Below are 57,671 nucleotides of genomic sequence, written 5' to 3' on the forward strand. Positions count from 1 at the left end.
GGTGCTACCACAGGTAATTGGCCCTTATAGGGCCAGAGCAAACCACCAGTTTAACTGGTGGTTTTGATTTTATAAAATTAACATTTTGTTGTTACAAAATTAAACGTTTTCTGCTATACTATAGGACAAATGTTTATGGAATGAAGGGGCGTGTAACATGGAAGATATTGCTTTACTGTGCCGGCGGCATACTATGCTTTCGGTTATGCAGATCAGTCTTTTGATGCGCATGTCGGTGGTTTTTCCGTTTGTGGCCGATCTTGCCCACGGAGAACTCAAGGTCTATGTGCGCGCCAGACAGCAGGATTCGTTCCTGCTCATCGCGCAGGAGCGTCCGCATACCATCTATATGCCGGGCAAGCCGGAAGGCGTGGGCAGGATTGTGCGCTGCATCGAGGAACCCATGGTGGAGGATACCTTCCGCACCGGGCGGCCGGGCCGCGGCAAGCGCGAGTGGAATTACGGCTCGATGATCGACATGTACACGTTTGGCATACACGACGGCGACAAGGTCATCGGTGTGCTGAACTTTGAAGTCGATGCCGACAAGCTCTCGATTGACGGCTACCTGCATCTCCTGGAGGCAGCCGTCATGGTGCTCCAATATGCCAGACGCTCGCTCGACCCCGAGCAGTTTCATCCCATCACGGCGCGCGACGGCATCATCCTGACGGATGCGCACAGCCGCATTGTCTTTGCCGATGCGGCGGCCCAGCGCATCTACCGGGTGCTCGGTGTCGGCAGCCTGCGCGGCTGTCATCTCTTTGACCGGCAGCTCACGCAGCACGTCATGCGCGAGACGGTTGAGCGCGATCGGCCCTGGCAGAAGGAGATCACGGCGGGCGGACTCATCCTCATCCGCCGCGAGATTGTTATCCAGGAAGGCGGCGCGACGAAGATGCGCATCGTCATTCTGTCCGATGTGACGGATACGCGGGCCAAGGACAAGGAGATCCGCATCAAGTCCGCCGTCATCCAGGAGATTCACCATCGCGTCAAGAACAATCTGCAGACGATTGCAAGCCTGCTGCGGCTGCAGGCCCGCCGCTCGAAGTCGGAGGACGTCAAGGCCGCGCTGCAGGAGAGCGTCAACCGCATCCTTTCGATTTCTGTCGTTCACGAGTACCTTTCCCAGCAGGGCAGTGAGGATATCGACGTGCAGGAGGTCATGGAGCATATCTTCGAGCTGGCGGCGCGCAACATGACCGACCGCCACTTCACGATCCATACGGAGTTCAAGGGGCCGCGGCTGATCCTGCCCTCGAAGTGTGCGAGCTCGGTGGCGCTCGTCTTGAATGAGCTCGTGCTCAATGCGATGGAACATGCATTCACGGGGCGCACGGAAGGGCTCATTGGCCTTGCTGTCGAGGAGGCGCCGGATCACTGGCAGCTCGACTTTTACGACGATGGCATCGGGCTGCCGGATGATTTTGCCGAGCGGCCGCGCAAGTCTCTGGGACTTTCCATCGTGCGCACGCTTGTGGAGGGGGACCTCGGCGGCACGTTCGTGCTGGAAAATGATGAAAAGGGCAGAGGACATGGCACACATGCCCGGCTTTACCTGCCGAAGGCGCAGCCGAACCCCACTGATGAATGACAGAACGATATAAATAAACAGATACTGATGAATGGACAGGAAGTGTGACAATGGCAAAGCAGGAGAAACTCAGATTCGTCATCGCAGATAATGAATCCATCATTCGCATGGACCTTCGGGAGATGCTGGAAGAGGCCGGTCATGAGGTTGTCGGTGAGGCCATCGACGGGCGCAAGGCCGTGGAACTCACGCGTCAGCACCGCCCGGACCTTGTCATCATGGACATCAAGATGCCGCAGATGGACGGCATCACGGCGGCGGGCAAGATCGCCGAGGAGAAGCTGGCACCCGTCCTGCTGCTGACGGCCTTCAGCCAGCCGGAAATCGTCGAGAAGGCCAAGGATTCCGGTGTGCTCGGCTACCTTGTCAAACCCGTGCAGGAAAACAACCTGTTCCCCGCCATCGAAATCGCGCTGTCGCGCTGGCAGGAGATGCAGGGACTCGAGCAGGAACTCGCGGGCCTCAGGGACTCGCTGGCCATGCGCAAGACGCTCGACCGCGCCAAGGGCATCCTCATGGCGGCTCACCACCTGTCGGAGCCAGAAGCCTACCGACGCATCCAGCAGTATGCGATGATGAAGCGGCTGACCGTTAAGGAAGTGGCCGAGGCCATCGTCAAGGCAGCCGGTGGCAAAGTTTGACGGCTCTTGCACGCCTGTAAGCACAGCAATACTAAATAAGAAATCCGTTCTGGACATTTTGAACCCCTTGCCAAATAAGGACTTGGCAGGGGTTCTTTAATTTTGTCCAAAACGAATTCGGACGAAACGAAATGTCTTTTGATTGTTTCCGGGCGGGGTATCCGCTATAATAAAAGTAACTTAAGTTGAAGGAACCCAAAAGGCTTCCCAGTGTACATAGGAGGCTGCAACATGAAGACAAGTGCTCGCACCATCGCCATCATCCAGTGCCTGCTGGCAGGCGGCGATACGGTGACAGCCGGAACGATTGCCAAAGAGCTCGGCGTCAGCAGCAAGACGATTTCGCGCGAGCTCCCGAAAGTGGAGATGATGCTCAAGGCATATGGCCTGAAACTCGTGCGCAAGACGGGGGCTGGGCTCAGGATTGCGGGCAATGACGCTCAGCTTGAAGAGCTTCGTCAGAATACCATGCAGATGGAGTTTTCCGCCTACACGCCGCAGCAGCGGCAGATCATCCTGGCCGGTCAGCTCCTGCGGACGACGGAGCCCATCAAGCTCTTCGCGCTCGCGAATATGCTGCGCGTGACGGACGGCACCGTCAGCCATGATCTCGACAAGCTCGAGTCATGGTTCCAGGAACGCCGCCTGCTGCTCGTCAGGCGCCCGGGTCTCGGGGCCTACGTCAAGGGCAGCGAACAGGATATCCGCCGTGCACTCGTCGAGCTCATCTATGCGAATCTCGATGAGGAGCAGCTGCTGTGCCTCGTGCACGATCAGCTGCAGGGCGGTGAGAAGGGAAGCGCGGCCGACCAGTATCTGCTGAACCTCGTGGATGAACACATTGTTCATGAATTGGAAGCGATGGTCCATGAGATGGAAAGCGGCCTGCCGCATCACCTTTCCGACACGGCGTTCATCGGCATCGTCGTTCATCTGTCATTCGCTGTCCAGCGCATGCGCAAGCAGGAAGACATTCACATCGATGCCGAAACGCTTGCCGCCCTGCGCGGACGGCGGGAATACCAGGTGGCGACGGAGCTTTCCCGGCGCATGGCCCTGCGGTTTGACATCACGGTCCCCGAAGACGAGATCGGCTACATCACGATGCATCTCCTGGGAGCGCGGAGCCTTTACCGCACGGACGATGACCACATGACTTCGGTGGTCGACAATTTCCATCTCGTGCGCATGGCGCGTTCCATCATGAAGCGCGCGGAGCAGGAGACGGGCAGCAGGCTTCTTGGCAACAAGGAACTGCTGCTGGGGCTCGTCAATCATCTGGGCCCCTCCATCAGCCGCCTGCGCATGCACATGGATATCCGGAATCCGCTGCTGAAGGAGATGCGCACGACGTATCCGCAGTACATGGAGCTCGCGCGCAAATCCGTCGAGCCGCTCGAAGAGGAACTCGGAGAGAAGCTGCCGGATGCGGAAATTGCCTACATCGCAATGCATCTCGGCGCGGCTCTCACGGAACATCACGCCGTGACGCCGCAGCGCCTGCGCGTCATCGTGGCCTGCCAGACCGGCATGGGTACGAGCCGCATGCTGGCGAGCGGCCTCAAGCAGTCATACGATGAGCTTGAGATTGTCGACCTCGTCTCTGCGCTGCAGATCAATGCGGAATACGCCAGGAGCCATCACGCCGACTTCGTCATCTCGACGGTGCCAATCCCGTGGTCGCCGTTGCCGGTCGTCGTCACGACGCCGCTGCTCGACAAGGCGGACAAGCGCCGCATCGATGAAGAGATCCTGCATCAGCAGAAGAAGGCCGTCCGCCTGCGCGAAGCACTGCCGCAGAAGAAAGCCGTGCCGTTCCCCGAGGCCTTGCGCCAGATGGCTGCCTACACAAAGGCCATCCAGGAACTCCTGCAGAATTTCTTCAGTCGGGCGATTGAGGAAAAGATGCCGGCCATCCAGGATATCTGCCGCGCTGCCGCCTGTGCGGCCAGTGAGGAGCCCGAGGCCCGGGCAGGCATCGCTTCGGCGCTGCTCGCCCGCGAGGCGGAGGGCGAGACCATCCTGCGCGGCAACGCCATGGTTCTGCTGCACGCACGCACGCACTTTGCACCGTCGCCGCTCTTCGGCATCCTGCATCTGCGGGTGCCGGTGCAGTACCCGGCGAAGGACGGTGAGCTCGTCCGCACGGCCATCGTCATGCTGGGCCCTGAGGACAGCAGCCGCGAGGCGCTTGAAACCATCGGTGCCGTATCCGCGGCACTGCTCGAACGCTGGGGACTCATCGAGATCCTCAACGAGGGCAATCCCCACGATATCTACCAGGAGCTCGAAACCATCTTCAAGGACTTTTATCAAAAGAAATACCAGGAGCTCCTCGGCAGTCAGAATGCTTAGGTTTTATATTTTATATTTGATGTGTTGTCATAATAGGTACTTGTATGGAAGGAGATTCTTATGAGCAATCAAAACAAGGAAGGCGCTCAGGAAGCCATGCAGAAGTTTGGCCGCTTCCTCTCCGGCATGGTCCTGCCGAACATTGGCGCATTCATCGCATGGGGCCTCTTGACGGCCCTGTTCATTCCGACGGGCTGGTGTCCGAACGAATACCTCGCGCAGGTCGGCGCGCCGATGAGCAAATGGCTCATCCCGCTGCTGCTCGGCTATAGCGGCGGTGCTGCCATCTACGGCCATCGCGGCGGTGTCCTCGGTGCCATTGCAACGTCCGGTGTTATCGCTGGTTCCGACATCCCGATGTTCCTCGGCGCCATGATCATGGGTCCGCTCGGCGGCTGGGTCATCAAGAAGTTCGATAAGGCCATCGAAGACCACATTCCGACGGGCTTCGAGATGCTCATCAACAACTTCTCGGCCGGCATCATCGGCGGTATCCTCGCCATCCTGGCCTTTGCGGCCATCGGCCCGGTTGTCCTCGCTGCCAACGCAGTCCTGCGTGCCGGCGTCGAAGGCATCGTCGCCATGGGCCTCTTGCCGCTCGCTTCCATCATCATTGAGCCGGCAAAGGTCCTCTTCCTCAACAACGCCATCAACCACGGCGTCCTTTCCCCGCTGGGCATCCAGCAGGCTGAGCAGTACGGCAAATCGATGTTCTTCCTGCTCGAGGCAAACCCGGGCCCTGGCTTCGGTGTCCTGCTCGCTTACTGGTTCTTCGGCAAAGGCATGGCCAAGGAATCCACGCCTGGTGCCATGATCATTCACGTACTCGGTGGTATTCACGAAATCTATTTCCCGTACATCCTCATGAAGCCGATTCTCGTGCTCGCCGTCATCGCCGGCGGCATGAGCGGTGTCTTCACGCTGAACCTCCTGGGCGGCGGCCTCATTGCTCCGGCCTCCCCGGGCTCCATTCTCGCCGTGCTCGCCATGACGCCGAAAGGCGCATTCCTTGCGAACATCGCGGATTTCCTCGTCGCCACTGCTGTTTCCTGTGCCGTTGCCTCCATCTTCATCAAGGGCTCGCACGATGATGGCAACGATGAATCCCTCGAAGCTGCCCGTGAATCCATGGTCGAGATGAAGAATCGCGGCAAGGATCTGCCGGCTGATGAAAAGAAGGTCTCCGGTGCAGAACTCAAACGCATCGTCTATGCCTGCGACGCCGGCATGGGCTCCTCGGCTCTTGGCGCTGCTGCCCTGCGCAAGAAGCTCAAGAAAGACGGTTACACGGATATCTCGGTCACGAACTGCGCCATCGGCAACATCCCGAAGGATGCCCAGCTTGTCGTTTCCCATGAGAAGCTCGCGGAGCGCGCGCTCGAAGACAGCCCGCAGGCCGAGCACATCTGGGTCAAGGATTTCACGCAGAACAACGTCTATGACATCGTATCGGCCCGCCTCAAGGGTGAAGGCGTCGCGAAGAGCGATGCGCCGGCTGCTGAGGAAACGCTCAAGGAAGGTATCCTGACGAAAGAAAACGTCAAGGTCGGCCTCAAGAGCGTATCCAAGGAAGAAGCCATCAAGACGGCCGGCGAGCTGCTCGTCAAGGGCGGCTATGTCGATACGCCGTACATCCAGGGCATGCTGAACCGCGAGAAGGATATCACGACGTACATTGGCAAGGGCATTGCCATTCCGCATGGCGAGAATGCCGTCAAGGACAGCGTCAAGAAGTCCGGCATCGTCGTCCTGCAGTATCCGGAAGGCGTTCAGTTCGGTGATGACAAGGCATATCTCATCGTCGGCATCGCAGGCCGCGGCAATGACCATCTGGCCATTCTCGCCAACCTTGCCACGACGATGGATGAGTACAGCGATGAACAGCTGCATGAACTCTACACGACGAAGGACCCGAACATCCTTTACAACGTGTTCACGAAGGTTGATTGAGACATTCACGCAGGTTCCCGGCCGGCTCTTTCGGCCGGTGAGCCGTGTGAGATATAGGAGGACTCAGAATCATGAAAGAGGCAATTCATTTTGGTGCAGGTAATATCGGCCGCGGTTTTATCGGCGAGCTGCTCGTCCAGTCCGGCTATGAAGTGACGTTTGTCGACGTCAATGAAGAGCTGGTCGAGACGATCAACGCCAAGAAAGCCTACAACATCCAGATCGTAGGCGATGAGCCGCAGACAATCCATGTCGAGCATGTCAAGGCCATCAACAGCAACACGAACCTTGAGGATCTGCTCGCGGCCATCGTGCATGCCGATATCGTCACGACGGCCATCGGCCCGAATATCCTGAAGTTCATCGCACCGAATATTGCCAAGGGTCTTGAACGCCGCGTCAAAGAGAATACGACGCCGCTCAATATCATCGCCTGCGAGAACATGGTCGGCGGTTCGACGGTGCTCAAGAATTTCGTCTACGAGCATCTTGCAGACGAGGCCAAGCCGCTTGTCGACAAGTACATTGGCTTCCCGGATGCTGCCGTTGACCGCATCGTGCCGCTGCAGCACAACGAAGAGCCGCTGCTCGTACAGGTTGAGCCGTACTGCGAGTGGGATGTCAACCGCACGCAGGCCAAGGGCGAAGTTCCGGAAATCAAGGGCCTGACCTGGGTCGACAACCTGCAGGCTTATATCGAGCGCAAGCTCTTCACGGTCAATACGGGCCATGCTTCCATCGCATACCTTGCGTACCAGAAGGGCATCAAGGACATCTACAGCGCTATGCAGGACCCGGAAATCGTCGCTTTTGTCCGCAAGGTCTGGGGCGAGACGGGCAGCATGCTCATCGAGAAATACGGTTTCGATCCGGCTGCCCATCAGAAATACGTTGAGACGACGGAAAAACGCTTCGCGAATCCGCATCTTTCCGATGAGGTCACGCGCGTAGCCCGTGGACCGAAGCGCAAACTCGGCGCCAAGGACCGTCTCGTGAGCCCGGCCACGCAGCTCATCGCACAGGGCAAGACGCCGGCAGCGCTCGCAAAGGTCATCGCCGCCGCCCTGCACTTTGACTATGAGGGCGATAAGGAAGCCGTAGAGGTACAAGCTTATGTCAAGGAACATGGCTATGAAGAGGCTCTGACGCACTTCACGGGCATTGAGAAGGGCAGCAAGCTCTACGAACTCGTCGAGGCAGAGCTCAAGGCTTACGAAAAGTAATATTTACATATTGACAAACTATGTTATTTCGCTTATGATAAATACATCGTTTGAAAAGAACTGACCAATGCATGGAGGTTCTAAGATCACAGGGATGACCTGTGGTCTTAGAACCTCCTTTTTTATGTCAGATGCTGGTTGCTTGATTTTCTTGGAAAGGGTGAGGGCAGTGGAGCAGATTTTCCTGCAGGCAGGACAGGCCGTGCAAGGTGTGCGCCATGAATACGGCAGGCTCATGCGGCTGGCCGGCAGCATGCTGCGCATCGGAGCCATCGGCTTTGGCGGCGGCAATGCGCTGATTCCCGTCATTGAGGCGGAAGTCGTGCAGCGCGGGCGGCTTGTGTCGAAGCGCGACTACGAAGAAGACGTGATTGCAGCCTGCATCACGCCGGGTGCGCTGCCCGTTGAGATCGCGGCTGGTATCGGCCGCAGGATCGGCGGTTTCCCGGGCATGCTGCTCGCCGCCTCGATGATGGCCCTGCCGGGCGCCCTGCTGACGGTACTGATCCTTTCGGTCCTGACCGGCGAGCAGGGAGCGGCCATCTCGGGCATCCGCTACGTATCGGTTGGCCTCGGCGCTTTCATCATCAGCCTGCTCGTGGCCTATGTCCTCAAATCGCTCGCAGCTGCCGAGCAGGCGGGCGGTGAGATTTTCCGCGCGATGTGCCTCGTCATGGTGGCGGTGTTCCTGCTCTCCTCGGAGAAGAATCTCTACGCATTGCTCGGTCTGCCAATCACGCCCATCTTCAATCTGTCGGTGCTGTCGGTGCTGGGCCTGGCGTTCTTCCTGATCTTCTTTTTGGGCAGCGGCTTTTCGCGGGGCAGGGGGCTGACGGCTGGTTTTGTCACCGTGCTCTATCTCCTGAGCGGCAGCCATATGGAGCTGTTCGCTTCACCCTTTCTGGAGCACCTTGCCATTTTCCTGATGGTGGTGCTCGGTCTGCGGGGCCTGCTGCAGAGCTTTCGTGCCGGCGGCGAGAAAATTGGCGGCCGGAAATTATGGGCGGAGACGCTGCGGGAAATCGTGATCTGGCTTTTCTTCGCGGCCATGCTTTCCGTGCCGGCCCTGATGCTCGTGCCGGACAGCCTCATGTATCTCGGGCAGGGCTTTCTTTCCTCGCTGCTTTCATTTGGCGGCGGCGATGCCTATCTGACAATTGCCGATGGCATTTTCGTGCAGGGGGGGACGACGGAGGCGGCCGACTTTTACGGGCAGCTTGTGCCCGTGGCCAACGCGCTGCCGGGCTCCATCCTATGCAAGATCCTGACGGGCATCGGGTATCTTGCGGGTCTGCGCTGGAGCGGCATCATGGGCGGCTTTTTGCTGGCGCTGGCCGGCTTTGCCGTGAGCGTGGCGGCCTCGGGCCTGATCTTCGGCCTGGCTGCGCGGCTCCTGCGCACGTTCCACGATGTGCCCGTCTTCCGTCAAATCAGCCTCTGGGTGCGGCCCATCATCAGCGGCCTGCTCCTGAATGTGGCACTCTCGATGCTGCGCACGAATCTTGCGGCGGGCAGCAGCCTTTCCCTCTCTTCGGGACTCGTGCTGCTCTTTACCCTCGTTCTTGCTGCGATTTGCCTCTATGCCATCCATTACCGCCACTCGTCGCTGGCCCTGCCCATGGCTCTTGCCGCCGGCAGCGGCCTGGTACTGGCTCTGATTTGATTCAGGCCCGGCAAAGCGGCAGGCATCGCAACAATGTGTTGAAACTGGATTTTGGGAGAGATGTTCATGGAACCTGTACAGATGGAGAGGCGGCGCCTTGCGGCCGATGTCCTCATTATCGGCGGCGGTACGGCGGGCTGCTATGCGGCCATGCAGCTCGGCAGGAAGCCGGAGCTTGCCGTGATCGTTGCTGAAAAGGCCAATATCGAGCGCAGCGGCTGCCTGGCTGCCGGCGTCAATGCCCTCAATGCCTATATATCGGGCGGTCATACGCCGGCGGATTACGTCGAGTATGCGCGCCGGGATGCGGAGGGCATCATCCGCGACGATCTCATGCTGACGCTGGCGGAAGATGTCAATGCGGTCACGGAGGATCTCGAGCGGCTGGGCCTCGTCATCCTGAAGGATGCAGAAGGCCGCTACGTGACGCGCGGCTGGCGCAACGTCAAGATCAACGGTGAGAACATCAAGCCGCTGCTTGCCCGGGAGGTGCGCAGGCAGAAGAACGTGACCGTCCTCAACCATGTGAATATCACGGACCTCATGGTCCAGCAGGACGCGGCGGGAAAGCGCCGCGTCACGGGGGCCTGGGGCTTTTCCGTGCGGGAGCCCGTGGCCTATGAGATCACGGCACGCGCCGTGCTCGTGGCGACGGGCGGTGCCGCCGGGCTTTACCGGCCGAACAATCCGGGCTTCTCACGCCACAAGATGTGGTATCCGCCGTTCAACACCGGTGCGGGCTTTGCGATGGGCATCCGGGCCGGGGCCGAGATGACGACCTTTGAGCATCGCTTCGTGGCGCTGCGCTGCAAGGATACGATTGCGCCGACCGGCACGATTGCGCAGGGCGTCGGCGCGAAGCAGGTCAATGCCAGGGGCGAGATCTACGAGACGAAATACGGCCTGACGACACCGGAGCGCATCTACGGCACGGTCGAGGAGAACCGCAGGGGCAACGGCCCGTGCTACCTCGATACGCGTCACATCAGCGACGCGCAGCAGCAGGACCTCTATCATGCGTATCTCAACATGGCACCGGCGCAGACGCTCAAATGGGTGGAAAGCGGCAGGGGGCCGAAGGAGCAGCCCGTCGAGGTTGAGGGCACGGAGCCTTATGTCGTGGGCGGCCACACGGCCAGCGGCTACTGGGTTGATACGGGCCGCGCGAGCACGATTCCGGGCCTCTTTGCCGCGGGCGATGTGGCGGGCGGCGCGCCGCAGAAATACGTGACGGGGGCGCTGGCCGAGGGCCGCATCGCCGCACAGTCCATCGCCGCGTATCTCGCGGAGGCCGAGGCGCCGATACAGGCAGAAGGCCCTGACCGCACGGCGGAGTACGAGCAGTATTTCCGGCAGGCAGCGGGCAGTCTCACGCCCCTGCAGCTTGAAGAAGCGATGCAGAAAATCATGGATGAGTACGCCGGCGGCATCCGCACGGATTACCGCTACAACGAGAGCCGCCTGCAGCTGGCAGCAGAGAAAATCCGTCATCTCGAGACGCTGCTGCCGGCCCTGCATGCCGACGACATGTACGAGCTCATGAAGATCTATGAGCTGCGCGAGCGGCTGACAGTCTGCCGGGCCCTCATCGCGCATCTGCTCGCACGCAGGGAAACGCGCTGGCATACGTTCGGCGAGAATGCCGATCATCCGGAGCAGTCGCCTGACGGACTCTGCTACGTCAATTCGAGGTGGAAGGACGGGGATTTTGAGATCCTGTACCGGCCGCTGGTCAAGGGAGGTCATTATGAGCATACGCATCCATGAAGAACGCTGCATCGGCTGCGGTCGTTGCACGGAGGCCTGTCCCGGCAATCTGCTGCGGCTCTCGTCAAATGGCAAGGCGGAAATCCGCGCGGTGGAGGACTGCTGGGGCTGTACGGCCTGCATGAAGGAATGTCCCGTGAGCGCCATCGGCTACTTCCTGGGCGCGGACATCGGCGGCAGCGGCGGCACGCTGCGCATCGAGCGCGAAGGCCATTTTTACCACTGGCGCATCGAGCAGCCCGGCAGGGCCGATACCGTCATCACCATCGACCGGCAGAATGCCAACCGGTACTGAAGCGATTACAGAATCAATAAGGAGTCATTCATATGGGAAAATTATCGCACCTCGATGCCCTGGAGGCCGAGGCCATTTACATCATCCGTGAGGTGGCGGCCGAATGTGAGAAGCCGGTGATGCTTTATTCCATCGGCAAGGACAGCACGGTCATGATGCATCTCGCACTCAAAGCCTTTTATCCGGAGAAACCGCCCTTCCCGTTCCTGCATATCAACACGACCTGGAAATTCCATGAGATGATCGCCTTCCGCGATGCCCAGGCCAGGGAATACGGCCTCGAGATGATCGAGTACAAGAATGAAGAGGGCCTGAAGGCCGGCGTCAATCCCTTCGATTACGGTGCTTCGTATACGGATATCATGAAGACGCAGGCACTCAAGCAGGCACTGACGAAATACGGTTTCACGGCCGCGTTTGGCGGCGGCCGCCGCGACGAGGAGAAGTCCCGCGCGAAGGAACGCGTCTTCTCGTTCCGCAACGCGGCACAGGCCTGGGACCCGAAGAACCAGCGCCCCGAGATGTGGAAGCTCTACAATGCCGAAATCAAAAAGGGCGAGAGCATCCGCGTGTTCCCGCTTTCCAACTGGACGGAGAAGGATATCTGGCAGTATATCCGCCGCGAGAAGCTCGATATCGTTTCGCTGTATTTTGCCAAGGAACGCCCGGTCATCGAGCGCGACGGCAATCTCATCATGATTGACGACGACCGCATCGTCGAGAAGCTCGGCCTCAAGCCGGAGGACATCCAGCACAAGAAGGTGCGCTTCCGCACGCTCGGCTGCTATCCGCTGACGGGCGCCGTCGAATCGGAAGCCGATACGCTCGATGCGATTGTCGAGGAAACGCTCGGCGCCGTCGAATCGGAGCGCACGAGCCGCGTCATCGATCACGAGGGAGCCGGCAGCATGGAGCGCCGGAAACGGGAGGGTTATTTCTGATATGAACGATTTACTCAAATTCATCACCTGCGGCAGCGTCGACGACGGCAAGTCCACGCTGATCGGTCATCTCTTATACGATGCCAAGCTCATTTATGCAGATCAGGAGGAGGCCCTGCTGCTTGACTCCAAGGTCGGCAGCCGCGGCGGCGCCATCGACTACTCGCTGCTCCTCGACGGCCTGCTCGCTGAGCGCGAGCAGGGCATCACGATTGATGTGGCGTACCGCTACTTCACGACGGACAACCGCAGCTTCATCTGCGCCGATACGCCGGGCCATGAGGAATACACGCGCAACATGGCCTGCGGTGCCTCGTTTGCCGACCTCGCCATCATCCTCATCGATGCGACGCAGGGCGTCCTGACGCAGACGCGCCGCCATGCCCGCATCTGCGCGCTCATGGGCATCCGCTACTTCGTCTTCGCCGTCAACAAGATGGACCTGGCCGCTTATGATGAGGCGCGTTTCCGGGAAATCGAGGCACAGATCGCAGAGATCCGGCAGGAACTTGGCCTTCACAGTGTCCAAGTCATCCCCGTATCGGCCACGGAAGGTGACAACATCACGCAGCGTTCGCCGCATATGGCGTGGTATGACGGCCCGGCGCTGCTGCCGTATCTCGAACAGGTCGATGTGAGCGCCGTCGAAGAAGAGGGCTTCTACATGCCCGTGCAGCGCGTCTGCCGTCCCAATCACGAATTCCGCGGCTTCCAGGGGCAGATTGAGAGCGGCAGCATCGCGGTGGGCGATACCGTCACGTCGCGTCCGAGCGGCGAAACGGCGCAGGTCCGGAAAATCCTCGTGGCCGACCGTACGGTCGAGACGGCGCAAAAAGGCCAGCCCGTCACGATCCAGCTCAACCGCGAAGTCGACGTATCGCGCGGCTGCGTGCTCGAGAAGGCGAGCGGTGTGCAGCTCGCTGCCAATTTCAAGACGGAGATTCTCTGGATGGACGATGTGCCGCTTTCCATCGGCAAGAACTTCCTCGTCCTGCTCGGCACGAAAAAGATTCCGGGCATCCTGACGAAGATTGACTACCGCATCGACATCAACACGGGCGAGCACGTCGAGGCTGATACACTCCACAAGAACGAGATCGCTGTCTGTGAGATCGCCGTGACGGAACCCATCGTCATCGACCTCTTCGAGCATCACCGCACGCAGGGCGAGCTCATCCTCATCGACCGCATCAGCAATATGACGGCGGCCTGCGGCGTCGTGCGCGAGATCGTCTCGGGCGAAGGCAGGCGCCATCTCGCGGCCAATCCGCAGCTGCGCAGCGCGCTGAACTGGCAGAGGCCGCTGGCCGTGGCTTTCCAGCCGGGCCTTGACGGCACGACGGCTGAGGCCGTGGAAGAAGCGGAGTATTACCTCGTGCGCAACGGCCGTCACACGTATCTCTACGCCCCGGCAGAGGGTGAGGACTGCGGGCGAACACTCGCGCATCTCTTGCAGGCCGGCCTTATCGTCCTGCTCGTGCTGTCGAAGGATGCCGGCCTGCCGGAGGCGGCTCAGCCGTATGCATCGCTTGCCGCCGGGCAAGATGGCAGGGATGCGCAGCAGATCGCCGAGACCATCCTGCATCATACCATGCTGAATTCGATGATGGCGCCGAACAACTGGGTCATCTGATTCTCGTTTGATTTTGCCGTATCCGGACTCTTGAGAGGGCTGCCCTGACGCAGCCCTCTTTTGCATGTGCGCGGCAGGAGGTTTTGTTTTTTTGACTTTTTTAGGAAATGATATTGACATTTTGACTTAGAGGGGTTAATATAAAAACTGTAGTTAGCACTCGGGACTGGTGAGTGCTAACAGCATGATTATGTAAATTCATTTTATAGGAGGAAGATACCTATGATTAAGCCATTGGGCGAAAGAGTTGTCATCGAAGTTGCAGAAAGCGATGTAAAGACGGCCAGCGGCATTGTGCTGCCGGATACGGCGAAAGAGAAGCCGCAGAAGGGCACGGTCGTTGCTGTTGGCACTGGCAAGCTGCTCGATAATGGCGAGCGCGCAGCCATGGAAGTCAAGGTTGGCGATGGCGTCATCTTCTCCAAATATTCGGGCTCGGAAGTCAAGGTTGACGGCAAGGATTATCTGATTGTCCGCGAGAGCGACATCCTCGCAGTCATCTGACCGCGACTCGGCCGGAATTGCAGAACATAGATTTTTCGGAGGTAATCATAAATGGCAAAACAGATCCTGTTTGACGAAGAAGCACGCCGCGCACTCGGCCGCGGTGTTGATGCACTGGCTAATGCAGTAAAGGTAACGCTTGGACCGAAGGGCCGCAACGTCGTTCTCGACAAGAAGTTCGGCGCTCCGACGATCACGAACGATGGTGTCACGATTGCCCGCGACATCGAGCTCGAAGATCCGTTTGAGAACATGGGCGCACAGCTCGTCAAGGAAGTCGCCACTAAGACGAACGACATCGCCGGCGATGGCACGACGACGGCAACGCTCCTCGCACAGGCCATGATCCACGAGGGTATGAAAAACGTCGCTGCCGGTGCCAACCCGATGATCATCAAGAAGGGCATTGACGAAGCCGTCAAGGCACTCGTTGAGGAGATCAAGGCAAAATCCAAGAAGGTCGAAGGCCAGGCTGACATCGCTCAGGTCGCTACGATTTCTTCCGCTAACGAAGAGACGGGCAAGCTGATCGCTGAGGCCATGGAGAAAGTCGGCAAGGACGGCGTCATCACGGTTGAAGAGTCCAAGACGATGCGCACGAACCTCTCCGTCAAGGAAGGCATGCAGTTCGACCGCGGCTACATTTCCCCGTACCTCGTCACGGATACGGACAAGATGGAAGCAGCTCTCGACGATCCGTACATCCTCATCACGGACCGCAAGATCTCGGCCATCAACGACATCCTGCCGATTCTCGAGCAGGTCGTCAAGGCTGGCAAGCAGCTCGCCATCATCGCTGAGGATGTCGACGGCGAAGCACTGACGACGATCGTCGTCAACAAGCTGCGCGGCACGTTCAAGGCCCTCGCTGTCAAGGCTCCGGGCTTCGGTGACCGCCGCAAGGCCATGCTGCAGGATATCGCTACGCTGACGGGCGGCACGGTCATCAGCGAGGAACTTGGCCGCAAGCTCGACAGCGTCACGCTCGCTGACCTCGGCCAGGCTCACAAGATGGTCTCCACGAAGGATGAAACGACGATTATCGGCGGCAAGGGCGACAAGGAAGCCATTGCCGAGCGCGTTGCGCAGATCAAGCAGCAGATTTCCCAGACGACGAGCGATTTCGACCGCGAGAAACTGCAGGAGCGCCTTGCAAAGCTCTCCGGCGGTGTTGCTGTCATCGAGATCGGCGCCGCTACGGAAGTCGAGATGAAGGACAAGAAGTACCGCATCGAGGATGCCCTGAACGCTACGCGTGCAGCTGTTGAGGAAGGCATCGTCGCAGGCGGCGGCACGACGTTCCTCGACATCCTGCCGGCACTCGACAAACTGAATGTCGAAGGCGATGAGAAGGTCGGCGTCAACATCGTTCGCCGCGCCATCGAAGAGCCGGTCCGCCAGATCGCTCAGAACGCTGGCCTCGAAGGCTCCGTCGTCGTCGAGAACGTCAAGAAGGCTGGTACGGGTATCGGCTTCAACGCCCTCAAGAACGAGTACGTTGACATGCTCAAGGCTGGTATCGTTGATCCGGCCAAGGTAACGCGTTCTGCCCTGCAGAATGCTGCTTCGATCGCTTCTATGGTCCTGACCACGGAGACACTCGTTGCCGACAAGCCGGAAAAAGAAGCTCCGGCACCGGCTGCACCGGGCATGGGCGGCATGCCGGGCATGATGTAATCCTGCCGTCACGAAGGTGACAGGGAGGGCGTCAGGCCTTTCAAAAGCAATACAGAAGCCCTGTGAGACATGGTCTCGCGGGGCTTTTTATTGACTTTCTTTCATTTATAAGATACAATAGCTATTGCCGTAGGGCAAAGAAAAATCCAGAGTCAAAACCTGCTGTTCTGGTAGTAAGAAAAGAGCATGGTCAGCTCCCCTGAGCTTCCGTGATTTAGCGCTTGCTCTCATGCGCCCTGGTGCGTGAGAGGACGAGGAGAAGGTTGTCGAATCATCAGCGGATGCCTTCCGGCCGGTCCGGCCGACAGATCTTCGTGAAAACTCCTGTGCAAGCGGGACGACAAAACGAAGAGGGGACGACAGCAGGAACCTGTTAGGAGGTTTCCATTATGTGTGGTATTGTAGGTTATGTAGGTGACAAGCAGGCAGCAGAATTCCTGCTCGAGGGCCTGTCGAAGCTCGAGTATCGTGGTTACGACTCGGCTGGCATCGCCGTATTCGACGGCAAGGAGATTCGCGTCGAGAAGAGCGTCGGCCGCCTGGCTGCACTGCGCGACAAGATCAAGGACAACATGCCGCAGGGCACGATGGGCATCGGACATACGCGCTGGGCTACGCACGGCCGTCCGTCTGACCGCAACGCACATCCGCATACGGACTGCTCCGGTGATTTCGTCGTCGTTCACAACGGCATCATCGAGAACTACCTGTCCCTCAAAGAGGATCTCATCGAGAAGGGCCATGTCTTCAAATCCGAGACGGATACGGAAGTCGTCGCTCACCTCATCGAGGAAGTCTACAACGGCGATTTTGTTTCCTCCGTCCGCGAGGTACTGCGCCGCATCGAAGGTTCTTATTCGCTCGTATTCATGTGCAAGAAGCACCCGGGCGAGCTCATCTGCACGAAGCAGGATAACCCGCTCGTCATCGGCATCGGCGAAGGTGAGAACTTCATTGCTTCCGATATCCCGGCCATCATTTCGCGCACGCGCCGCACGTACATCCTCAACGATGGCGAGCTGGCCGTTGTCACGAAGGATTCCATCAAAATCACGAATCGTCAGGGCGAGCCTGTGACGAAGAAAGTCTTCGAGGTCAACTGGAATGCAGAGGCTGCCGAGAAGGGCGGCTACGAGCACTTCATGCTCAAGGAAATCCACGAGCAGCCGAAGGCTGTCCGCGACACGATGAGCCAGCGCATTGCCAAGGACGGCAAGAGCATCGTCATGGACGAGCTCAAGTGGGATGCGGATTACCTCAATTCCTTCAACAAGATTTACATCGTTGCCTGCGGCACGGCTTACCATGCCGGTCTCGTCGGCAAGTTCTACATCGAGAAGCTGGCCCGCACGGTCGTCGAAGTCGATGTCGCTTCCGAGTTCCGTTATCGCGATCCAATCGTCGATGAGAACACGCTGTTCATCGCCGTTTCCCAGTCGGGTGAGACGAGTGATACGCTCGCAGCCATGAAGGAGTCGAAGCGTCTCGGCGCCAAGACGCTGGCTTTGACGAACGTTGTCGGTTCTTCCATCGCCCGCGAGGCTGATCAGGTCCTCTACACCTGGGCTGGCCCGGAGATCGCCGTCGCTTCGACGAAGGCCTATACGACGCAGCTCATCCTGTTCTTCATGCTGGCCCTCTACATGGCTCAGATCAAGAAGACGCAGACGCCGGAGCGCATCGAGTCGCTCATCAGCCAGCTCAAGAACATCCCGGCTCAGGTCAGCGAGACGCTTTCCGATGTCGAGCCGATCAAGACGTTTGCCAAGCAGTACGGTTTCAATGAAGATGTCTTCTACATCGGCCGTTCGCTCGACTACGATGTTGCTCTCGAGGGTGCGCTGAAGCTCAAGGAAGTTTCCTACATCCATGCCGAGGCATATGCGGCAGGTGAGCTCAAGCACGGCACGCTGGCCCTGATTGTCGAAGGTGTCCCGGTCATCGCTCTCGCTACGCAGAAGAGCGTTTACGAGAAGACCCTTTCGAACATCAAGGAGGTTAAGGCCCGTGACGCCGTCGTCATCGGCATTGCAGCCGAGGGTGATACGGAGCTCGAGAAGTACGTCGACCACGTCATGAAGGTTCCGGAGACGGATGAACTCCTGATTCCGCTGCTGACGGTCGTGCCGCTGCAGCTCCTCGCTTACTACGCTGCCATCACGCGTGGCTGCGACGTCGACAAACCGCGTAACCTCGCGAAGTCTGTCACGGTCGAGTAAGCAAAATGACCGGCTGATCTCAGCCCTGGATTTGATTTTATACGAGAAGCCTTTCTGCCGATGCAGGAGGCTTCTTGTTCTATCCATAAGAATAAGAGAGTGAGGAGAAAACGGAGGTTTTGCATGAAAGCGTTTATTTACGATATGGATGGTGTCATTGTGGATACAGAGCCGCTTCATCTGGAAGCCATCGTTCATGTCCTGAACAAGATGGGCGTACATGATATTCATGTGGATGATCTTGTGAAATACCAGGGAACAACGGATCTCATGGTATATGAGGATCTGCGCAAGACGCATCCGTTCAAGCCGACGCCCGAGCAGGCCGTCAAGGCCAAGGATTATCTGTTTCAGCGTCTGCTTGAGGAAAAGGGCATCGATCCGATTGACGGCACCATTGACCTCATCCATCAGACGGCAGACCTGCGCTCATCGGGCGTGCGCACGGCCATCGCGAGCTCGAGTGCCGATTCCTTCATCGAGTATGTGGTCAGGCACTTTGATATTGTGGATTGCTTTGACTGCCTCGTCAGCGGCACGAATCTGCCGGAATCGAAGCCGAATCCGGCCATCTACCTGCAGACGGCGGCTTACCTCAACGTGGACCCGCGCGAGTGCGTTGTGCTCGAGGATTCGGGCAACGGCGCCAAGGCAGCCAAGGCGGCCGGCATGACCTGCATCGGCTATCGCGCTCCCGGCAGCATTCAGGACCTTTCCATCTGCGACGTCGTCGTGGAGAAAATCCAGGACATCGATCTTACGCAGTTCTTTGATGCATGAGAAAAAGGCTTTCCGCCCGATGAGCATATCATCGGCGGAAAGCCTTTTTGTATGGATAAGCAGATATGTTCAGGAACGGCTGTCTCAGCGGTGTGCGCCGCATGTCGTGACTTCTTCTTCCTCGTCATTCGTGAGGCCCAGGCGCTTGAGCATCTCCATGTCGTCCTTGATGGTTGTGCCCGAGGTCGTCAGCATATCGCCCGTAATGGAGGCGGAGGCACCGGCACGCAGGGCCGTCGCGCCGTTCTCAGGCAGCAGCTTGCGGCCGGCTGCCAGGCGGATGTTTGCCGTCGGATTGATGAAGCGGAAAATCGCAATGGTGCGCAGGATATCTTCGGCGGGAAGGGAAGGACGGCCTTCCATGCCCGTGCCCGGGATGGCCATGAGTGCATTGATGGGGATGGACTCGATGCCGAGCTCCTGCAGAGCGAAGGCCATGTCGAGGCGGTCCTGCCATGTCTCACCCATGCCGATGATGCCGCCCGAGCAGACGCAGAAGCCTTCCGCCTGCGCGAGTTTGATGGTGCGGATGCGGTCGTCGTACGTATGGCTCGTGCAAATCTGCGGGAAGAAGCGGCGGCTCGTCTCGATGTTGTGGTGATAGCTGCGCACGCCGGCCGCATAGAGACGGTGGAGCTGTTCACGCGTCAGCAGACCGTGTGAAGCGCAAAGGCCGATGGACAGCGTCGCGTTCATTTCCTTGTAGGCCTCGATGGCCTTGTCGAAGTCACGGCCTGTGAGCGCGCGTCCCGAGGTCACGATGGCAAAGCGGTTGGCGCCGGCGTCCTGATTGGCTTTGGCGTGGCGTATGATTTCTTCCTTCGGCAGGAAATCGTACGTGTCGATGCCCGTATGGTGGCAGGCGGCCTGCGCACAGTACTTGCAGTTCTCGCCGCAGCGTCCGCTGCGCCCGTTGATGATCGTGCAGAAATCGACATGGTTGCCGCAGAATTCATCCTGCAGGCGGCGCGCGCCTTCCTGCAGCTCGGCAAGGTCTGCCGTGAGCAGCAGGCTGACATCGTCCTGAGGCTTCAGGCGATAGCCCGCGAGAATCTGGTCGGTGAGTTTGGCAATGCTGGTAATCTTCATCGTGATGGCCTCGATTCGTTTCATGATTGTGATGGGATCAAATCGCTTATAGTCAACATTATAAACACAATAAGGTTTACAGTCAACTCGTTTATCTGTCATAGTTAACTTATATCCGGCAGGGATTTTGCCGGTAATTTTCTGCAAGGCCCCGATTTATGTTATAATGAAAGAATCACGCCGGGGTGTCTTGGGGCATCCGTAAAAGAAATGTACTGGATTGAAACAATCAGAGAAAGAAGCAGGTGAATCAATTCGTTGCAACAGGCATTGGAACGACAGATCGTTTTTGGCGATCATAAAGAAGCATATGCGCTCTTGGGGGACCGGGATGAATTCCTGCAGGTGCTCCGGGAGAATTTCGCTTGCCAGTTCATCAGCCGCGGCGAGCAGCTTGAGATCTTGGGCGAGGGCGCCGAAGTCACGATGGCGGCGACGCTCGTGGAGGAACTGCAGTATCTCTACCGTCAGGGAACGACGATCACGATGCATGAGGTGCGCTACGGCATTGGCCTCGTGCGCGGTGGCAAGGGAGAAGCCCTGCACACCTTGTTCGGCGACACGATTCTCGTGACCTCGCGCGGACGTCACGTGCGCCCGAAAACACTGGGGCAGCGCCGCTACCTCGATGCCATCCGCCACAGTGCCATCACGTTTGGCATCGGGCCGGCCGGCACGGGCAAGACGTACCTGGCCGTCGTCATGGCCGTGGCCGCGCTGCGCAACAAAGAGGTGCGGCGCATCATCCTGACGCGTCCGGCCGTCGAAGCGGGCGAACGGCTCGGCTTCCTGCCGGGCGACCTGCAGGATAAGGTCGATCCGTACCTGCGGCCGCTCTACGATGCCCTGCAGGACATCTTGGGGCAGGACAGCTACCAGAAGCTCATGGCCAAGGGCATCATCGAGATCGCACCGCTTGCCTACATGCGTGGCCGCACGCTCGAGGATGCGTTTGTCATCCTCGACGAGGCGCAGAACACGACGGATAAGCAGATGAAGATGTTCCTGACGCGCCTGGGCTTCGGCTCACGCATGGTCGTCACGGGCGACCTCGGGCAGGTGGACCTGCCGCGCGGCGTGACGAGCGGCCTGCGCGAGGCCAGCCAGGTACTCCGGGATGTCAAGGGCATCAGCATCGTGCGCATGGCTCCCGTCGATGTCATCCGCCACGATGTCGTGACGCGCATCGTCGAGGCCTACGGCGCCTGGGAAGAGAAGAAAAAGAAGGAAAAGGAACGGGAACTCAAGCAGCGCGAGAAAGAACGCGAGGTGCGAAAATCATGAATGTCATCATCAGCAATTACCCCGAGGACCTCAGTGTCCCGGCAGAATACGTCGAGAATGTGACGGCTGCGGCAGAGAAGGTGGGCGATCTTTACGGCGTGGAGAACGGCGAGGTCAGCATCACGCTGACCAACAATGCCTATATCCACGAGCTCAACCGCGAGTACCGCGGCATCGACCGCCCCACAGACGTGCTCTCCTTCGCGCTCAATGAGAGCGAGGAGCCCGAGGTCAAGGGCGGCGTCGACCTCAACGTTCTCGGCGATCTCGTGATTTCCGTGGAGCGCGCTGAAGAACAGGCCGCAGAATACGGGCACAGCGTCAAGCGCGAGATGGCCTTCCTGACGGTTCACGGCATGTTGCACCTCCTGGGGTACGACCATATGGAGGAAGCCGACCGCCTCGAAATGGAAGCCGAACAGCGCTTCGTCATGGAAAAACTTGGTATTAGAAGGGAATAATCGTATGGAACAGAACACGAAACACAAATCCGGCTTTGTCGCCGTCATCGGCCGCCCGAACGTCGGCAAATCGACGCTCATCAACACCCTGATCGGTCAGAAGATCGCCATCATGAGCGATAAGCCACAGACCACGCAGAACCGCATCCTCTGCATTCTCACGGAACCCGATGCCCAGATCATCTTCCTCGACACGCCGGGCATCCACAAGCCGAAGCACAAGCTCGGCGAGTACATGGTCAAGGCCGCTGAAGGCACGCTGAAGGAAGTCGATGCCATCCTGTTCGTCGTCGATGCGACGGAGAAGATGGGCCCGGGTGAATACTACATCCTCGAACGCCTGCAGGCCACCTGCAAGCCGGTCATCCTTGTCGTCAACAAGCTCGACCTCATCGAGAAGGAACAGGCGCTGCCCATCATCTCGCGCTATACGGAGAAATATCCGTTCGTCGGCGTTGTGCCAATCTCGGCCAAGACGGAACTCAATCTTGATGCCCTGCTGACCGAAGTCAAGAAATACCTGCCGGAGGGGCCGCAGTATTATCCGGAGGACATGATAACGGACCAGCCGGAGCGCCTGATCGTGGCTGAGCTCGTCCGCGAGAAGGTCCTGCAGCTCACGCGCGACGAAGTGCCGCATGCCGTCGCCGTGGAAACGGATGAGATGACCACGCGCGAGAACGGCGATGTCTACATCCGCGCGACCATCTACGTGGAGCGCGATTCCCAGAAGGGCATCATCATCGGCGCCAAGGGCGCCATGCTCAAGGAAATCGGCCGGCTGGCCCGCACGGACATCGAGGCGCTGCTCGGCTCCCGCGTCTTCCTCGAGCTCTGGGTCAAGGTCAAGAAGGACTGGCGCAACCGCGAGGGCGTGCTGCATAACTTCGGATTTGGAGTGGAATCCTGATGGAAAAGGAAGAAAAAGGACGCAAGAGCTGGTCGCGGTGCATCTCCCGCCGTTTCGTCAACGGGCTCATCATCCTTGTGCCGCTGCTCATCACGCTGCTCGTGGTGGAGCAGGCCCTGCACTTCACGGAAGGCGTGCTCGGCAAGCACCTGCCGTTCTATTTTCCCGGCATGGGACTCATCACGGTGCTGCTTGTCATCTACTTCGTGGGCTGGCTTTCTTCCTACTGGATCATGCGCCGGATGATTCACTTCGGCGAAGTCCTGCTCGGCAAGATCCCCGTGGTAAAATTCATCTACAACAGCGTCAAGCATCTGTCGACGGCTGTCTTCGAATCGAACAATATGTTCGATCATGTGGTGCTCGTGCCATTCCATCAGTCAAAAGCACTGGGCTTCATCATGGCCGATGTGCCGCAGGCGCTGAAGGATGCACTCGGGGATGATTATGTCTGTGTATTCGTGCCCTGGAGCCTCAATATGACCTCTGGCACGAATCTTTTCGTCAAGAAGAGTGATGTCATTTACCTCGACATCAGCAGCGAATCGGCCCTGCAGTACATGTTGACGGCTGGTGCTGTCATGCCGCGGCGCAATGAGCCGCCGCAGGAGCCGGGACGCCCGTCGTCCGAAAAAACTGCCGGCAGGGAAGAAGGGCATTCCTGATGGCCCTGTATCAGACGGAAGCCGTCGTGCTCGGCTCGAAGAACTGGGGAGAAGCCGACAAGGTCATGACGCTTTTCACGCGCGAACGCGGCCTCGTGCGCGCGGCGGCCTTCGGCTGCCGCCGGCCGCGCAGCCCGCTCGCCGGCGCCATGCAGATGTTCTCGCATCTCGACGTGCAGCTGGCGGAGGGCAGAAGGCTTGAGACGGTCAGGCAGGCTTCGCTCATCGAGCATTACCGCAGGCTCAGCGAAGACCTCACGGCCATGGCCTACGGCAGCTTTGTCATGGAGTTCTTGCGGGAGTTCCTGCCGGAAGGGCAGCCGGAGCCTCGGATGCTCGATCAGCTCCTGCTGATCCTCAAGGCATTTGAGACGCGCAACCCGCGCGTGACGGCTCTGGCCGGTGTCTATCAGCTCATGGAATTCACGGGCATGCAGCTGCACTTCGAGCACTGCGGCCACTGCGGCAGGGATGTGAAAGGCGAAGCGTACTTCTCCCTGCGGGAGGGCGGCGTGCTCTGCTCTGACTGCCGCACGGAGTACGCGGAGCCCTTCCCGGAGGATTTGCGCCAGCTCATCCTCTCGCTGCGCGACCTTGACTGGCAGGCGGGCGGGACGCTGCGCATCCGTTCCGCCCTGCTCGTCCAGGCAGAATCCATCCTGCTCCAATATCTCCAGCAGCTCCTCGGCCGTCCGCTGCGTTCTCTCGAATTCATCCAGCAGCTCTCGTGATTCTTTTTTGGTTCATACTGGCCAGAAGATGGCGATGAGCAGGGATGGCAGCAGGTTGGCGACGCGGATGCGGTAGCCGAACAAGAGATTGATGCCGACACAGAAGATCAAGATATTGCCGACATAGGAGAGATTGGCGAGAGCCGGCTCGGTCATCCACGGAGCGATGAGGCGCGCAAAGAGCGTGATGCTGCCCTGGAAGATGCCGACGGAGATTGCCGAGAAGATGCAGCCCCTGCCGAGCGTGGCCGTCATGATCATGACGATGATGAGGTCGAGGACCGTCTTGGCAAAGAGGATGGCATGGTCGCCCTGCAGGCTGTCGGTGATGGAGCCGATGACTGCCATGGCCCCGATACAGACGGTCAGCGAAGCCGTGACGAATCCTTCGACGAACGAGGAATCGCCGCTGCTGCCGGATTTCTTCTTGAGCCACTCGCCAAAAGAGGCGAGGTGGTCCTCGAGGTTGATGAGCTCACCGATGAGTGCACCACCTGAAAGGCTCGCGATCATCATCATGGTGCCGGTCGCCTCAAGGCCATTCGGCGTGAGGTGGAGCATCTGACGCAGCGTGCCGCCGATGCCGATGAAGATGACGGCGACGGCGGCGGCCATCATCAGCGTGTCCTGCAGGCGCTTCGTGAGCAGTCGGCCGCAGCCGAGTCCAATCAGTCCGCCGACGACGATACCGCATACATTTACAATGGTGCCAAGTCCTGGCATAAGCATCCTTCTTCCCTGGTGTCGATTTCTACGATAACAGCCCGCCGGCGAAATTCGTCAGCGGGCTGTTTTTCTTTTCCTGATCCGATGGCCTGTCAGCTGCGGTTGCGGCGGGCCAGGACGCGCAGGACCTTGGCTCCCGTGTTGTGGATCTTGCGCAGCGGCGCCACTCTTGTCTTGACCTTCGGGCGGATGTCCTTGGGCGTACCGAAACTGCCGCGTTTCAGGAGTGTGGATTTTATTTTATCCGGCTTGAAGAAATTGCGCATGGCCTGTGCGATGCGCTCCGGCTCGGCCTGTTCCTGGCAGAGGAAGATGTCGATGGCCACATACTTGAGTTCGGTGTAGATGTGCAGGACGATATGGCCTTCGCGGAAGAGCAGCATGATGGCGTAATGATGCTCGTCGAGCTGCTCCGAGCAGCTGTTGATTGGTGTGAAGTGGAACTGTTCCTGGATTTCCTCGATGGCCTCGTTGATCTGCTTGCTGTCCTTGAGCTTGCTGTTCTTGCAGTTGAAGAGATCCACCGTGAGATGACGTGCTAAGATTTTCATAAATCCGCGCTCCTTCATGAAATGATAATGAATTCTTGTTATGAGTCCAGACTCCATTATAGAGGATGGAAGGGGCTGGCGTCAATTCTTTCGCCGTGACTTGGCAGGGATTTCCTTTTGTTTGGTCGGGACGTTCTTCTGGTAAAAATGGAGGCCGATGAAGAAGAGCAGCGCGATGGTGAAGGCGGCAAGGCTTGTCGTCTGGGCGCTCGTGAAGAGTCCGAACACTTTTTCCGTGTAGTCGCCGCGCAGGAATTCGAGGCCGAAGCGGGCGGCGCTGTAGAGCATGACGTAGAGGGCGAAGCACTGCCCTTTGGCGTGCTGCGTCGTGCGGAACATCAGGAGCAGGGCGAAGATGACGAGGTCGAGCTGGCCCTCCCAGACCTCGGCCGGCCAGAGCGGCTGATTGCCGTAGACGTGATGCGCGAGCGTCGTGGCCGGGTAGACGATGCCGAACGAGGAGCCCGTTGGGGCGCCGAAGGCATCGCCGTTGAGGAGGTTGGCGCAGCGCCCGAGCGCCTGTCCGAGCACGATGGCCGGGGCCAGTACATCCATGAGGTGCACGGTGTCGAGATGGTGGCGGCGGCAGTACCAGACACCCGTGAGGACGCCGAGAATGACGCCGCCCTGGATGGCCATGCCGCCCCGCCAGACGTTGAAGAGCTCTGTCAGGTGACTGCCGTAATAGTCCCAGTCGAAGAAGAATACATCCCAGAGCCGTGCGCCGAGTAGCCCCGCGACGCCGCAGTAGATGCCGAGATCGACGATATGGCCTTCGTAGCCGCGCCGATCGGCCTTTGCGAGGAAGTAGCCGACGCCCGTGGCCAGGATGATGGAAAGCGAGAGAACGAGTCCGTACGTGCGGATGGGGAACCCGTCGATGAAAAAGAGATATTGATGCATAAGGAACCTTCCTTTTTCTTTTTTAGCTGTTTTTAACCGTTGCCTGTGGAAGCTGGCGGCTATCAGGTGCCGCAAACAGCCCATAGCGCTATTATAGACGATGTGGCGGGAAAAAAGAAGCAAAATAGATTTGAATTCCGTCCACCCCTGTGGTACAATGAATCCTGTCAACATGTAAATAAATGCGGTGAGGAAGAGAGTACCTTATCTTGAACGCGATAGCGAACCGGGAATGGTGGGAGCCGGGCGTCAGTAAGGACAAGGGAAGATCACTTCGGAGCAGCGGGCTGAACAAAGTAGGTTTCGCCGGTATTCCCCGTTACGGAACAGCGCATGGTGGTGCGTGAGTCAAAATAGGTGGTTTTAACGTAGGTAACAAGCCTGCATCCTGTTTGGGTGCAGGTTTTTATTTTTGTAAGGAGGTATTTCGTTTGTACAGCAAAGTAGATACCAATCTGAATTTCGTTGCACGCGAAAGAGAAATTGCGAAGTTCTGGAAGGAACACAACATCGCACAGAAAGCCATTGACCAGCGCGAGGGATGCGACACCTTCACGTTTTACGACGGCCCGCCGACGGCAAACGGCAAGCCGCACATCGGCCATGTGCTGACGCGCGTCATCAAGGACATGCTGCCGCGCTTCCAGTCCATGAAGGGCAAGAAGGTCCTGCGCAAGGCCGGCTGGGATACGCACGGCCTGCCCGTTGAGCTCGAGGTTGAGAAAGCCATCGGCATCAACGGCAAGGAGCAGATCGAGAAGTACGGCATCGAGCCGTTCATCAAGAAATGCCGCGAATCCGTCTGGAAATACAAGGGCATGTGGGAGCAGTTCTCCGAGGTCGTCGGCTTCTGGGCCGATATGGATCATCCGTACATCACGTACGAGAACAACTTCATCGAGTCCGAGTGGTGGGCGCTCAAGGAAATCTGGAACAAGGGCCTGCTCTATGAAGGCTACAAGGTCGTTCCGTACTGCCCGCGCTGCGGCACTCCGCTTTCCTCGCACGAGGTGGCACAGGGCTACAAGGATGTCACGGAGCGTTCGGCCATGGTCAAGTTCAAGGTCAAGGGCGAAGATGCTTACTTCCTGGCCTGGACGACGACGCCGTGGACGCTGCCGTCGAACCTTGCGCTCTGCGTCAATCCGGAAGTCGATTACGTCAAGGTGCGCGTGAACGGCACGGTCTACATCCTCGCTGAAGCTCTCGTCGATACGGTCTTTGATGGTGTTGAGGGCGAGCGCGAAGTCCTTGGCAAATGCAAGGGCAAGGAGCTCGAGTACAAAGAGTACGAGCCGCTCTATCCGTTTGCCAACGCTGCCGTGGAAAAACAGGCGAAAGCCGGCAAGAAAGCCTTCATCGTCACGTGCGATGATTACGTCACGACGGAAGACGGCACGGGCATTGTCCACATGGCTCCGGCCTTCGGTGAAGACGATAACCGCGTCTGCCGCAACTACAACGTCGCATTCGTCAATCTCGTCAACAGCAAGGGTGAGCTGACGGCAGAGACGGCCTGGCCGGGCGTCTTCGTCAAGAAGGCCGACCCCATGATCCTCGATGACCTCAAGCAGCAGGGCAAGCTCTTCAAGGCGCCGGAATTCACGCACAGCTATCCGCATTGCTGGCGTTGCGATACGCCGCTGCTTTACTACTCGTTCCCGACCTGGTTCATCAAGATGACGGCGGTCAAGGACGAGCTCGTGGCCAACAACAAGACGGTAAACTGGATCCCGAAATCCATCGGCGAGGGCCGCTTCGGCAACTGGCTCGAGCACGTGCAGGACTGGGGCCTCTCGCGCAACCGTTACTGGGGCACGCCGCTGCCGGTATGGCAGTGCGAATGCGGCCATCAGCATGTCATCGGCTCCATCGCAGAGCTCAAGAGCCTCAGTGACAACTGCCCCGATGATATCGAGCTGCATCGCCCGTACATCGACAAGGTCACGATCAAGTGCCCGGACTGCGGCCAGGAGATGCATCGCGTGCCGGAAGTCATCGACTGCTGGTTCGATTCCGGCTCCATGCCGTTCGCGCAGTGGCACTATCCGTTTGAGAACAAGGAAATCTTTGCCAAGCGCTTCCCGGCGGACTTCATCTCCGAAGCCGTCGATCAGACGCGCGGCTGGTTCTATTCGCTGATCGCCATCTCGACGCTGCTCTTCCACAAGGCTCCGTACAAGAATGTCATCGTGCTCGGCCATGTCCAGGATAAGGATGGCCGCAAGATGTCGAAGTCGAAGGGCAATGCCGTCGATCCGATGGAGGCGCTCAACAAGCATGGCGCCGATGCCATCCGCTGGTACTTCTATGAGAACAGCGCGCCGTGGCTGCCGAACCGCTTCCACGACGATGCCGTGCAGGAAGGCCAGCGCAAGTTCATGGGCACTCTCTGGAATACGTATGCGTTCTTCGTACTTTACGCCAACATTGACAACTTCGATGCGACGAAGTACACGCTCGACTATGACAAACTGCCGGTCATGGACAAGTGGTGCCTCTCGCGCCTCAATACGATGGTCAAGGATGTCGATTACGACCTCTCGAACTACCGCGTCACGGAAGCCGCGAAGGCACTTGAGCAGTTCGTCGATGAACTCTCGAACTGGTATGTTCGCCGCAGCCGCAGCCGCTTCTGGGCCAAGGGCATGGAGCAGGATAAGATCAATGCCTATATGACGCTTTACACGGCGCTCGTGACGACGGTGAAGGCCGCTGCGCCGATGATCCCGTTCATGACGGAATCCATTTACCGCAACCTCGTCTGCAGCATCGACAAGCAGGCGCCGGAATCCGTCCACCTCTGCGATTTCCCGCAGGTCAACGAAGCGCACATCGATAAGGAACTCGAGAAGAACATGGGCGAGGTCCTTGAGATCGTCGTGCTCGGCCGTGCAGCCCGCAACGAGGCGAATATCAAGAACCGCCAGCCAATCGGCAATATGTATGTCAAGGCTCCGGTCGTCCTGCCGGACTTCTACAAGCAGATTGTTGAGGAAGAGCTCAACGTCAAGCAGGTCGTCTTCAAGGATGATATGGAAGCGTACCTCACGTACAGCTTCAAGCCGCAGTTCCGCGTGCTCGGCCCGAAGGTCGGCAAGAAGATGGGCGCCATCCAGAAGGCACTCAAAGCCGTCAACGGCCACAAGGCCAAGGAAGAACTCGACACGACGGGCAAACTCGTCATCTCGCTGCCGGACGGCGACGTGACGTTGCTGCCGGAAGATGTCGAAGTCTCCATGGCACAGACGGAAGGCTACAACTGCCAGCGCTACAACGGCGTGACGATTGCCCTCGAGACGACGCTTTCCGAGGAACTCCTCGAGGAAGGCTTCGTGCGCGAGATCATCAGCAAGATCCAGACGATGCGCAAGGAAAACGGCTATGAGGTCACCGACCACATCAAGGTTGGCATGGCAGGCAACGAGAAACTGGAGAGCCTCGTCCGCAAGAACGAGTCCTTCCTCAAGGATATCACGCTCTGCGACGAAGTGACGTATGACGCCCTCGATGGCCATGAAAAAGAATGGAACATCAACGGCGAGACGGTAACGCTCTCCGTGAAGTAAGCATCTGGCGGCAAATCGCCGTGCGTGTCCATTTCGTCCAAGCTCCCTTTCTTCGGAAGGGGAGCTTTTGGTTTACGCAGTGAAACAGATTCGTTAGCAGGAGATTTGCAGGGCGGCGCGAATTTTATGTTATAATATTTGTTATAATATTATTGGATGCATGAGAGCAGTCATGCGGGAAAGGAGGGATAGTTGTGGAGGAACATACCCATGTGCTGGCTGACGGCACCGTCGTGACGCACACACATGGTGCACACGGTCATCAGCACAGCCATACGCAGACCAAGGCCGTCCTCAACCGCATGGCGCGGCTCATCGGTCATCTCGAATCCATCAAGCAGATGATTGCCGATGGCCGGGACTGCAGCGACGTGCTCATCCAGCTTTCGGCCGTCGACAGCGCCATCAAGGGCGTCAGCCGCATCATCCTGAAGGATCATCTCGAGCATTGCATCGTGGATGCCGTGCGGGAGAACGACAAGGAGGCGCTCGATCAGCTCAACAAAGCAATTGACCGTTTTCTGAAATGATGAGGCAGAAGTTGTATGATGGTTTTGTGAGAGAATCACATTTCTCTTGGCACGTTTATGCTATAATGAAATGCATCGTAATAAACGACATTTATATACAATTTCTCCCTTTTTCTTATCGGAATTTAAGAAACAGATGAAATGATAATCGGGAGAATCTATTTCAGGTGACGGCGAATAAACGATTTGCAGGAGGTTTTTATGGCACAGACAAAGATTGTGATTAGCCAGGTCATGATGCCGAGTCAGACGAATCCAAACGGCAATGTGCATGGCGGCGAAATTATGAAGATGATGGACTCGACGGCGTATGCTGCGGCCCGCAAGTATGCACGCTCCAATGTGGTGACGGCCCGCGTCGACGAGCTCGAGTTCCACCTGCCAATTCTCATCGGCGACCTCGTGACCTGCACGGCGGAAATCGTCTTTGTCGGCCACAGCTCGATGGAGATTGCCGTCAATGTGGACGTCGAGGACCTCGATCAGGAAGGCAAGCCGCAGCGCGCGCTGTCTGCTTATTTCACGATGGTTGCGCTCGACCGCAATTCGCGTCCGAAGCCGGTACCGCCGCTCATCCTCGATTCGGAGGAAGCCAAGCGCGCGTTTGAGGACGGCCGCCGCCGCTACGAGGCACACAAGGAGCGCAAGCGTCAGCAGCGTGAGGCCGAGAAGGTCCGCTCTGCTGCCAAGAAGACGCTGCGCGAGCCGCAGGACTGATTCTGGCCTGGGAGTTCATCGTAAAAAAGTTTACAGTTTTACAAAAAGTGCTTGCCAAATGTATATGGTTGTGCTATTCTAGTATCCAACACAGGGAAATGCAGTGACGAAGAATAGTACACATCCTGTACATCGCAAGAGAGTTGCCGTCTGGTGCGAGGCAATGGTGAAGGGATGAGGAACTCGCTTCGAAGCAGTCCACTGAACACCCGCGCTTCGGGCACGAGCTATTAGGCTGGAACGGGACTGACCGTTACATCAGGGGGATTTGGCAGAATCCCGCAGAGATGCTCCTTGCGAGCATGAATTTGAGTGGTAACACGCAGGCACAGGCCTTCGTCTCATGGACGGAGGCCTTTTTCTATTGGGAGGTTTTGCATTATGATGAATTATCAGAAGTACAGTAAAGGTTATTTCATGCCGCCGGAAATCGATCTCGAGTGGGCGAAGAAGGATGCGCCGGACCATGCGCCTGTCTGGTGCAGCGTTGACCTGCGCGACGGCAACCAGTCTCTGGTAATTCCGATGAGTCTCGATGAGAAGCTGGAATTCTACAAGATGCTCCTCCGCGTCGGCTTCAAGGAAATCGAAGTCGGCTTTCCGGCTGCATCGGAAACGGAGTACGAGTTCCTGCGCCGCCTCGTCGAGGATGACCTCATCCCGGACGATGTCACGATCCAGGTACTCACGCAGGCGCGCGAGCACATCATCCGCAAGACCTTTGATGCCCTCAAGGGCGTCAAGAACGCCATCGTCCATGTCTACAACTCCACGTCGGTTGCACAGCGCCAGCAGGTGTTCCGCAAGGATAAGGAGCAGATCAAGCAGATGGCTGTCGATGGCGCGAAGCTCCTCAAGGAGCTGACCGAAGAAGCCGGTGCCAACTACCGCTTCGAGTATTCGCCGGAGTCCTTCACGGGCACGGAGCCGGAATACGCCCTGGAAGTCTGCAACGCCGTGCTCGATGTATGGCAGCCGACGGCTGACCGCAAGGCCATCATCAACCTGCCGGCTACGGTCGAGATGAGCATGCCGCATGTCTTTGCCATGCAGGTCGCTTACATGAACAAACACCTCAAGTACCGCGACAATGTCGTCCTCTCGCTGCATCCGCACAATGACCGCGGCTGCGGCGTGGCCGATACGGAGATGGGTGTCCTGGCCGGTGCAGACCGCGTCGAAGGCACGCTGTTCGGCAATGGCGAGCGCACGGGCAATGTTGATATCATCACGGTGGCGATGAACATGTTCGCCCTCGGCGTTGATCCGGAGCTCGATTTCTCGAATATGCCGGAGCTCGTCGAGATGTATGAGCGCGTGACGCGCATGCATGTTTCGCCGCGCCAGCCGTATGCCGGTGACCTCGTGTTCGCCGCTTTCTCGGGTTCGCATCAGGATGCCATCGCGAAGGGCATGCACTGGAAGGAAGAGAAGAACCCGGACAAATGGACGCTGCCGTACCTCTACATCGATCCGAAGGATGTCGGCCGCGAGTACGACGGCGACGTCATCCGCATCAACAGCCAGTCCGGCAAAGGCGGTGTCGGCTTCATCATGGAGCAGAAGTACGGCATCGATATGCCGAAGAAGATGCGCGAGGATTTCGGTTACTGCGTCAAGGGTGTTTCCGATCACAAGCACAAGGAGCTCATGCCGGATGAGATCTATCAGATCTTTCAGGATGAGTATGTCAATGTCGATTCGCCGTACAAGCTCGACGATTTCCTGCTCAAGAAGGAGCCGGACGGCACGCGCAAGGGCACAGTCGACATTTTCGTCAACGGCAAGTCGGAGACGTTCATTGCCAAGGGCAACGGCCGCCTCGATGCTGTTTCCAATGCATTGCAGCAGAATCTCGGCGTGAGTTACAAGGATCTGACGTACAGCGAGCACGCGCTGGAAATCGGCCAGAACAGCCGCGCGATGGCCTATATCGGCATCACGAACGATGATGGACACATCACTTGGGGTGCCGGCATGGATACGGATATCATCACGGCTTCCATCCAGGCGCTCATCAGTGCCATCAACCGCATGAAGGCTGGTAAATAAACAAAAGACGGTAAAAGCTGACGTATGGACGAAATCCGTACGTCAGCTTTTTGTTTGCAAACTGCTGCCTTCCCCGCGCATGGGCGCGAAGCGCGGGATGCCGGGGGCATCCCCGGAGAAGGTGGCCCGAAGGGCCGGAAGAGGTCCATGGACAAGGATTCTCTCGTGTCCAAGGCGCTGCGGGATGTATTCCGGCTTCGGCGCGCAGCTGAATGTGACCCAACTTACGGTGAGCAGCAAAGGAGTTTCGCCGCCTGCCGCGGCGTTCTAACATCCGGCATGACGTTCCTTCATGTTGGGCCCCAGCCCTGCGGGCAGACGCTGGACGCTTCCAGGCGGAATACATCCCTCCGCTCAGGCTCATGTCTTGGTGCCCCGAAGGGCCGGAGGAAGTCCTTGGGCTTTATAAATGCCGGTAAAGGTTGATAAGACGGAGTATGAGGGCATTGGGAACGAAGGCACTGAAGAAGCGGTCGAGTGTTGAGACGAGGTCGGGCGTGCAGATGGCGTGGCCGTTCTGTGCTGCACGCAGCGAACGGCGTGCGACAGTATGTTTGTCCGTGGCGAGCGGGAAGCCGTGAAAGAGGCCCTCGTGGTCGGTTTCCTTGGCCCCGGCGATGAATTCGGTATCGCGGATCCAGTACGGGCAGACGGCCGTGACAGAGATGCCGCGTGGCGCGAGCTCCGCACAGAGGCCGCGGCTGTAGCGCAGCAGGAAGGCCTTGGTGGCGGCGTAGGTCGTCAGGTAAGGGATGGGCTGGAAGGCGGCGCAGGAACAGACCTCGATGATATGAGAGCCTTCTCTCATGTGCGGCAGGCATAGTTCTGTCATGGCCACAGCCGCACGGCAGTTGAGCTCAATCATGCGGCTTTCGGTCATCACGCCGATCGTTCCGCAGCTGCCGATGCGGCCGAATCCCGCGGCGTTTATGAGCCAGTTCACGGTGAGGTCCTCTGTATGCTGCAGGCGGTCGCGTACCTGCCGCAGGGATTCTTCCCGCGTGAGGTCGAGCGGCAGCAGGCGGCAGGGCAGAGGCAGCGAGCGGGCAAGCATTTCGAGCCGTTCCTTTCTCCTGGCGATGAGCCAGATTTCCTCGAGCCCGGTCTCCTCGGCGAGCAGCCGGGCGTATTCCGCCCCGAGGCCGCTCGAAGCACCCGTAATGATGGCAATGCGCATGATGATTCCTCCCCAGCATCGTTTTCTTTTATTATACCGTTTAGACTTTTTTGTGTATAATAGAAGATATGTGATTTTGAGCAATAATCCTGCCGAGAGGCAGGTTCGGGAGGGAAACGTGTTGAACGAAGAGCGGGCGGATATGGGCTTTGCGGCCTTGAAGGAATTGCGGGCCAAAAGCCCTGCCTGGCGGCTGCTGGCGGCAGAACACGGGCCGCTGGCCGCGGCCTTCTTTTATGAGGTCTTTCTGCAAAAGAGAACGCGGGCTTTGCCCGAGGAGAAGCTGCTCGATGCGCTGACCAGCTTCCTTTATGAGACGGGAGCCGCGGGAAATACGGCGGAACTTGCGCGGCAGGCCGGCAGCCTGCTTCTGAGCTGGTCGGACGAGCAGCACCGCTGGCTGCGGCGCTTCTATGGCCCCGATAACGAAGTGCTCTACGATCTGACATCTGATGCCCAGAAAGCCGTGGAATGGCTCGCAGGACTTCATCATCGCCCGTTCATCGGCACGGAATCGCGCCTGCGCACGGTCTTCTCGCTGCTGCATGAGGTGGAGCGCGAGACGGACCGGGATCCGCAGCACCGCATGGACTGGCTGCGCCGGCAGAAGGATGCCATCGAGCGGGAGATGGCGGCGATTGAGGCGAGCGGCAGAGTGGAGCCTGCGCTCAGCGCTGTCCAGGTCAAGGAGCGCTTCCTGCAGGCCGTGCAGACATCTGAGGGCCTGCTCGCCGATTTTCGCGAGGTCGAGGAGAATTTCCGCCTGCTCGAGCACCGGCTCATGACGGACGTCATGACCTGGAAACAGGGCAAGGGCGATCTGCTCGAGGAGATCTTTGTGCAGCGCGATGTCATCCGTCAGTCAGAGCAGGGGCAGAGTTTTGAGGCGTTCTGGCGCTTCCTCATGACGGGATTCAAGCAGGAGGATTTCCGCGCAACTCTTGCCCATCTCGAGGAGGTGCCGGAGCTCCGCCCGATGCTCAAGGAACATCCGCTCGGCGAGATGATGCAGGACTGGCTGCGCGCGGCGGCTGCCGTGGAGCAGACGGTGGGGGCGCTTGACAAGCAGATTCGCCGCTTCGTCGATGAACACACTCTGCAGGAGGAGCGGTATATCTATGAGCTCATCGGCCGCATCGAGCAGCGGGCGGCAAAGCTTCCGGAGGTGCCGAACGGCCCGTTCACGGCCATCGACGGCATGGCGCCTTCCATCTCCCTGCCGATGGACCGGCGCATGTTCGTCCTGCCGAAGCGCACGCGGCTGCGCGATCAGGATCTCATCGAGGGGGTGGCCGATGGCCCCGTGACGGCACTGCTGCGGGAACGCCCGATTGACCGCCGGCGCCTGCAGGCGCAGATTGACGGCATGCTGGAGCAGCAGGAAACGGTGACGCTCGGCGAGGTGATCCGCTCCCATCCGCTCGAGCAGGGACTGGGCGAACTGCTCGCCTATCTCGTCATCGCGAGCCGCCGCGAAGGCAGCGAGGTGCGGGAGGACGAGTGGCAGGACATCCTCTACTGCAGGGACGGCCAGGAGGTGGCTGCGCGCTGCGAGACGATTGTCTTTCACCGGAAACGACCGGATGGCCGCCATCATCATGCCGCAAGGAAAGGAGAACACGCTTAATGGGAATCGAAAATCGGGATGACAGGACGGTCTGGGAAGATACGGAACCGGAAGCTGGCGTGACTTCGTCGGGAGAAGCCGCGTTTTCTTCCGACAAAGAACAGGCAGACGATGCCGCTCCGTTCGCGCGCGCGGCCATTGCGCTCCTGCGCGGCGTCGTCTTTCGCGACAAGGATGAGGCGCTCTGGCAGACGGTCTGGAAAGAACGCGTGCGGCTCATGGATTACTTCCGCGTCATCGGCCTGCAGCTCTACGTCGATGAAGCCGATGAATACGCCTATCTGCGCCAGGACGAATCCTCGGGGCTGCCGCGCATCATGCCGCGTCATCCGCTGGGCTTCAGCCTCAGCATGATGCTCGTGACGCTGCGGAAGAAACTCGGAGAATTCGATGCAGCCCGCGGCGATGCGCGCCTCATCGTGACGCGCGACGATCTGGAACTCTCGCTGCGCCCATATTTCCCGCCCGTGACGAATGAGACACAGTTCCTCATGCGCGTCGACCGCGACATCCAGCAGGCCGTGCAGATGGGCTTTCTCGAGCCGGTTGGGGCGGAGGCGGCCTATGCCGTGCGCCCGCTCCTGCGCAGCTTCGTGACGGCGGAATGGCTGCGTGATTTTGAGGCGCGCCTCAAGGAATACGAGGCATACGGTCAGCAGGACGGTGGAGAGGAGGCCGGAAAATGAATTTATTTGATACGACGGGCGAGCTTCCGAAGCTCGGCTACCGCCTGCAGCGGCTCGAGGTCTATAACTGGGGAACGTTCGACCAGCGCGTCTGGTCGTTTGAACTCGGCGGCGAGGCCGCACTGCTCACGGGCGATGTCGGCTCCGGCAAGTCGACGCTCGTCGATGCCATACTGACGCTGCTCGTGCCGCCGCGCAAAGTCACGTACAACAAGGCGGCCGACGCCGATGCGCGCGAACGCGACCTCGCGAGCTACGTGCTCGGCTATTATGCGCAGCGCCGGACCGAGGACGGCGGCGGACGCCCGCTGGCCCTGCGCGACCGCAGCCAGTACAGCGTCATCCTCGGGATTTTTGCCGATGAGAATTTCGGCAAGACGATGACACTCGCGCAGGTCTTCTGGTTCCGCGATGAGAGCATCCGCTATCCGAGCCGTTTCTACGTGGCAGCCAATAAGGAGCTCCATATCTGCGATGCGTTCAGCAAGATTGGCCCGGATATGCGCCGCTTCAAGAAGGAGCTTTCCTCGCAGGAAGGCCTCGAGGTCTTCGATGACTATCCGGCCTATGCGCGCGTCTTTCGGCGCGCGTTCGGCCTCCATCAGGAACAGGCCATGGAGCTCTTCCAGCAGACCGTCTCGATGAAGAAGGTCGATTCGCTGACGGACTTCGTGCGCCAGAGCATGCTCGATGTGCCGGATACGGATGCTTATGTCGAGAACCTGCTGCACCATTACCACGACCTGGAGGCGGCGCATCAGTCTGTCCTGCAGGCGCGGAGCCAGCAGGAGCTCTTGAAGCCCCTTGTTGAGGACGGCATGGTCTACCGCCGCCTCCAGCGCCGCCGTCAGGAACTCATCGACATGCGCGAGGTGCTGCCGGCCTGGCTCGCGGGCATGGCCTGCGAGGCTCTCTCGAAGAAGGCGGAAAGCCTGCAGCAGGAACAGGCCGCGCGCCAGCGGGAATTTGAGGACGAGCAGCGGCGTCAGGAGGCGCTTGAACAGGAATTCCTGACGGCAAGCCAGGCCCTTGTCCAGCATGGCGGGCAGCGCCTCAGCGAACTCGTCGGCAGGATCAGGCTGGCGGAAGCAGCCCTCGCCGCGCGCGAGGAGGCTGCCGCCAAGTATGGCGAGGCCCTTTCGTCTGCTGGCGTGACCGGCTGCCGTCTCCCGCAGAGCCTGGAGGAATTCGCGGAAAACCGGGAGAAAATCACTGCCTTGCGTCAGGCTGCCGAGCAGCGCCTCGACGAGATCGGCGACGAGCGCGCCGCGGCCCGCAGCAACGAGGCGGAGATGAAGAAGCGTGCGGAAACGCTCGCGACGGAGCTGACCTCTCTGCGCGGCCGTCAGTCGAACATCCCGCACGAGTACGTCAGGCTGCGCGAGCAGCTGGCGGAAAGCCTGAACCTCGCGCCGAGTGAGATGCCGTTTGTCGGCGAGCTCCTGGAGGTCCGCGAGGATGAACAGGAATGGGAAGGGGCGCTCGAGCGCCTGCTGCACAGCTTCGGCCTCTCGCTCATCGTGCCGCAGACGCATTACGGCGAAGTGGCCAACTGGCTCGAGCGCCATCCGCTGCACCTGAAGCTCGTCTACTACTGCGTCGATGAGCTCGTGCAGGAAAACTTGCCGGAGGTTCCTCAAGATGCAGCCTGCAGCAAGCTGAACCTTCGCGAAGATTCCCCGTATGCGAATTGGCTGCAGGCGGAGCTTGCGCGCCGCTTTGCCCATACATGTGTCGAGGAAATGAAGGAGTTCCGCCATGCGCGCTTCGCGTTGACAAAAGCAGGCCAGATCAAGACGGGCGGCCGCCGTCACGAGAAGGACGACCGCCGCGATATCGGCGACCGCAGCCGCTACATCCTGGGCTTCTCGAATCAGCGCAAGGTCCAGGCACTCGAAGCGGAGCAGCTCGACCTGCAGGAGGAGGAACGCTACTTCCATCAGGCGGCTCAGAAACTCAAGCGGGAAGAAAGGGACATCCAAGGAAAACTGCGCCAGTTTGACCGGCTCACGGCCGTGACGGCCTTTGGCGCAATTGATACGGAACCGCTGCGAAAATCCCTCGCCGCCCTGCGCGAGGAACGCCGGCAGCTCGAACAGGGCAATGAGGATTACCGCCTGCAGCAGCAGCGCGTGCAGGACTTGCAGGAACGCCGCGCGGCTCAGCAGAAGAAGATGTATCTTCTGCGCGATGCCCTGACGCGCGGTGCGCAGAGCCTGCAGGACCTTTCCGGGCGCATGCAGGCGGCAAAGGCCAGTCGAGATGCCGTCCCCAGCGCGAAGTGGCAGGCAATCTCACCGCTCCTTGAGCGCGACCGGCCGGACAAAAGCGGCGGTGCACAGTCTGGCAGGGATCTGCGTACGGCGTATGAAGCCTGGCTGAAGAAGCATCTGGAACGCGCGGATGAGGAGCTTGCCGCGCGCAGCAGACGCATGGTCAGCCAGATGGCGCTGTTCCGGGAACGCTATCCGCAGGCAGGGCGTGACCTTGCCGTCACGCCGGAAGCCCTGCGCGATTACGAAGCCATCCTCGAGCGATTGCAGGCAGATGATCTGCCGCGCTTCGAGAGCCGTTTCCGCGCCCTGCTGCGGGAAAACACCATCAAGCAGATGACGCTCTTCCGGGCGCATCTTGAGGCAGCGGCCCGCGATATCGAGGAGCGCATTGCGCGCATCAACACCTCGCTTTACGACATCGACTACAATCCCGGACGCTACATCCAGATGGAATGCGTGCAGGCGGCTGACGAGCGCGTGCGTTCCTTCCGCATGGACCTGGCGGCCTGCACGGACGCAGAGTCAGAGCAGCCGGACGAGGCTGCTGCCTATGGCGAGCAGCAGTTCCAGAAGGTGTCGGCCATGGTACAGCGCCTCGAGGGGTGTCCCGGCCACACGGGCGAAGATCTTGCCTGGCGCCGTCACGTCACCGACGTGCGCAACTGGTTTGCCTTTGCAGCGGCCGAGCACTGGCGTGAGGATGACAGTGAATACGAGCATTACACGGATTCGGGCGGCAAGTCCGGCGGGCAGAAGGAAAAGCTCGCCTACACGATCCTCGCGGCCAGCATCGTCTACAACTTCGGCATCGAGGGCAAGCATGCGGGCGAGCAGTCCTTCCGTTTCGTCGCCATCGATGAGGCCTTCCTCAAGAGTTCGGATGAGGCGGCGGCCTTTGGACTCGAGCTCTTCCGCAAGCTGGACCTCCAGCTGCTCGTTGTGACGCCTCTCCTGAAGCTTGCGACCATCGAGCCGTATGTGCGCCATGTGGGTTTCGTCTATTTCCATGACGATGAGCATCGTTCGTATCTGCAGAATCTCTCCATCGAGGAGCTGCGTGCGCAGCAGGATGATCCACAGCCAGCGAACAATAACGACGAATGATAAAAAATCCCGCTCCTGGGAACATGTCCTGGGAAGCGGGATTTTTACATCCTTTGCAGGATGAGGCGCATTATTTATCGGTGAGCACGACACGCGCTTCGTAAGGCTGCAGAATGCCAGCTTTATGGCTCGGGTAATTCGAGATGAGTTCCTCGCCCGGATTTTCGTCAAAGAGGCTGCAGGGAACCTCGTGCTCCGTCCAGTTGCAGGCGACTGTCAGGCGCTTGCCGTCGAGCTCGCGCGCGAAGGCGTAAATCGTCTCACTGTCCTCGAGCAGCGGCTCGAAGGTGCCATAGACGATGATGGGATGTGCATGGCGCAGCCGGATGAGCTTCTGGTAGTAGTAGAAGGTGGAATCCGGGTCCTTGAGCGCGGCTTCGGCGTTGATTTCCGTGTAGTTGGGGTTGACGGCGAGCCAGGGCTTGCCCGTCGTGAAGCCGGCGTTGGCACTTGCATCCCACTGCATCGGCGTGCGCGCGTTGTCGCGGGCCATGGTGTCGAAGCACTGGAGCATCGTCTCGGCCGATACCTTCTTCTGTTCGTCGACATACTGGTGCCAGGCGTTGATTTCCTCGAGATCCTGGCAGTCTGCGAGCGAGTGGAATTTCGTGTTCGTCATGCCGAGTTCCTCGCCCTGATAGATGTACGGCGTGCCCTTCTGCATGTGCAGGCAGGTCGCGAGCATCTTGGCGGAGAGCACGCGCCACTCGGGGCTGTCGTTGCCGAACGTCGAGACGCAGCGCGGCTGATCGTGATTGTCGAGATAGAGTGAGTTCCAGGCTTTGCCATCAAGCTCCCGCTGCCATTTGTTGAGGATGGCGCGGACCTTCGGCATCTGCGGCTTGCCCGTCGTCCACTTGTCGATAATGCTGCCCTTGCCGTTCTCCGGGCCGACATGCTCGAACTGGAAGACCATGCCGAGCTCTTTACCATCGCTGCGCGCGTACTTCTTGGCTTCATCAATCGTGACGCCGGCAGCTTCGCCGACGGTCAGCAGATCGTAATGGGAAAGTACGCGGCGATTCATTTCCTGCAGGTATTCATGGACGCGCGGCCCATTGCAGACGTGCGGCGAAAGGTCGCCGTAGCCGTCCGCCTTGACGGGGCCGTCCGGGAAGGACTGGTCCTTCGAGATCATCGAGATGACATCCATGCGGAAGCCGTCGATGCCCTTCTCGCACCACCAGGTCATCATGTCGAAGACGGCATCGCGGACCTTGGGGTTCTCCCAGTTGAGGTCGGGCTGTTTCTTCGAGAAGCAGTGCAGGTAATACTGATCCGTGGCCTCATCGTACTGCCAGGCCGGGCCGCTGAAGTATGACTCCCAGTTGTTCGGTGCGCCGCCGTTCCTGCCATCTTTCCAGATGTAGAAATCCCGGTACGGATTCTCGCGGGACTTGCGGCTCTCGACGAACCAGGCATGTTCATCGGACGTATGGTTGACGACGAGATCCATGACGATCTTGATGCCGGCCTCGTGTGCCGTCTTGAGCAAGGTGTCGAAATCCGCCATCGTGCCGAAATCGTCCATGATGGCCCGGTAATCGGAGATGTCATAGCCGTTGTCGTCATTCGGGGACCGATAAATCGGGGAGAGCCAGATGACGTCGACCCCGAGTTTCCGGAGATAGGGGATGCGTTGCGTGATGCCCGGCAAATCGCCGATGCCATCGCCGTTGGAATCCTGGAAACTGCGCGGATAGATCTGATAGATGACGGCCTCTTTCCACCAGGCCTTCTGTTCATTTGCCATAAAAAAACCTCCTGCCAAATCTTGATGTTTCTTATTTCGTTCCTTCCAGCGGTGATTCCTACCCGAAACCGGTACAAAAAATGGACATAAGTCCGAAATTTTTGGTCAAATGTCCTTTTATCTTTATATTTTAAGACTTATAATAATATTGTTTATTGAAAACGAGAGAGATTCTTGGAGCATCGCTCCGAGAGGGAAAATGGAGGAATGACGATGACGTTCATGAGCAAGAAGAAGAGCCTGCTGGTTGCTGCCGCTTTGGGGATTTCGCTGATCACGGGTGCACCGCAGACGACGTTTGCCGCAGAAGCACAGGCTTACACGCAGCAGGACCTCAACGCCGAACTGACGATGGCCGCTGCCTGGATGCAGAACTCGGCCGAATACCGCGAGCTCTGCTATCAGGCATACAATGCCGCCCTTGATCAGGTCGTGCGCGCCGTGGCTCATCACAAGGCTGGCGACAAGCCACTGGCCATCGTGCTCGATGCCGACGAGACGGTTCTTGACAACAGCGCCTTTGAGGCCGGCCTCATCGGCACGGACAACGCCTACAGCAACAAGAACTGGGATGCCTGGTGCGCTGCCGCCAAAGCCACGGCCATGCCGGGTGCCGCAGAGTTCCTGCAGTCGGTTGACAAGCTCGGCGTCGACATCTTCTATGTCACGAACCGTAGCATGAAGACGCAGTACGATGGCTCGGCCAAGAACATGAAGGCCGTCGGCTTTCCGCAGATCGACCGCGAGCACATGCTCTTCAAGACGGATACGAGCAACAAGCAGCCGCGCTACGATGCGGTCAGCCAGAAATACGACGTCGTCGTCTACCTCGGTGACAATGCAGGCGACCTGCCAATCGGCACGTACCACAAGGGACAGAAGGAGCGCAATGCTCTCGTTGACCAGCACAAGGCAGAGTTTGGGCATCGCTTCATCGCCCTGCCGAACCCGACGTACGGCGATTGGGAGCCGGCACTCAAGCAGGATGGCAAATTCGGAGATTACTGGAAGCTGACGCCGGAGGAGAAGAGCAAGGTCCGCAACGAGGCCATGCGCAAGTGGCAGCCAGAAGGGACGAAAACGTCTGATGCCGCTCAGGTTGCCAAATAACGGGCGGACAAACGTATAAGGCAATATGGATGAACAGGGGACGCTCCGGCACGCATATATGTGCCGGGAACGTCCCCTGTTCTTTTCTGTGCGTAAAAAAATTCCCGGCACATCGTGTCGGGAATCCTGCTGCAGGTCACGCAGCCTTTGCTGAAACCTGTTATTGCCATATAGTGGTGCGCTCGGGCAGAGTCGAACTGCCGCTTTCGGCTCCGGAGGCCAACGTCCTATCCACTGGACTACGAGCGCATATGTCCGGAACAGGAAATAGTATACCATGAACGGTATGCTTTGTCAACGATGCGGCCGCCGGCAGCCTCTTGAGAGACAGTCAGGGATCGGTGCGGAATCCGTTGCCCTCGATGAAATTGCAGACGCGGTCGGTGAGTGACGCGAGCACGAGATAACAGACGACACAGACGGCGAAGAAGAGGACCGGTACCGCGATGCATATGAGTGTGAGCTCCAGGATGTGATAATCCACGCGGACGCGGATGTATTCCGAAAGAAATGCGGCGGCGACGATGAGCGCATAGCCCCTGGACCAATCCATGACAAACCTCCTGTAACAAAGCGATCAACTTACGAGATTGTTCCATTATATCACAGTGCGGTCGTTTGACAAGTGGACTGACAGGAAAATCCGGAAATGCGAAGAAGAAAACGGCAGGCATACAAAAACAGACCCCGTCATACGCGTAAACGCAGGTCGGGGCCTGTTGACATGCTGCTGTTTTTATCGCTTGGGATGGTTCTTGAGGAAGTTCTCGATGCGCGCGAGGGCTTCGGAAATCTTGTCGATGGACGTCGCATAGGAACAGCGCACATGACCTTCGCCGCAGGCGCCGAACGCGGAACCCGGGATCAGGGCGACGTGTTCGCTCTTCAGGAGTTCCTCGGCAAATTCCTCGGAGGTGTAGCCTGTGCTCGTGATGTTCGGGAAGATGTAGAAGGCACCTTTCGGCTCGAAGCAGGAGAGGCCCATCTTCGTGAAGCCGTCGTAGATGAGGTGACGGCGGCGGTCGTATTCCGCGACCATCTTCTGCATGTACTTCTTGCCGTGACGCAGGGCCTCAATGGCGGCAATTTGAGCCGTGATCGGCGCGCAGAGCATCGTGTACTGATGGATCTTCGTCATCGCGCTGATGATTGTCGGATTGCTCATCGCGTAACCGATGCGCCACCCCGTCATCGCGTATGCCTTCGAGAAGCCATTCAGGAGGATCGTGCGCTCCTGCATGTCGGGCAGCGAGGAGAAGCAGACGTGTTCCTCGCCGCCATACGTGAGATCGCCGTAAATCTCGTCAGAAATGACGATGAGGTCATGCTTCTTCGCGAAGGCTGCGATGGCCATGAGGTCCTCACGGCGCATGATGGCGCCCGTCGGGTTGTTCGGGTAGCCGATGAGCAGTACCTTCGTCCTGTCGGTGACGTGCTCCTCGAGCTCCTGCGGCGTGATGCGGAATTCGTTTTCAATCTTGGCGGGCACGGCCACGGGAACACCGCCGGCAAGCGTCGTGCAGGCCTGGTACGAGACGTAGCAGGGCTCCGGGATCAGGACTTCGTCGCCGGGGGCGAGGATGGCGCGCATCGCGAGATCGAGTGCCTCGCTGACGCCGACGGTCACGAGGATATCGGTCCTGGCCTCATACGAGCAGTCGTACTCTTCTTTGTAGTGCTTGGCAATCTCTTCGCGCAGCTCGGGCAGGCCACGGTTGGCCGTGTACGAGGTGTATCCCTGTTCGAGGCCATAGACGCAGCTCTCGCGGATGGACCATGGTGTCACAAAATCCGGCTCGCCGACGCCAAGGGAGATGACATCTTCCATCTGGGCGGCGATATCAAAGAATTTGCGGATACCAGACGGTGCAATGGCATTGACGGCGGGGGAAAGGCGGTCATGCCAGTCAGAGCGGGTCTCAATCATGGCGTCACCACCAGTCTGCGGTCGCGTTCCTCATCGTTGATGATGACGCCGTCCTTCTTGTACGGCTTGAGCATGAAATGGCTGCGCGTCTGCGTCACACCCTCAATCGTGGCGAGGCGTGTCGCGACGAAATTGGCCACGTCCTTCAGCGATTTGCCCTCGATGATGACGAGCAGGTCGAAGCTGCCGCTCATGAGGTAGACCGTGCGGACCTCGTCGAAACGGTAGATGCGCTCGGCAATCGCGTCGAAGCCGACCTCGCGCTGCGGGGTCAGGTTGATCTCGATGATGGCCGTGACCGTATCCGTGCCGAATTTTTCCCAGTTGATCAACGTGTTGTAGGACAGGATAATCTTGTCCTTCTCGAGCTTCTTGATGTCCTGCTCGACCTCGTATTCACTGCGGTGCAGCATGGATGCCAGCTCACTGACGGGGCGGCGCGCGTCATGTTCCAGGAGCTCTAGCAGTTCTTTCATGTTCCAGGCCCTCCTTTTGGTCAAATCACATGTAAAACAATTCATAGAAATTAGAACAATTATATCATAAGTGCAAGCAATAATAAAGCAAATGCTGATACTATCCACCAGAAGGAAACAAATGATGAATAACTGCTGGACAAGCGTCTCTTTGCGAAAAGATTGTGATGGCTTCTTGCATCTGCCAAATCTTTTCGGTACAATACGAATATAGAAGCAAATTTTCACGTCTGCACCCGTGGCAGCTCCTGCGGGCAAGATTGCAGTCGATCGCTTGTGAGGGAATTGGTTCATCTCGTTGTATTTGGAGGAAAGAAACACTCATGACGGTAAGAAGAATTTTCGTAGAAAAAAGACAGGGATTCGATATCGCAGCTCAGCAGCTCTGCGACGACCTCAAGGAGACCTTCCATCTCGAAGGCCTGCAGTCGGTGCGGATCATCAAGCGCTACGATATGGAAGGTCTCAGCGAGGAAGAGTATGAGCAGGTCAAGTTCGTCGTCTTCGCCGAAGCTCCGGTAGACCAGGTCTACGAGGAGACGCTGCCGGATTTCCCGCATTCCCGCGTATTTGCCGTCGAGTACCTGCCAGGCCAGTATGACCAGACAGCCGACTCGGCCGCCCAGTGCGTCCAGCTCGTCACGCAGAAGGAACGCCCGGAAATCGCGACGGCCCGCGTCATCGTGCTGACGGGCGAGGTCAGTGATGCCGACTTTGCCAAGATCAAGGATTACTGCATCAACGCCGTCGAGAGCCGCGAGGCCTCGCTCGAGAAGCCGGAATCCCTCGACATGGTGACGACGGAGCCGGCCGACGTCGAAGTCCTGAGTGAGTTCAACGACCTCGATGAAACCGGTTTGCACGCTTTCATGGATGCGCGCGGCTTTGCCATGAGCTTTGAGGACCTTAAGTTCTGCCAGACGTATTTCCGCGGCACGGAGCACCGCGCCCCGACGATCACGGAGCTGCGCGTCATCGACACGTACTGGTCGGATCACTGCCGCCACACGACATTCACGACGGCCATCGACGACGTGAAGATCGAGGACGGCTACTTCACGCCGGCCATGAAGAAGGCGTATGACCAGTATATGAAAGACCGCAAAGACCTCTACGGTGAGGATACGGATCGCGCGGTCACGCTCATGGACATCGCTATCATCGGCATGAAGGCACTGCGCAAGCAGGGCCTGCTCGAAGACCTCGATAAATCCGAGGAAATCAATGCCTGCAGCATTGAGATCAAGGCCGATATCGGCGGCAGGCAGGAAGACTGGCTCGTCATGTTCAAGAACGAGACGCACAACCATCCGACGGAAATCGAGCCGTTCGGCGGCGCGGCCACCTGCCTCGGCGGTGCCATCCGCGATCCGCTCTCCGGCCGTTCCTACGTCTATCAGGCCATGCGCGTGACGGGCGCTGCCGATCCGCGCCGCCCGTTCAGTGAGACGCTGCCGGGCAAGCTGCCGCAGAAGAAAATCACGCTCGGCGCCGCAGCCGGCTACAGCTCCTACGGCAATCAGATCGGCCTCGCGACGGGCCAGGTCCGCGAAGTCTACCACGAAGGCTACATGGCCAAGCGTATGGAAATTGGCGCCGTCATCGCGGCGGCACCGAAGGAGAACGTCGTGCGCGAGCGTCCGGCAGCCGGCGACATCATCGTGCTCGTCGGCGGCCGCACGGGCCGTGACGGCTGCGGCGGTGCAACGGGTTCCTCGAAGGAGCATACGGAAGAATCGCTGACGACCTGCGGCGCTGAGGTCCAGAAGGGCAATCCGCCGACGGAGCGCAAGATCCAGCGCCTTTTCCGCAACCCGAGCGTCTCGCGCATGATCAAGCGCTGCAACGACTTCGGTGCCGGCGGCGTTGCCGTTGCCATCGGCGAGCTCGCCGACGGCCTCGTCATCGACCTCGATACCGTCAAGAAGAAATACAAGGGCCTCGACGGTACGGAACTGGCCATCTCCGAATCGCAGGAGCGCATGGCCGTCGTACTTGACCCGAAGGATGTCGAAGCCTTCCAGAAGTTCTCGGATGATGAGAACCTCGAGGCGACGCCGGTCGCCATCGTCACCGAGAAACCGCGCCTCATCATGAAGTGGCGCGGCAAGGAAATCGTGCAGATGAACCGCGCCTTCCTCGACACGAACGGCGTGCGCCAGCACGTCACGGCTGTCATCGCCCAGCCGGATACGGCCAAGCGCTACCTTTTCGAGGTGCCTGCAGCCGTCGCTGCCTGCGACGACCTTGCAACAGCCTGGCTCAAGAACCTGCAGGACCTCAACGTCTGCAGCCAGAAGGGCCTTGCCGAACGCTTTGACTCGACCATCGGCGGCAACAGCGTGCTGATGCCGTTCGGCGGCAAGACGCAGCTGACCCCGTCTGAAGGCATGGTTGCCAAACTGCCGGTGCTCGGCGCAGAGACGAACACGGCCACGGCCATGACGTTCGGCCTCAATCCGGCCTTCACGACCTGGAGCCCGTTCCACGGTGCTCTGTATTCCGTGGTCGAGGCTGCGGCCAAGATGGTCGCACTCGGCGGCGATGCCTCCAAGGTTCGCCTGACCTTCCAGGAATACTTCGAGAGCCTCGGCAAGGACCCTGCGAAGTGGGGCAATCCGTTTGCTGCACTCATCGGCGCCCTCTGGGCTCAGCACGAGATGGGCATCCCGGCCATCGGCGGCAAGGACTCCATGTCCGGCACCTTTGAGCACATCCACGTGCCGCCGACGCTCGCCGCCTTTGCCGTCGACGTCATGAAGGCCGACCATGCGCTCTCGCCGGAGTTCAAGCAGGCCGGCAGCCGCGTCTACCTTGTGCCGGCGCCGAAGGATGAGCAGGATCTGCCGGTCTTCGCGAAACTCCGCGAGAACTTTGCGAGGATCCATGACCTCACGGCTGCAGGCAAGGTACTCTCCGCACAGAGCATCGGCGTGGGCGGCGTCGCCGCTGCCGTCACGAAGATGGCATTCGGCAATGAGATCGGCTTCACCTTTGCGAAGGACATGACGAAGGAAGAACTCTTCTGCGCCGATTACGGCACGATCCTGCTCGAAGTGGCCACTGGCGTCGACGTGGAAGCTGCGCTTGCCGGCACGGGCGCTTATGTGCTCGGCCAGACGACGGCTGCGCAGGAAATTGTCTGCAACGGCACGACGGTTGCGCTGAGCGCCGCCGTCGCGGCCTACACGACGCCGCTCGAGAAAATCTTCCCGACGAACGTTCACAAGAAGGCCAAATCGGAAGCCATCTTCACGCCGTACACGAAGGGCAATGTCCTCACGGGCGGCACGCACATCGCGCGTCCGCGCGTCTTCATCCCGGTATTCCCGGGCACGAACTGCGAGTACGATTCGGCCCGCGCCTGGGAGCGCGCCGGCGCCGATGCTGAGACGCTGATCGTCCGCAACCTGACGCCGGCTGCCGTTGAAGAAACGGTCGCAGCCATCGTCAAGGGCATCGAGCAGGCCAACATCATCATGCTGCCGGGCGGCTTCAGCGGCGGTGACGAACCGGACGGCTCCGGCAAATTCATCGCGGCTATGTTCCGCAATCCGCGCATCAAGGAAGAAGTCATGAACCTGCTCGAGAAGCGCGACGGCCTGATGCTTGGCATCTGCAACGGCTTTCAGGCACTCATCAAGCTCGGCCTCGTGCCGTACGGCGAGATCCGCGACCTCTCGCAGAATTCCCCGACGCTCACTCACAACACGCTCGGCCGTCACGTCTCCTGCATGGTCGAGACGCGCGTCGCCTCGAACCTCTCGCCGTGGTTCAACAACGTCTCGGTCGGCGATGTCCACTCGATTGCCGTTTCCCATGGCGAAGGTCGCTTCGTAGCCGATGAGGCCACGATTGAGCAGCTGCGCCGCAACGGCCAGATCGCGACGCAGTACGTCGATGCCGCCGGCAATCCGTCGATGGACATCCCGTTCAATCCGAACGGCTCCATCGATGCCATCGAGGGTATCACGAGCCCCGACGGCCGCGTGCTCGGCAAGATGGGGCATTCGGAGCGCATCGGCGCCGACATCGCAAAGAACGTTCCGGGCGCCAAGGACCAGCAGCTCTTCGAGGCCGGTGTCCGTTACTACAAATAAGTCGCACACGGCTTGCCGTGTCCATGCCATAAAGATGAATCATGCGGTCAGCTCTGCTGGCCGCATTTCATCGCAAGGGGGGAATTTTTGTGGTTGGTATTGTAATCGTATCGCACAGCCAGAAGCTCGCGGAAGGCGTCAGGGAACTGGCCGCGATGATGACGCACGGCGACGTGCCCATCGAAGCGGCAGGCGGCCTTGAAGACGGCATGCTCGGCACGAGTTTCTCGCGGGTCAAGACGGCCATTGAGGAAGTCTGCGGCATGGATGGTGCCGTCGTCCTCATGGATATGGGCTCCGCCGTCATGACGGCAGAGCTTGCCGTCGAGGAATGCCGTGATGACGCTGTGCGCCTCGTCGACTGCCCGCTCGCCGAGGGGGCGGTGCTCGCTGCCGTGGCCGCAGCCGGCGGCGCCGGTCTTGAGGAGGTCGTGCGCCAGGCGGAAGCAGCCCGTCAGATGAAGAAACTGGAATCCTGAACGCCGCGCGGCAGAACGCGGCACATCCCGCCAAGGACAGCAAGTGAGTCAGTCACATACAGGATTTGACATCGTTGATATAATAAATGAATAACAAGTATAGTTTTCACCGGGGGGATGAGCATCATCGAATTCCAGTTATTGCAAAAAGAAGACAAACCGGTGCTGGACCGTTATTTTGCCAGCCGTTATTATGAGAATTCCCATTTCACGTTCACGAATTTCTACATGTGGCGTGAACCGTACCACATCCAGTGGGCCGAGGAAGATGGGATCCTCTACATGATCTGTGAATGGGAAGGACAGCATATGGCCATCCAGCCGTTCTGCGACGAAGACCGGTGGCAGGAGGCTGTCGATTCTTTCCTTGCTTATTTCAAGGAACAGGGCTGGCCTTTCTACTTCACGGGCCTCGAAAAGCCGTTTGCGGAATTCCTCGCAGGCTACAAGGGCGCGGCATTCACGATCGAAGACGATCGCGACAATTGGGATTACGTCTATGAGGCCGAAAAGCTCACGACGCTCTCGGGCCGCAAGCTCCATTCGAAAAAGAATCATCTCAATGCGTTCCGCAAGCTCTATCCGGAAGCCGAATACCTGCCCATCACGGACGACATTATCACGGCCTGCAAGATTGAGCTCAACAACTGGTACAAGCTGCGCCTGCAGGATGAACCGGACGACCCCTTCATCGCCTGGGAGCGCAAGGCCATCCTTGAAATACTCAACGACTACGCGTATTTCAAGCTCAAGGGCGGTGCCATCCGGCTCGACAACCGCATCATCGCATTCACCTTCGGCGAGCCGCTCAATGCGGACACGGCCGTCATCCATGTCGAGAAGGCCGACCCGAACATCCGCGGCGCGTATCCTGCCATCAACCAGGGCTTCGTCGCCAATGCCTGGCAGGACATGACCTACATCAACCGTGAGGAAGACATGGGCCACGAAGGCCTGCGCAAGGCCAAGGAGTCGTACAAACCGTTCAAGATGGTCGAGAAATTCAACGCCTGGATTGCGTAAGGAGCAGGGCTGACGAAAGATAAGAAATATCTGAAAATACCTTGCCAGTCCGCATGGGAATCGGTACAATAGTGATAGTGACAAGTATTTTTGCAAGGAGGGCTTTTTTATGGCAAAACGTTTCTTTGTATGCAAGACTTGTGGTAATATCGTCGGACTCATCGAGGACCGCGGCGGTACGCTCTCGTGTTGCTCGGCTCCGATGACGGAGCTCATCCCGAACACGCAGGATGCCGCGCAGGAAAAACACGTACCGGAAGTGACGTTTGACCGCGAAGGCGGCGAAGTCACCGTCCAGGTCGGTAAAGTCGCGCATCCGATGCTGCCGGAACACTACATCGAGTGGATTCATCTCCAGACGGAGCAGGGCGCTCAGATCAAGCACCTCAAACCCGGTGACACGCCGGAAGCCGTCTTCAAGGTAGCCGGCGACGACAAGCCCGTAGCGGCCTTCGCCTACTGCAACCTCCACGGCCTCTGGAAAGCAGACTTCTAAACGCATATCGTCACGAACAAGACCCGCTGTCAATCACAGCGGGTCTTTTTAGCCTTCCCCGCGCACGGGGAAGGGGGACCGCGCAGCGGTGGAAGAGGTCCATGGACTGACGGGAAAGAACAACACTTGATTATGCGTCTTTACAAGCGTCGCAGCCCCGCGCACGGGCGCAAAGCGCGGGATGCCGGGGGCATCCCCGGAGAAGGGGGACCGCGCAGCAGTGGAAGAGGTCCATGGACTGACGGAAAAGAACAACACTTGATTATGCGTCTTTACAAGCGTCGCAGCCCCGCGCACGGGCGCAAAGCGCGGGATGCCGGGGGCATCCCCGGAGAAGGGGGACCGCACAGCGGTAGAAGAGGTCCTGAAGAAAAATTTTCGATTTTCCGGCACAGTACAGAATTCGATGCTATAATGGTCGTTGTATGATTTTTTGCGTGAATTTGTGGAAAAATTTTTCTGGAAAGGGTATACTAGCGATGAAGAAGATTCTTGTATCCTGTCTTTTGACGGCGGTCATCGTGGTGGCGGCGATGGTTGTTGGGGCAGGATATTTTGTTGGCAATTACTTTGTGCATTTCGGCCTGGAACGCGGGACGGCGGAGAATCCGCAGGAGCCGCCGAAGGCGTATGCACTCTTGATGCCGCCGGAGGCTCGGCAGTTCACGAAGCCGGATTATCCGTCCGAGGAGTGGGAGCTGACGTCGTTTGACGGCCTCATGCTCAAGGCCACGCGTTTTTCGCCGGGGCAGGACGGACACCGTTGGGTCATCGTGGCGCACGGATATGGCTGCACGCAGCAGAATTCGTGGTATATCGCGGCGAATTATCTTGCGCGCGGGTATCAGGTGCTGACGCCGGATCTCAGGGCTTCGGGCGCGAGCGAGGGACGTTATCTGACGATGGGATATCGCGAGAGCCGCGACCTTGTCGACTGGGCGAAGAAGATTGCCCGCACGGACCCCGATGCGAAGATCATTCTGCACGGTGTCTCGATGGGGGCGGCTTCCGTCATGATGGCCTCGGCTGCGCCGGAGCTGCCGCAAAATGTCGTGGCCTGCGTGGAAGACTGCGGCTATACGGATGCGTACGATTTGCTCGCGTATCAGCTCGAGTCGTCCTTTGGCCTGCCGTCTTTCCCGGCGATGAATCTGCTCGACTGGCGCTGCAAGGCCAAGACGGATTTCAGCCTGCATGAGGCTTCGCCGCTCGTGGCGGAGCAGCACGCGAAGATCCCGACGCTCTTTATCCATGGCGATAAGGATACGCTCGTGCCGCCTGAGATGGCCCGCCAGCTCTACGATGCCTCGACGGCTCCACAGAAGCAGCTGCTGATGGTGTCGGGAGCCGTGCATGCGGCGGCCAGCCAGCAGGATCAGAAAAAGTATTTCGCGACGATCCGCGATTTCGTCGCACCGTATATGGAGGGAATCAAATGAAGGCGGTCGTGACGCGTGTGACGTCCGCGAGCGTGACCATCGAGGGGACGGTTCGCGGCAGGATCGAGAACGGATTCCTCGTGCTCCTGGGCGTGGGGCCTGAGGATACGGAGGAGGTCTGCGACCATCTGGCGGAGAAGGTCGCCCATGTCCGGGTCTTTTCGGATGAAGCGGGCAAGATGAACAAGAGCATTGATCAGGTGGGCGGGGCGTTCCTCGTCATTTCGCAGTTCACGCTCTATGCGGATCTCAAGAAGCGCCGCCCGGGCTTTTCGCATGCGGCGAAGCCGGAGCTTGCGGAGCCTCTTTATGAGCGCTTCATGGCGGATCTGCGCGCCAAAGGCTTCCACGTCGAGCACGGGGAGTTCGGGGCGGAGATGCAGGTCGCTTCGGTCAACGATGGCCCGGTCACGCTGCTCTTTGATACGGATGAAGTTTGATGGCTGAGATAATGATAAAGAATGGAAAGGAATATATCATGAACCAGGAATTACTGACCTCGTATGCACGGCTGGTCGTGCGCGTGGGTGTCAATCTGCAGAAGGACCAGATTCTCGTGATCCAGTCGCCAATCGAGTGTGCGGCGTTTGCGCGCACGATTGCAAAAGAAGCGTTTGCGGCCGGTGCGCATGATGTCGTGGTGAGCTGGGGCGATGAAGAGCTCGCGCATATCCGCTATGCGGAGGGCGATAAGCAGCTTTTCACGGAGTTTCCCGAGTGGCGCCGGGCGTTCTTTACGGATTACGCCGAGCAGGGTGCAGCCTTTGTGTCGATTGCGGCGCGCAATCCCGAGATTTTCCAGGACATCGATGCCGAGAAGCTCAAGCTCGCGAATCAGGCGGCTGGGGCGGCGCTTCTTGAGTACCGCGCACGCCTGATGAACAACCGGAATACGTGGTGCGTCGTGTCGGTGCCGACGAAGTCCTGGGCGCGCAAGGTATTCCCACAGCTTGGCGAGGAAGAGGCCGTCGCGCGTCTCTGGCGGGAGATCTTCCAGACGGTCCGCGTGGGCGAAGGCATCGACACAGTAGCTGCCTGGCGCGAGCATATCGATTTCCTGCATCGGGCGGCGGATTTCCTCAACCGCCACGATTTCCAGTTTCTGCATTACACGAACGCTCTCGGCACGGACCTCACGATTGAACTGCCGGAGGGCCATATCTGGGCCGGCGGTGCCGAGAAATCGGAACTCGGCGTGATGTTTGCGGCCAACATGCCGACGGAGGAAGTCTACACGCTGCCGAAGCGCGATGGCGTCAACGGCGTGGTCTATGCGACGAAGCCGCTGAATTTCGACGGCAACCTCATCGAGGGCTTCCACTTTGTCTTCCGCGATGGCAAGGTCGTGGACTTCGGCGCGGAGAAGGGGGCCGATATCCTCAAGGGACTGCTCGATACGGACGAGGGGGCGCGCTATCTCGGCGAGGTGGCGCTCGTGCCGTTTGATTCGCCCATCTCCAGGAGCGGCGTGCTCTTCTACAACACGCTGTTCGATGAGAATGCCGCCTGTCATCTGGCACTCGGCAAGGCGTATCCGACCTGCCTCAAGGGCGGGGAGAAGATGGACAGCGTGACGCTTCTGCAGCATGGTGTCAATGATTCCCTCGTGCATGAGGACTTCATGATCGGCAGTGCGGATCTGGAGATCGTCGGCACGACGCGCAGCGGGCAGCAGGTGCCCATTTTCCATCAGGGCAATTTTGCTTTTTGAGCCACTGATAATTTGTAACGGGAGGATATTACGATGAGATTACGGCTGATCCGGGGCGTGACCGCCCTGTTTCTGCTGCTGATCCTGGTGGTGGCAGCACTGCCGGCGGAGGCAGCCGGCAAGGTCGAGGAGGCGGATTTTTCCTGCCGCGGGGTGTCCCTGGGGGATACGGAAGCGCAGCTGCTCGAAAAATTCGGCACGCCGCTCTTTGATAAAGAAATCACGCGTCAGGGCGTGCCCGTGAAGGTTTATACGTTCAAGAACCACGATGAGGCGGCGGTGAGCCGCAGGACGGGCAAGGTCGTGGACATTGTTGTCGGCGATGACCGCTATGAGGCACGTGACGGCATTCGCTTTGGTGCGACCTCGTACTGGATTCGGCAGACGTATGGCAAAAAAGACCGCCAGATGATCGATGGTGCAATCTGCTATGTCTACGCGCGCGAGGGCCATCCGCACGACCGGCTGGTGCTGACAGTCGATGCCGAGCAGGGCTATCTGACCGGGATGCGCATCACGTCGCTGCCGCTGACGGATGAGGAAGCCGAGCAGTGGGAGATTGCGGGTGAGACGGAGGAAGGCCCGCTCGACTGGCGCATTGCCGAAAAGGAAATCGATACGTCGCGCCTGCCGAAAGATAAGGCCGTCGTGCTGAAGGGAGATGAATCGTAATGGTGGTGACGATGAAGATGATGCATCATCGCGCGCTGCGGTATCTGGGCATCACGCTGGGCTGTCTGATCGCCAGCTGCTCCATCAATCTTTTTCTCGTTCCTTCTCATCTCCTGACGGGCGGTGCTACGGGCATTGCCATTATCGTTTACTATCTGACGCAGCTGCCCATCGGCTTGCAGACGTTCCTCTACAATATCCCGCTTCTGGCGACGGCCTGGAAGACGATGGGGCGCAGCTATACGATCGATGTCATCATCGGCACGGGCATTTTCTCCCTGTGCCTGGACCTCACGCGCTTTCTCAATGCGTATGCGCCGGTCAATGATGTCATGCTGGCGGCCATCTTCGGCGGTGTATTCAACGGCATCGGCTACGGCATCGTCTTCCGCATGAATGGCAGCACGGGCGGTTTCGATATCGTTGGTGCGATTGCCAAGAAGTATTATTCGCTCAATATGGGCGGCGTCATCTTCGCGTTCAACTGCATGATTATGTGCGTGGCGGCGTTCCTGTTCGGCGTGGCGCCGGCGATGTTCACGCTCATTTGCATGTATATGAACGGCATGGTCACAGATAAGGTCATCGCGGGCTTCAACAGCCGCAAGGCCGTGCTGATCATCTCGGACCATTCCAACCAGATTGCCGACGGCATCATGGAGGTCGGACGCGGCGTCACGTTCCTGCACGGGCAGGGTGCATTCACGCGCAAGGAGCGCAATGTCGTCTTTGTCGTCGTCAAGCTCACGCAGGTCAGCAAGATCAAGCTGATTGCGCACGCCATTGACCCGCATGCCTTCATGCTCATCGTGCCGGCCAGCGAGGTCATGGGCCGCGGCTTCAGCGAGCCGGGCATTGCGTTCAAGCGCTTCATGAACCATCATCCGCTGCAGAATCCCGAGGAGCATTCCTAAAATCAACGGGCTTTGGCACATCAAAACTGCTTCACATCTGTCAGACAAGGGAACTGGCAGGGTGAAGCAGTTTTTTGCATCTTGACGGGATAATTGTCTTGACTCTATTATGGTTGTAGCGTTTATCATGGAGGAGAACGCGGGAATGGCATGTATCCCGCTAACTGTCGAGGAATGGGGTGGAGGTTGAATCTTGGTCAGGAATTTTACCACAGGCAGTGTCTTGAAGAATATCGGACTATTCTCACTGCCATATTTTTTCTCGTATTTTTTGCAGACGCTTTATGGCATGGCGGATCTTTTCATCATCGGTCAGTTCGAGGGGGCTGCCAGTATCACGGCCGTATCGGTGGGCAGCCAGGTCATGCATATGATCACCGTCATGATCGTCGGCCTCGCGATGGGCACGACGGTCTGCATCGCACAGGCGGTGGGGGCGGAGGACCGGGAGCGCGTGGCGCGGAATATCGGCAATACGACGGTCCTGTTCCTCGTCGTTTCATTCGTGCTCTCCCTGATGCTTGTCCATCTGACCGCGGATATCACGGGCTGGATGGCGACGCCGGCGGAAGCCGTCGCAGGTACGGAGGCCTATCTCTGGATCTGCTTCATCGGCATCCCGTTCATCACGGCGTACAACATCATCAGTGCGATTTTCCGCGGACTCGGCGATGCGCGGACGCCGATGTATATCATCCTGGCGGCCTGTCTCGTCAACATCGGGCTCGATTATCTCTTCATGGGGTATTTCCATTTTGGGCCCGCCGGTGCGGCACTCGGCACGACGATTTCGCAGGCTGCCAGCGTCCTGCTCGGCATCTTCTTCATGAAGCGGGATGAGCTCGGCGCCTGGGTCACTCGTCAGGCCTTCCAGCCCTGCCGGGCGGTCATGGGCGGCATTTTACGTATCGGTGTGCCGATTGCCCTGCAGGATGGCTTCATTCAGATTGCCTTCCTCGTCATCACGGTCATCGCCAATGGCCGTGGCCTCACCGATGCAGCCGCCGTGGGCATCGTGGAGAAGATCATCAGCTTCATTTTCCTCGTGCCCTCGTCGATGCTCTCGACGGTATCGGCCCTCGGCGCACAGAATATCGGTGCCGGCAAGGGCGAGCAAGCCATAAAGACACTGCATTACGCCATGCGCATCACGGTGGGATACGGCGTCTTCGTGGCTGCCGTCGTGCAGATCCTCGCGCCGCAGGCCGTGGCCCTCTTCACTTCGGATGCAGCGGTAGTGGCGGCCGGTGCCGATTATTTCCGCGGCT

At 58.9% G+C, this 57,671-nt stretch carries 46 protein-coding genes, 1 tRNA gene and 1 other annotated feature (1 of these 48 running past the window's edge); of the genes, 37 read left to right on the forward strand and 10 right to left on the reverse strand.

Features of this window, described 5'->3' with window-relative positions; all coding sequences use genetic code 11:
* Nucleotides 1-157: 157 nt before the first annotated feature.
* The 14 genes from DWX75_RS05125 to DWX75_RS05190 all read left to right on the forward strand — a co-directional run bounded on the left by DWX75_RS05125 (nt 158) and on the right by DWX75_RS05190 (nt 19,245).
* Complete coding sequence (locus tag DWX75_RS05125; protein ID WP_118015261.1) at nt 158-1,597, forward strand: sensor histidine kinase; 1,440 nt, start codon at nt 158-160, stop codon at nt 1,595-1,597.
* A 50-nt stretch (nt 1,598-1,647) separates the two neighbouring features.
* Nucleotides 1,648-2,238 carry an ANTAR domain-containing response regulator gene (locus DWX75_RS05130; RefSeq protein ID WP_118015262.1) on the forward strand — a complete coding sequence of 197 codons (591 nt, stop codon included), beginning with the start codon at nt 1,648-1,650 and terminating at the stop codon, nt 2,236-2,238.
* Between the two features lie 231 nt (nt 2,239-2,469).
* Nucleotides 2,470-4,593 carry a BglG family transcription antiterminator gene (locus DWX75_RS05135; protein WP_118015263.1) on the forward strand — a complete coding sequence of 708 codons (2,124 nt, stop codon included), beginning with the start codon at nt 2,470-2,472 and terminating at the stop codon, nt 4,591-4,593.
* A gap of 60 nt (nt 4,594-4,653) precedes the next feature.
* Nucleotides 4,654-6,543 (forward strand): PTS mannitol transporter subunit IICBA, encoded by a 1,890-nt coding sequence (locus DWX75_RS05140; RefSeq protein ID WP_118015264.1) that lies wholly within the window; start codon nt 4,654-4,656, stop codon nt 6,541-6,543.
* 71 nt (nt 6,544-6,614) lie between these two features.
* The gene (locus DWX75_RS05145) at nt 6,615-7,766 is read left to right on the forward strand and encodes a mannitol-1-phosphate 5-dehydrogenase (RefSeq protein ID WP_118015265.1); all 1,152 of its coding nucleotides are present in this window, start codon (nt 6,615-6,617) and stop codon (nt 7,764-7,766) included.
* A gap of 169 nt (nt 7,767-7,935) precedes the next feature.
* A complete protein-coding gene (locus tag DWX75_RS05150) occupies nt 7,936-9,429 on the forward strand; it encodes a chromate transporter (protein ID WP_158558760.1) in 1,494 nt (497 codons plus the stop codon).
* 66 nt (nt 9,430-9,495) lie between these two features.
* Nucleotides 9,496-11,196 (forward strand): adenylyl-sulfate reductase subunit alpha, encoded by a 1,701-nt coding sequence (locus DWX75_RS05155; protein ID WP_118015267.1) that lies wholly within the window; start codon nt 9,496-9,498, stop codon nt 11,194-11,196.
* The gene (locus DWX75_RS05160; RefSeq protein ID WP_118015268.1) at nt 11,177-11,491 is read left to right on the forward strand and encodes a ferredoxin family protein; all 315 of its coding nucleotides are present in this window, start codon (nt 11,177-11,179) and stop codon (nt 11,489-11,491) included. Before DWX75_RS05155 ends, DWX75_RS05160 begins: the two co-directional genes overlap by 20 nt.
* A 32-nt stretch (nt 11,492-11,523) precedes the next feature.
* Entirely contained in the window at nt 11,524-12,432 is a 909-nt protein-coding gene (cysD, locus tag DWX75_RS05165; protein WP_118015269.1) for a sulfate adenylyltransferase subunit CysD, read from the forward strand.
* Nucleotide 12,433: 1 nt separating this feature from the next.
* Complete coding sequence (locus tag DWX75_RS05170) at nt 12,434-14,065, forward strand: sulfate adenylyltransferase subunit 1 (RefSeq protein WP_118015270.1); 1,632 nt, start codon at nt 12,434-12,436, stop codon at nt 14,063-14,065.
* Nucleotides 14,066-14,287: 222 nt separating this feature from the next.
* Complete coding sequence (gene groES, locus DWX75_RS05175) at nt 14,288-14,569, forward strand: co-chaperone GroES (protein WP_118015271.1); 282 nt, start codon at nt 14,288-14,290, stop codon at nt 14,567-14,569.
* Between the two features lie 51 nt (nt 14,570-14,620).
* Nucleotides 14,621-16,246 (forward strand): chaperonin GroEL, encoded by a 1,626-nt coding sequence (gene groL / locus DWX75_RS05180; RefSeq protein WP_118015272.1) that lies wholly within the window; start codon nt 14,621-14,623, stop codon nt 16,244-16,246.
* A 389-nt stretch (nt 16,247-16,635) separates the two neighbouring features.
* Complete coding sequence (gene glmS / locus DWX75_RS05185; protein WP_118015273.1) at nt 16,636-18,465, forward strand: glutamine--fructose-6-phosphate transaminase (isomerizing); 1,830 nt, start codon at nt 16,636-16,638, stop codon at nt 18,463-18,465.
* A 123-nt stretch (nt 18,466-18,588) separates the two neighbouring features.
* Nucleotides 18,589-19,245 carry an HAD family phosphatase gene (locus DWX75_RS05190; protein ID WP_118015274.1) on the forward strand — a complete coding sequence of 219 codons (657 nt, stop codon included), beginning with the start codon at nt 18,589-18,591 and terminating at the stop codon, nt 19,243-19,245.
* 84 nt (nt 19,246-19,329) lie between these two features.
* Here DWX75_RS05190 and bioB read toward each other — a convergent pair whose 3' ends face one another.
* Nucleotides 19,330-20,334, reverse strand: coding sequence for a biotin synthase BioB (gene bioB / locus DWX75_RS05195; protein WP_118015319.1), 1,005 nt, complete (start codon nt 20,332-20,334; stop codon nt 19,330-19,332).
* A 258-nt stretch (nt 20,335-20,592) separates the two neighbouring features.
* Between bioB and DWX75_RS05200 the strand changes: the two genes are divergently transcribed.
* Genes DWX75_RS05200 through recO form a run of 5 tightly spaced genes read left to right on the forward strand, consistent with a single transcriptional unit; the run spans nt 20,593 to nt 24,385 of the window.
* Entirely contained in the window at nt 20,593-21,618 is a 1,026-nt protein-coding gene (locus DWX75_RS05200; protein ID WP_118015275.1) for a PhoH family protein, read from the forward strand.
* Nucleotides 21,615-22,079, forward strand: coding sequence for an rRNA maturation RNase YbeY (ybeY, locus tag DWX75_RS05205; RefSeq protein ID WP_118015276.1), 465 nt, complete (start codon nt 21,615-21,617; stop codon nt 22,077-22,079). Before DWX75_RS05200 ends, ybeY begins: the two co-directional genes overlap by 4 nt.
* A 4-nt stretch (nt 22,080-22,083) precedes the next feature.
* Entirely contained in the window at nt 22,084-22,989 is a 906-nt protein-coding gene (era, locus tag DWX75_RS05210; RefSeq protein WP_118015277.1) for a GTPase Era, read from the forward strand.
* A complete protein-coding gene (locus tag DWX75_RS05215; RefSeq protein WP_118015278.1) occupies nt 22,989-23,654 on the forward strand; it encodes a DUF502 domain-containing protein in 666 nt (221 codons plus the stop codon). The genes era and DWX75_RS05215 overlap by 1 nt, the downstream gene beginning before the upstream one ends.
* The gene (gene recO / locus DWX75_RS05220; protein WP_118015279.1) at nt 23,654-24,385 is read left to right on the forward strand and encodes a DNA repair protein RecO; all 732 of its coding nucleotides are present in this window, start codon (nt 23,654-23,656) and stop codon (nt 24,383-24,385) included. The genes DWX75_RS05215 and recO overlap by 1 nt, the downstream gene beginning before the upstream one ends.
* A 12-nt stretch (nt 24,386-24,397) precedes the next feature.
* Here the strand turns inward: recO and DWX75_RS05225 are convergent, their stop codons facing one another.
* From DWX75_RS05225 to lgt, 3 genes are all read right to left on the reverse strand, one after another.
* Complete coding sequence (locus DWX75_RS05225) at nt 24,398-25,108, reverse strand: DUF554 domain-containing protein (RefSeq protein WP_118015280.1); 711 nt, start codon at nt 25,106-25,108, stop codon at nt 24,398-24,400.
* A 95-nt stretch (nt 25,109-25,203) separates the two neighbouring features.
* Nucleotides 25,204-25,662, reverse strand: a complete 459-nt coding sequence (gene speD / locus DWX75_RS05230) for an adenosylmethionine decarboxylase (protein ID WP_118015281.1) — start codon at nt 25,660-25,662, stop codon at nt 25,204-25,206.
* 81 nt (nt 25,663-25,743) lie between these two features.
* Entirely contained in the window at nt 25,744-26,565 is an 822-nt protein-coding gene (lgt, locus tag DWX75_RS05235) for a prolipoprotein diacylglyceryl transferase (protein WP_118015282.1), read from the reverse strand.
* Between the two features lie 431 nt (nt 26,566-26,996).
* On the opposite strand from lgt, the gene ileS reads away from it, so the two are divergent.
* The 4 genes from ileS (at nt 26,997) to DWX75_RS05255 (ending at nt 33,433) form a co-directional block, all read left to right on the forward strand.
* Nucleotides 26,997-30,134, forward strand: a complete 3,138-nt coding sequence (gene ileS, locus DWX75_RS05240; protein WP_118015283.1) for an isoleucine--tRNA ligase — start codon at nt 26,997-26,999, stop codon at nt 30,132-30,134.
* Between the two features lie 194 nt (nt 30,135-30,328).
* Nucleotides 30,329-30,664, forward strand: a complete 336-nt coding sequence (locus DWX75_RS05245; RefSeq protein ID WP_233519483.1) for a metal-sensing transcriptional repressor — start codon at nt 30,329-30,331, stop codon at nt 30,662-30,664.
* Nucleotides 30,665-30,865: 201 nt separating this feature from the next.
* Complete coding sequence (locus DWX75_RS05250; protein ID WP_118015285.1) at nt 30,866-31,381, forward strand: acyl-CoA thioesterase; 516 nt, start codon at nt 30,866-30,868, stop codon at nt 31,379-31,381.
* Nucleotides 31,382-31,475: 94 nt separating this feature from the next.
* Nucleotides 31,476-31,728, forward strand: a binding site (T-box leader).
* A gap of 37 nt (nt 31,729-31,765) precedes the next feature.
* Nucleotides 31,766-33,433 carry a 2-isopropylmalate synthase gene (locus DWX75_RS05255; RefSeq protein ID WP_118015320.1) on the forward strand — a complete coding sequence of 556 codons (1,668 nt, stop codon included), beginning with the start codon at nt 31,766-31,768 and terminating at the stop codon, nt 33,431-33,433.
* Between the two features lie 403 nt (nt 33,434-33,836).
* Here the strand turns inward: DWX75_RS05255 and DWX75_RS05260 are convergent, their stop codons facing one another.
* Nucleotides 33,837-34,610, reverse strand: a complete 774-nt coding sequence (locus tag DWX75_RS05260; protein WP_118015286.1) for an SDR family oxidoreductase — start codon at nt 34,608-34,610, stop codon at nt 33,837-33,839.
* A 118-nt stretch (nt 34,611-34,728) separates the two neighbouring features.
* Between DWX75_RS05260 and DWX75_RS05265 the strand changes: the two genes are divergently transcribed.
* Genes DWX75_RS05265 through DWX75_RS05275 form a run of 3 tightly spaced genes read left to right on the forward strand, consistent with a single transcriptional unit; the run spans nt 34,729 to nt 40,303 of the window.
* Complete coding sequence (locus DWX75_RS05265; protein WP_158558761.1) at nt 34,729-36,237, forward strand: DUF3375 domain-containing protein; 1,509 nt, start codon at nt 34,729-34,731, stop codon at nt 36,235-36,237.
* The gene (locus DWX75_RS05270; protein WP_118015288.1) at nt 36,237-36,923 is read left to right on the forward strand and encodes a DUF4194 domain-containing protein; all 687 of its coding nucleotides are present in this window, start codon (nt 36,237-36,239) and stop codon (nt 36,921-36,923) included. The genes DWX75_RS05265 and DWX75_RS05270 overlap by 1 nt, the downstream gene beginning before the upstream one ends.
* Nucleotides 36,920-40,303: an ATP-binding protein gene (locus tag DWX75_RS05275; RefSeq protein ID WP_118015289.1), complete on the forward strand. Its 3,384-nt coding sequence runs from the start codon at nt 36,920-36,922 to the stop codon at nt 40,301-40,303. Before DWX75_RS05270 ends, DWX75_RS05275 begins: the two co-directional genes overlap by 4 nt.
* 70 nt (nt 40,304-40,373) lie before the next feature.
* Here the strand turns inward: DWX75_RS05275 and DWX75_RS05280 are convergent, their stop codons facing one another.
* Entirely contained in the window at nt 40,374-42,056 is a 1,683-nt protein-coding gene (locus DWX75_RS05280; RefSeq protein ID WP_118015290.1) for an alpha-glucosidase, read from the reverse strand.
* Between the two features lie 213 nt (nt 42,057-42,269).
* Here DWX75_RS05280 and DWX75_RS05285 point away from each other — a divergent pair, with 213 nt between their 5' ends.
* A complete protein-coding gene (locus tag DWX75_RS05285; protein ID WP_199497523.1) occupies nt 42,270-43,166 on the forward strand; it encodes a 5'-nucleotidase, lipoprotein e(P4) family in 897 nt (298 codons plus the stop codon).
* 174 nt (nt 43,167-43,340) lie between these two features.
* Here DWX75_RS05285 and DWX75_RS05290 read toward each other — a convergent pair.
* The 4 genes from DWX75_RS05290 to DWX75_RS05305 form a co-directional block, all read right to left on the reverse strand.
* Nucleotides 43,341-43,415: transfer RNA gene (locus DWX75_RS05290), tRNA-Arg, on the reverse strand.
* An 82-nt stretch (nt 43,416-43,497) separates the two neighbouring features.
* Nucleotides 43,498-43,719 carry a hypothetical protein gene (locus tag DWX75_RS05295; RefSeq protein WP_118015291.1) on the reverse strand — a complete coding sequence of 74 codons (222 nt, stop codon included), beginning with the start codon at nt 43,717-43,719 and terminating at the stop codon, nt 43,498-43,500.
* 183 nt (nt 43,720-43,902) lie between these two features.
* Nucleotides 43,903-45,093 (reverse strand): aminotransferase class I/II-fold pyridoxal phosphate-dependent enzyme, encoded by a 1,191-nt coding sequence (locus tag DWX75_RS05300; RefSeq protein ID WP_118015292.1) that lies wholly within the window; start codon nt 45,091-45,093, stop codon nt 43,903-43,905.
* Complete coding sequence (locus DWX75_RS05305; protein WP_118015293.1) at nt 45,090-45,569, reverse strand: Lrp/AsnC family transcriptional regulator; 480 nt, start codon at nt 45,567-45,569, stop codon at nt 45,090-45,092. The genes DWX75_RS05300 and DWX75_RS05305 overlap by 4 nt, the downstream gene beginning before the upstream one ends.
* Nucleotides 45,570-45,892: 323 nt before the next feature.
* Here DWX75_RS05305 and DWX75_RS05310 point away from each other — a divergent pair, with 323 nt between their 5' ends.
* From DWX75_RS05310 to DWX75_RS05355, 10 genes are all read left to right on the forward strand, one after another.
* Nucleotides 45,893-49,669 carry a phosphoribosylformylglycinamidine synthase gene (locus tag DWX75_RS05310; protein WP_118015294.1) on the forward strand — a complete coding sequence of 1,259 codons (3,777 nt, stop codon included), beginning with the start codon at nt 45,893-45,895 and terminating at the stop codon, nt 49,667-49,669.
* 89 nt (nt 49,670-49,758) lie between these two features.
* Nucleotides 49,759-50,148 carry a dihydroxyacetone kinase phosphoryl donor subunit DhaM gene (gene dhaM / locus DWX75_RS05315; protein ID WP_118015295.1) on the forward strand — a complete coding sequence of 130 codons (390 nt, stop codon included), beginning with the start codon at nt 49,759-49,761 and terminating at the stop codon, nt 50,146-50,148.
* A 117-nt stretch (nt 50,149-50,265) separates the two neighbouring features.
* Nucleotides 50,266-51,171 (forward strand): DUF2156 domain-containing protein, encoded by a 906-nt coding sequence (locus DWX75_RS05320; RefSeq protein ID WP_118015296.1) that lies wholly within the window; start codon nt 50,266-50,268, stop codon nt 51,169-51,171.
* 109 nt (nt 51,172-51,280) lie between these two features.
* Nucleotides 51,281-51,667 carry a desulfoferrodoxin family protein gene (locus DWX75_RS05325; protein ID WP_118015297.1) on the forward strand — a complete coding sequence of 129 codons (387 nt, stop codon included), beginning with the start codon at nt 51,281-51,283 and terminating at the stop codon, nt 51,665-51,667.
* A gap of 479 nt (nt 51,668-52,146) precedes the next feature.
* Nucleotides 52,147-53,106, forward strand: a complete 960-nt coding sequence (locus DWX75_RS05330; RefSeq protein WP_118015298.1) for an alpha/beta hydrolase — start codon at nt 52,147-52,149, stop codon at nt 53,104-53,106.
* On the forward strand, nt 53,103-53,546 hold the full coding sequence (dtd, locus tag DWX75_RS05335; RefSeq protein WP_118015299.1) for a D-aminoacyl-tRNA deacylase: 444 nt from the start codon (nt 53,103-53,105) through the stop codon (nt 53,544-53,546). The genes DWX75_RS05330 and dtd overlap by 4 nt, the downstream gene beginning before the upstream one ends.
* A gap of 38 nt (nt 53,547-53,584) precedes the next feature.
* Nucleotides 53,585-54,817: an aminopeptidase gene (locus DWX75_RS05340; protein WP_118015322.1), complete on the forward strand. Its 1,233-nt coding sequence runs from the start codon at nt 53,585-53,587 to the stop codon at nt 54,815-54,817.
* Nucleotides 54,818-54,850: 33 nt separating this feature from the next.
* The gene (locus DWX75_RS05345) at nt 54,851-55,489 is read left to right on the forward strand and encodes a hypothetical protein (RefSeq protein ID WP_118015300.1); all 639 of its coding nucleotides are present in this window, start codon (nt 54,851-54,853) and stop codon (nt 55,487-55,489) included.
* Nucleotides 55,489-56,403, forward strand: coding sequence for a YitT family protein (locus DWX75_RS05350; protein WP_233519484.1), 915 nt, complete (start codon nt 55,489-55,491; stop codon nt 56,401-56,403). The genes DWX75_RS05345 and DWX75_RS05350 overlap by 1 nt, the downstream gene beginning before the upstream one ends.
* Nucleotides 56,404-56,596: 193 nt before the next feature.
* Nucleotides 56,597-57,671 carry the 5' portion of an MATE family efflux transporter gene (locus tag DWX75_RS05355; RefSeq protein ID WP_118015301.1) on the forward strand. It continues 284 nt past the right edge of the window, so the window shows 1,075 of its 1,359 coding nt (coding positions 1-1,075); its start codon is at nt 56,597-56,599; its stop codon lies beyond the right edge, outside the window.

Source organism: Mitsuokella sp. AF21-1AC, assembly GCF_003458855.1.
Lineage (GTDB): Bacteria > Bacillota > Negativicutes > Selenomonadales > Selenomonadaceae > Mitsuokella.

Excerpts from the sequence above, each read along its gene's own strand:
- DWX75_RS05125 (WP_118015261.1), top strand. The coding sequence starts at position 158 with ATGGAAGATATTGCTTTACTGTGCCGGCGGCATACTATGCTTTCGGTT.
- DWX75_RS05130 (WP_118015262.1), top strand. The coding sequence starts at position 1,648 with ATGGCAAAGCAGGAGAAACTCAGATTCGTCATCGCAGATAATGAATCC.
- DWX75_RS05135 (WP_118015263.1), top strand. The coding sequence starts at position 2,470 with ATGAAGACAAGTGCTCGCACCATCGCCATCATCCAGTGCCTGCTGGCA.
- DWX75_RS05140 (WP_118015264.1), top strand. The coding sequence starts at position 4,654 with ATGAGCAATCAAAACAAGGAAGGCGCTCAGGAAGCCATGCAGAAGTTT.
- DWX75_RS05145 (WP_118015265.1), top strand. The coding sequence starts at position 6,615 with ATGAAAGAGGCAATTCATTTTGGTGCAGGTAATATCGGCCGCGGTTTT.
- DWX75_RS05155 (WP_118015267.1), top strand. The coding sequence starts at position 9,496 with ATGGAACCTGTACAGATGGAGAGGCGGCGCCTTGCGGCCGATGTCCTC.
- DWX75_RS05160 (WP_118015268.1), top strand. The coding sequence starts at position 11,177 with ATGAGCATACGCATCCATGAAGAACGCTGCATCGGCTGCGGTCGTTGC.
- cysD (WP_118015269.1), top strand. The coding sequence starts at position 11,524 with ATGGGAAAATTATCGCACCTCGATGCCCTGGAGGCCGAGGCCATTTAC.
- DWX75_RS05170 (WP_118015270.1), top strand. The coding sequence starts at position 12,434 with ATGAACGATTTACTCAAATTCATCACCTGCGGCAGCGTCGACGACGGC.
- groES (WP_118015271.1), top strand. The coding sequence starts at position 14,288 with ATGATTAAGCCATTGGGCGAAAGAGTTGTCATCGAAGTTGCAGAAAGC.
- groL (WP_118015272.1), top strand. The coding sequence starts at position 14,621 with ATGGCAAAACAGATCCTGTTTGACGAAGAAGCACGCCGCGCACTCGGC.
- glmS (WP_118015273.1), top strand. The coding sequence starts at position 16,636 with ATGTGTGGTATTGTAGGTTATGTAGGTGACAAGCAGGCAGCAGAATTC.
- DWX75_RS05190 (WP_118015274.1), top strand. The coding sequence starts at position 18,589 with ATGAAAGCGTTTATTTACGATATGGATGGTGTCATTGTGGATACAGAG.
- bioB (WP_118015319.1), bottom strand. The coding sequence starts at position 20,334 with ATGAAGATTACCAGCATTGCCAAACTCACCGACCAGATTCTCGCGGGC.
- ybeY (WP_118015276.1), top strand. The coding sequence starts at position 21,615 with ATGAATGTCATCATCAGCAATTACCCCGAGGACCTCAGTGTCCCGGCA.
- era (WP_118015277.1), top strand. The coding sequence starts at position 22,084 with ATGGAACAGAACACGAAACACAAATCCGGCTTTGTCGCCGTCATCGGC.
- DWX75_RS05215 (WP_118015278.1), top strand. The coding sequence starts at position 22,989 with ATGGAAAAGGAAGAAAAAGGACGCAAGAGCTGGTCGCGGTGCATCTCC.
- recO (WP_118015279.1), top strand. The coding sequence starts at position 23,654 with ATGGCCCTGTATCAGACGGAAGCCGTCGTGCTCGGCTCGAAGAACTGG.
- DWX75_RS05225 (WP_118015280.1), bottom strand. The coding sequence starts at position 25,108 with ATGCCAGGACTTGGCACCATTGTAAATGTATGCGGTATCGTCGTCGGC.
- speD (WP_118015281.1), bottom strand. The coding sequence starts at position 25,662 with ATGAAAATCTTAGCACGTCATCTCACGGTGGATCTCTTCAACTGCAAG.
- lgt (WP_118015282.1), bottom strand. The coding sequence starts at position 26,565 with ATGCATCAATATCTCTTTTTCATCGACGGGTTCCCCATCCGCACGTAC.
- DWX75_RS05250 (WP_118015285.1), top strand. The coding sequence starts at position 30,866 with ATGGCACAGACAAAGATTGTGATTAGCCAGGTCATGATGCCGAGTCAG.
- DWX75_RS05255 (WP_118015320.1), top strand. The coding sequence starts at position 31,766 with ATGAATTATCAGAAGTACAGTAAAGGTTATTTCATGCCGCCGGAAATC.
- DWX75_RS05260 (WP_118015286.1), bottom strand. The coding sequence starts at position 34,610 with ATGCGCATTGCCATCATTACGGGTGCTTCGAGCGGCCTCGGGGCGGAA.
- DWX75_RS05270 (WP_118015288.1), top strand. The coding sequence starts at position 36,237 with ATGGGAATCGAAAATCGGGATGACAGGACGGTCTGGGAAGATACGGAA.
- DWX75_RS05275 (WP_118015289.1), top strand. The coding sequence starts at position 36,920 with ATGAATTTATTTGATACGACGGGCGAGCTTCCGAAGCTCGGCTACCGC.
- DWX75_RS05280 (WP_118015290.1), bottom strand. The coding sequence starts at position 42,056 with ATGGCAAATGAACAGAAGGCCTGGTGGAAAGAGGCCGTCATCTATCAG.
- DWX75_RS05285 (WP_199497523.1), top strand. The coding sequence starts at position 42,270 with ATGACGTTCATGAGCAAGAAGAAGAGCCTGCTGGTTGCTGCCGCTTTG.
- DWX75_RS05295 (WP_118015291.1), bottom strand. The coding sequence starts at position 43,719 with ATGGATTGGTCCAGGGGCTATGCGCTCATCGTCGCCGCCGCATTTCTT.
- DWX75_RS05300 (WP_118015292.1), bottom strand. The coding sequence starts at position 45,093 with ATGATTGAGACCCGCTCTGACTGGCATGACCGCCTTTCCCCCGCCGTC.
- DWX75_RS05305 (WP_118015293.1), bottom strand. The coding sequence starts at position 45,569 with ATGAAAGAACTGCTAGAGCTCCTGGAACATGACGCGCGCCGCCCCGTC.
- DWX75_RS05310 (WP_118015294.1), top strand. The coding sequence starts at position 45,893 with ATGACGGTAAGAAGAATTTTCGTAGAAAAAAGACAGGGATTCGATATC.
- DWX75_RS05320 (WP_118015296.1), top strand. The coding sequence starts at position 50,266 with ATGAGCATCATCGAATTCCAGTTATTGCAAAAAGAAGACAAACCGGTG.
- DWX75_RS05325 (WP_118015297.1), top strand. The coding sequence starts at position 51,281 with ATGGCAAAACGTTTCTTTGTATGCAAGACTTGTGGTAATATCGTCGGA.
- DWX75_RS05330 (WP_118015298.1), top strand. The coding sequence starts at position 52,147 with ATGAAGAAGATTCTTGTATCCTGTCTTTTGACGGCGGTCATCGTGGTG.
- dtd (WP_118015299.1), top strand. The coding sequence starts at position 53,103 with ATGAAGGCGGTCGTGACGCGTGTGACGTCCGCGAGCGTGACCATCGAG.
- DWX75_RS05340 (WP_118015322.1), top strand. The coding sequence starts at position 53,585 with ATGAACCAGGAATTACTGACCTCGTATGCACGGCTGGTCGTGCGCGTG.
- DWX75_RS05345 (WP_118015300.1), top strand. The coding sequence starts at position 54,851 with ATGAGATTACGGCTGATCCGGGGCGTGACCGCCCTGTTTCTGCTGCTG.
- DWX75_RS05350 (WP_233519484.1), top strand. The coding sequence starts at position 55,489 with ATGGTGGTGACGATGAAGATGATGCATCATCGCGCGCTGCGGTATCTG.